This window comes from Crenothrix polyspora (assembly GCF_900163755.1).
Classification (GTDB): domain Bacteria; phylum Pseudomonadota; class Gammaproteobacteria; order Methylococcales; family Methylomonadaceae; genus Crenothrix; species Crenothrix polyspora.
On the sequence record NZ_FUKI01000145.1, the window covers coordinates 1 to 57,671 of the forward strand.

Below are 57,671 nucleotides of genomic sequence, written 5' to 3' on the forward strand. Positions count from 1 at the left end.
GGATGCTCGGATAAAATTGAAAAAGCTTTATCCGACACTTAAAGAGTGACTAAGTACTAGCTAAAGCAAGGAGGTCAAGCACGTTCCTTAGTGAATATGCACTTGACGCGATTTGATCGTATCGCCTCTGCGTAAAGTATAACTTTCCTGATCACCTTTAATCGGCGTACCATCCGCGTTAAACTGAATCAGCGCTTCTTCGCTTTCAATATGATATTGCCGCACAGTTGAATCTTTGTGAGATGTTAATACCAGAATATGAGATTCATCATTCCAGGTATATTTTCCCTTTTCATAGAATTCCCTGGTTGATGCCTTGGCTGGCTGAGTCACCAATAAATAATTATTATTTTGTTTAAACGACAAGGTAGCCTTAATCCCCTCACAATCATCACAAGGCAAATAACCATAAAAAACACCACGAAACGCCTGTGTCTTTTCTAATGTATTTTCATGTCCAGCGTGTGGATTTTTGGTCAGTTCAAGCGCCTTAAGTGCTTGTTCCTGCATTTCCCTATCAGATGCAGCCATAGCAGGGTTAAACGCAAACAACACACCGCTGAAAACACACAACACCAAATTTTGTTTTAATTGTTTATGAAATGATCGCATTTAAATACCTTATTTTATAAAATGAATTGGATGGCTACTCATTATCGCTGTGAGTTTCGTTATATTAGTCGCTAACCGAACAAGATAGTTAGCATTAAAAGACGCAGTAATGAGACATAAGTAACACACTATAAATCACTGATTTTTGTTTCACGTATAGCACGCGCTAATTCAGCGCGTTGCTTATCCAAAACCAACCATTCAATTTCTTTATGTAAATAATTTTCTTTATACTTTGAGGCTTCAGCCAATAACTCCAACTCTTTACGTTCGGCATCTAGCTGCATTTCTTTCAACTTAGCCTGATGTTGTATTTTCTCAGCTTCTAATCGTTCTTGAATTTGTTGCTTTTCACGTTGATAAACTTCTTGCTCTCGGATTTCTGCCGCCAATTCATTTTGTTTTAAGCGCTCTTCCTGCTTAATTTTATCCGTCTGTAATTGCTCTTTCGCTAAATTCCATTTGGTTTGTTGGGTTTCAAATATTTTTATTTCCGCATCCAACTCTTGCTCTTTCAAACGACTATCGTGCTGTATTTTATTAGACAACAAACGTAATTCCAGCTCGTGCTGCTTGGGTTGTTGATTTAACAACATTTGCGTTTCTGTGTTTTGCTCCAACTCCCGTAACTGCTTCTCATGGCTTAATTTTTGCGTATGCAAACGGGCTTTTATTTCATATTCGTCGCTCAAGTGTTTTTCTTGCTCTTCTAACAATCGACGCTTATTTTCAGCCTGTAATGCCAGCTGTTGACGTTGTATTTCGTCTTCTTGCTGCATTTTTTCCAATTGTGTTTGCTTATGCTGTAAGCGCTGCACCTCCAGCTCTTCACTTTGTCGAAATAATTCTTGATTATGTTTCTCACGAAATTCAAAATTCTTTTTTAAGACATTAAAATATACGGTTTCCTGAGCAAATTTACCATCCAGCATCGCATCATCGGTCAGCTCTTCAAAAAAGGGTTTCAATGCACACGTTGTCCGACATTGAATATGCTTTAGCAATAAGGTTTCGTTAATGATATTTTCAATCTTTTTTTCCAAATCTGCCAAGCCGGTCAGTATCCAATTACCATCTTTGGTACTGCGTAATTCAGCGTCAACAATATCTCTTATTAAACCCTCATAGCTGAGCGTAATATGGCGATTAATATCCAGTAAAGATTCCATATTACGCTGCGCGTAATTAAACGTGGCTTGAAAATGGATATTTAAACTGGTTTGCAAGGTACAAAAACCGCTGTACAACACAGTTTCCATATTAAGCTGCCATTCCTCGACCGGTAACGGATAAACGGTGTGAAAAAACCGCCGTATAAATTTTTGTGGCCGTAAATACAGCCGCGTGTACGTGCCAAACTTTGATAACACGACGCGTCGTTCAGCATCAAAACCCGGATCCCAAAAATCGTGTGCCGAAGGGTTTAACAAGTCATAGTTTGTTTGTGTCAGCCAATCATCCAATAATGATTTATTGTTGCTCATAGCGTACCTCGCTGGCTGACTGCACCGATTCAGCGTGAAAATTAGACGTTACGTCAGTCACCTGGGCTATTTTAAGAGCCTTGAGTTTTTCACTTAGTTTTTCAGCAATCAGCGGGTAAAGATTAGGCGCAAATTCAACAGAACGCGAGTCTATTTTACGCAAAAAACCACGGCTTAACAAAAAACCCACCGCAAACATCCGCGACCAATCCGAATAACGTCTCGCCTTTTCTATATCAGATTTTTCAATGACTATCTCAAGCTCATCGTTGGCATTGATTCGAAATTCACTAAACTGTTTAAGACATTCAAAAACCAGCTCTTGTTCGTCCTCGTTTAAAGGCCCAGGCGCAGTAAGCTCCATGCGGTATGACAATAAAAACGTGAAGAAATCAACCATGCCCGCACATAAAAATGCAAATAACGAAAAATTATTCCACATGGCAAACGACGGTGTCATACCTTGAGCAAACTGCGAATAAGGCATCATCACTGGCGCTTGTGGTACCGTGTAACCACTGTTAGCGGCCATTTGATTAGATTTGAGCTGAATTTCCTGTAATCCAGAAACCATTTTTTTATAGTTGTTTTGAGCGTCATCATCCAGCTGATTTAAATTAATTTGCAGCTTTCTTATGTCATCATCAATTAACTGGAAGCTTTGCTCCAGCTGTTTAACTTGCTGTTTTTTAGCCAAATGTATTTGGTTGTAATGCTTCCAAAATTTACCCGTACCCACAACATTTCTGTATGCAGGAGAAACTTGTGGATGCGTCCCAAAGTAAGCTTGCGATTCTTCTGCGGCAAGCTTGTCCAGCTCAACTTGTTGTTGCTTTAGCAAACCTGCTTTAGAACCTAACACCGATACCAGATAATCGTTAACTTCTTTTTGTACTGATTTTACCCGTGTAATATGAATAGTTTCACTTTCGGAAATTTCATAAAATTTAAAATAAGAAAAAGTAATAGACGCAGCGATTGCTACCAACAGCGATAAAAATACACTTAAAAAACGCATCCGGTTGGCTTTCCAATGGATGCCGGCAATTTCGAGTGAACAAATAACAATAATGGACTGAATTGCAATGGTAATAATCAATGCAATCCACGGGGTAATAAAATGCGACATGCCGTAAAAAGTGGTAAATCCCGATGCAACACTGAGCATCAGAACAATGGGGATAGACCATATTCGTAGCATACCAACGAAAAGCGTTTGAGCACGATTAATTAAAGCACCCAGACCACCACTGCTATTTTTTAGTTTGTTATTTAGTTCCATCGCCGTTACTTTTTTATAATTTTAGCGACACACTCATATAAAACTCTAAAGCGATTATATAAATGCAATGAATTACACAAAAATCCAGTCTATTTGATTACTGAAAAAAATGCAATCAGGGACGAACTCTAACGAATCCTGTTTTCGTATTTGCATTAATTTATCGTTGTCAGTGTTGCGGGTTGATTTTGGCGTGTAATACTGCTGCGCCTTAATTGATGAGATGAAATTTACTAAATTTTAACTATGTATTCAACACTGCAAAAATATTTACTTAAAATATGTAACCTGCAAGATTGATTATCAAATCGAATAAATTTCAGTATGCGGCCTGCCAGATGCATAATTTAACGCACCTATCAAAGCCACATCGGGCTCCAGACAGACTTTAACAGATAAACCCTGTAACATTTTTCTGCAGCGACCTTTGGCAAGAAAACCCTCCATAAAATGCCCAGCCTGCAATACCGGCAATATCTTACCAGCAATGCCACCCGCCAAATACACACCCGCGTAAGGTAAACATTTTAAGGCCAAATTACCGGCTTCTGAACCATACAGCTTACAAAACAGCCGCACGGCTTCCGTACATAACGCATCTTGACCTGCAACACCGTTTTCACCAATAACCGCTGCGGCATCGTGTTCCAGCAACTGTTGTGCAATACCTGCATTAGCACTGGCATAAGCTGATTGTTCCAAAAATTGGTAAATACTCACCAAACCCTCTCCAGAAACCAAGCGCTCATAGCTTACGTGTTCAGGATATTTGGTAAGCATAAACTGAAGTAAAGCAATTTCTTGTGCATTGGTTGGCGAAAAATCGCTGTGTCCACCTTCGGTAGCAATAATATGATAGTGAGTACCATCATAAGCCATAATTGCCTCACCTAAACCGGTTCCTGCAGCAATCACGGCGTGATTACCCTGCAAAAATACGGCACTGGGATTTAATTCAACAAAGTTTTGTTCAGGTAATGCCAGCAATCCCCAGGCAGTAGCTTCCAAATCATTTAATAAGACGACCTGTTTTGCACCCGCGCACGCACCAATTTCGCTACGACTTAACAGCCACGGTAAATTGGTAGCATGGCAATCACCATTAATAATAGGCCCTGCCACACCAATGGCAACAACACTCACTTCAGGCCACTGTGCTGCATTCAAAAATGTCCGCAATAAATCGTTAAACGATGCAAAATCAGCACTGGCATAGCGCTGTTTTATAACACGCTGATAACCCTCTGTATCGGCAGTGAATAACGCCAAAATAGTTTTTGTACCACCCACATCACCCGCAAGAATCACTGCTCACCTTTATAATGGGTAAATACTTCAGTGTGTTGTTTATTGTCGAAACTGACAACATCATATGCGTCTTTTTTGCCACCCATTTCCATACCTGGCGTACCCACGGGCATACCCGGAGCGGATAAACCCACAACGTGTGGTTTAGTTTTTAATAAAGCAACAATATCTTCAGCTGGCACATGGCCTTCAATAACATAACCATCAACAATCGCCGTATGGCAAGAAGCCAGTTCTGGCGTAATACCGTGTTTGTTTTTCAGCGTTTGTACATCGTCGGTAACATTATCTTGCACAACGAAGTTATTTTGCTTTAAATGCTCTACCCATTTGCCACAACAAGTGCAGCTAGGGCTGCGGTATACCACAATATCCGTCGGTTTAGCAGCAGCTTTTGCACTAATTTGAACATTCACCGCAAGCAAACTCACCGCTACTAATAATTTTATTATTTTCATCGCAGAATCCTCTCTTACTATCGAAAACATTAGGATTGATGATATACCCTGCTGTACTCATGTACAGCATCAACCATCACTTTTACATGCTCAGGGTTCATGTCCGGCAAAATGCCGTGCCCCAAATTAAATACATGACCAGAACCTGTACCATAGCCGTGTAAAATAGTTTTAACTTTTTCAATGATATCATCCGGCTGCGCGTACAAATATACCGGATCCATATTGCCTTGCAAAGCGACACGATCACCCACCCGCGCTCTGGCTTTATTGATGTCAGTTTGCCAATCTAAACCCAAGGCATCGTAACCTGCATCGGCCATATCTTCTAGCCACAGACCACCGCCTTTGGTAAACAATAAAGCAGGAACGGGCTGACCATCATGCGAAGTCTTCAGTAAAGATCGCACTTGTTTGGCGTAATATAACGAAAACTCAGCATAATCTTCGGTCGTTAATACGCCACCCCAGGTGTCAAACAGCATAACCACTTGAGCGCCAGCTTCAATTTGCGCGTTAAGATACGCCGCTACCGATTGCGCTAATTTATCGAGCATAATGTGCGCGACGGCAGGTTGCTCGTAAATTAGACCTTTAACTAACCGAAAAGTTTTGCTACTACCCCCCTCTACCATGTAAGTTGCCAAAGTCCAAGGACTGCCAGAAAAACCAATCAACGGCACAGAACCTTGCAAAGTCTTACGAATTAATCGCACTGCGTCCATGACATAGCGTAATTCAAGCTCAGGATCAGGAATCGGCAATTTATGCACATCGGCCACCGTTCTGATAGGTTTGTCAAACTTAGGGCCTTCGCCTTCGGTAAAGCGCAACTCAAGACCCATTGCATCAGGAATGGTCAGAATATCGGAAAATAAAATCGCAGCATCAAAATCAAAACGCCGCAGTGGCTGCATAGTCACTTCGCACGCCAGCTCAGGATTGGTACACAGATTTAAAAAGCTACCGGCTTGCTCTCTCACTTTCCTGTATTCAGGTAAATACCGGCCTGCCTGCCGCATCATCCATACCGGTGTTTGTTCAACAGGTTGTTTTAACAATGCTCTAATAAAAGTGTCGTTTTTTAATGTCGTCATGATGATAGTGCTATACGATGGGGTGTTGGTTGGATTGCCTGCTTTGGCAACTCAGTATTTACAGCGACAAGCTACCCAATTAAGGCAGGACACGGTGCAAAGCTTAACCGTTCGCCCTGAGCCTGTCGAAGGGTGGGCGGTTAAGCCGATCATGGTTCGACAAGCTCACCACGAACGGCTTAACCTGAAACTGTCCCGCCTTAAGTGGGTAGCCCAGCGACAGAATTGGTGAGCTGCAAAAAATAGATCGCTCAACCTACTGTATTATCAGCTATCAACTTAACACGGGACAAAAAATAATAACATTCACGTAGGTTGGACTGCCTGCTGTTTGGCAACCCAACATTTATAATGCTTTGGAAATTTTGGGTTGAGAAAAGCGTTCAACCCAAGCTACATTTTGTCCCTTATTAAGCGGGGTAGCCGTATTATCCTGTCTTAGTGATAATTTTAGTGCCTACCATAGCTGTTAAGCGTTTGTTGCAACAACGAACTTTCTACATCAATAGGTAGCAACGCTGCGCCGATTGTTTTTAACAAAATGACTCGAATTTGACCATCAACATTTTTTTTGTCAACCGCCATGAGTTCTAAAAACTGTTCGGTGGTCATTTGTGCGGGCGGTATTACTGGCAATCTAGCTTTCATAAACAGACTGATAATTCTATCCACATCAGCCTCTGTTAACCAGCCTTTGCGCCTGGACAAATCAGCCGCCTGACACGTACCAATCGCCACTGCTTCGCCGTGTAAATAATGCCCATAACCACTACCGGTCTCGATAGCATGACCAAAGGTATGGCCTAAATTAAGCGTTGCCCGCACGCCAGATTCCGTTTCATCCTCGGCAACAATATGCGCTTTGTTAACACAGGATTGCTCTATCGCATAAGCCAAAGCGGTTTTATCCCTAGCCAATAACGCTTCCATGTTATTTTCCAACCAGACAAAAAATTCAATATCTCTGATCAAGCCGTATTTAATCACTTCGGCAAGACCTGCCGATAACTGACGATCATCCAGCGTATCTAATACATCGGCATCGGCAATCACGCATTGCGGCTGATAAAACGCGCCGATCATGTTTTTACCCAAGGGATGATTCACACCGGTTTTGCCACCCACAGAGGAGTCAACTTGCGCTAACAATGTGGTGGGAATTTGAATAAATGCAATACCACGCTGATAACACGCCGCAGCAAAGCCACCCATATCACCGATAACCCCGCCGCCTAAAGCAATCAAGGTGGCGTTACGGCTAAATTTGGCAGCCAGTAATTTATCAAAAACCGTAGATAAGGTGTCTAAGGTTTTAAATTGCTCGCCATCGGGCAAAATAAGGCTTTCGACGCGGTAATCTTGCAGTTGATTTAATACCGGTTGCAAATACAGGGCTGCCACCGTATCGTTAGTAACCACCAATACTTGGGTAGATTTAATGTGCTGGCGAAAAATATCGGGTTGCGCCAATAAACCGGAGCCAATATAAATGGGGTAGCGCCGCGCACCCAATTCCACGGTTAATGTCTTCATAAATTCGAGCGGTATTCTTCCAAAATGCGCGTGACGATAGCTTTACTGGGCATCATGCCGGTATCAATTTTAAAATCAGCACAGGCTAAATACAAAGGTTCGCGTTGCGCTTGCAAGCCTTCCAGTCGCTGCCTGGGATTTTCGGTTTGCAATAACGGGCGTTGGTTATCTTTGCGTGTGCGCTCTAAAATACGATCAATAGGACATTGCAAATATACTACAAAACCATTCTCTTGCAAAAGCTTACGATTAGCTTCTCGCAATACCGTGCCGCCGCCAGTTGCTAATACAACGCCTTTTAATTTTGTCAGTTGCTGCAACATTTTTTGTTCGCGCTCACGAAAACCTTCCTCACCTTCAAATTCGAAAATAGTGGGAATATCTACACCGGTACTTTCTTCAATGGCTTTATCGGTATCATAAAAAGGCAATTTAATAGCTTTCGCCAGCTGCCGACCTATTGTCGTTTTTCCTGTACCCATAAGGCCTATTAAATATATATTCTCTCGTCGCACGATAGGTTATTTTTAGGAAATTAATCAATTAAAAAAGGGGGCATTATGCCCCCTTTTTGTCTCAAGTAGAAGCGATCAATCTTTTATCGTATTATCTGTGATAATTTTTGGTGTGATAAAAATCAGCAACTCTTTTTTATTGTCCTGTTTAGCAGTTTTCTTAAACAAGAAACCCACACCAGGTAAGTCGGCAAAGAACGGGACTTTATTGGTCGTATTTTGCTGTATCCCTTCAAAAACACCGCCTAGCACGACTGTTTCACCGTTCATAACATGCACGTTAGTGCTAATTTGCCGCGTATCAATACCGATACCACCTGGAGTAACCTCACCAGGCGCATCTTTAGTGATCTTTAACTGCATGACAACACTGCCACTGGGCGTGATTTGCGGCAACACATCCAGTTGCAACGCAGCATCAACCAACTGGGTTTGCGTACCGTTTTGACTCACGGTTTGATACGGAATTTGCACACCTTGTTTAATGCTGGCCTGACAACGATCAGAGGTCATTACACGCGGGTTAGACACCAATTCGCCAAGCCCTTGATCTTGTAAGGCAGACAACTCAAGATTTAATACGTAATCCGCACCTTTAACTAAAGTCAACGCCAATGCACCACCACTGCCTGCCGCTACCGCCGCACCCAAATCGACCAGCGTATCATTAATCTTTACGTTTGAATCCCCACCGCTTAGAGTACCTTTTGTACCTTTAGTGCCAGAGATTGCTCCCCCACCACCAATACCAAATTCAGTTTGACCAGGCGTACCGCCCAGTGCCGCTGCACCAAATTTAACCCCCATTTGCTTGGCAAATGTATTGGTAGCAATAACAATTCTTGATTCAATCATCACTTGACGCACCGGCACATCAAGCTTGCGAATCAATTTTTTAGCCTCTTCCAAACGTTTTGTGGTTTCTCGAACAATCAAGGTATTGGTTCTGGCATCCACTACCGCAGAACCGCGTGATGACAAAATTTTAAACTGTTCATTTTGACCTTGCCCAGTAGAATTACCACTGTTTAGTTGGTTCTGTCCTGGAACAAGACCCACTGCGCCAATATTGCCTAAATTAGAACTTGAGCCAGAACCACCAGACGCAGTACTCGCACCACAACTGCCAAAGGCACCGGTATCTTGACCATTTAACAAATTACGAAAGTTTTCAGCTCTGGCGTAGTTAATCTTAATATATTCGGTAATTAGCGGGTCTAACTGCTCAACAACCGCTTCTGTTTCTTTTTGCTTTTCTTTGTATTCTTTAATTTTACCAATCGGTGCAATAAGCGTGACATTGCCGGTTTCAAATTTTTCCAGACCTTTGGTCATCATAATGAAATCCAAGGCTTCATCCCACGGTACATCATCTAATTTTAAGGTAATTGTACCAACAACCTCATCACCGGCCACCACGTTCTGGCCAGTAAATTCGGCCAAAATTGCAATCACACTGCGAATATCAATGTCCTGAAAATTTAATGATAATCTGTCGCCCGTGTATTTTACGCGTTTATTATCCAGCACTTCTTTTTCAGCAGAGGTTAGCGGTCTAAACTCAATCGTTAATAAACCATCCGCCTGAAACAAGGAATAATCATATAAGCTATTTTGCAAAGACATAGTCACTGTCGTCTCACGACTGGACGTATTTGCCTCAATATATTTAACCGGCGTGCCAAATTCAGACACATCCAAACGCTTAGCCAGGTTATCCGGCAAACGGGTATTAACAAAACTGACCACCACTTTACCGGCTTCTTCTCGACTATTAACAATCGTATTAGGATTTGCTAAAGCAACCAATATTCGCCCCTCACCGTTATCACCACGTTTAAAGTCAAGCCCACTAATAGCTTGCTCTGGCATTAGCGTGTTAATGGCTGAGTGGGTATCTTGTTCAGGGTAATAAGGTTTGGCGGTACTTGTTACAGCCGAACCTGCGCTATTGAGTGTCAACAATATTTTATTGCCCTCGATCGTGGTTTCAAAGGGCGTGGCTTCCATTAAATTAACAACAATGCGTATTCTATCCGCCGCTTCTGCCACATACACACTGCTGACAGCACCTTGATTAATAGGATACATTTTTTTAGCAAGCGCACTTTTAACACCGGTTAAATCCATGGCAATTCTGGCTGGATTATCGGTATGAAATACTTTAGGCGTAACCGCAGCACCACTTAATTCCAGCTGTATTTGCAGCTTGCCACCCGATACTGTCGCAACATCAATATTGGTAATAGTAAGATCACTTGCTGCAGCCGCTGTCATCTGAAACAGCATTAAAAAAACAATCAAATAATGTGTGCTTAAAAAACACCGCGCTATACCCACCATTGTGTCACCTTGTTTATTCTCCATTATTTTTCCTCACAATTAGTCTGCTAACGCTAATGAAGCCTGTTGCTCACGCCAGGAACCAGGTTTATCAGGCACTATTTCCATAATTTCAACTTTATCCGTAACAATACGTATAATTTTTCCATAGTTTTTCCCTATATAATTACCCACCTGAACACGATGAACAGTGCCATCACTGGCTTTTATTAAACCCCATAAGCTTGCATTCATAACCACAGTACCCACCATTTTTAAACCATCCAAAGGAAAAGCTTCTAACTCCTCCTTACGGCGACTGGTATCCGGTTTTATACCATTAGACTTTGCAATTTCAGCCTCTTCTTCTTCGGGTTGCTCCAAGGGCTGAAACGGATCACGTAAGCCGTCAGGCTTAAACATATAAGGTTCAACATTCTTAATGGCAGGCAATTGTTCAATAGGGCCTTTCGGTCTGGCTTTAACGTCTGCGATGTATTTTTGCAACTCGGTAAAATCCTGCTCAGCACAACTTGTCAACAAAATCGCACAAACAGCAGAACTCATGCTTAATCGCACCCAATGGCGCAAAGACAACCTTGATATATCATGCGACATGGCTAGCCTCTCTTCCTGTTAACCGCCGCACCATCGCTGTTTGTGCTACCTTCGTTATAGGTCTTAACGACTGCATTCATCATCATAGCGCCATCTTTACCATAGGGCACAATGTTGACATCATGTACGGTAACAATACGCGGCAACGATGCCAAGCCACTGACAAACATACCTAACTCCTCGTATTTACCTATTACTTGAATACTGATCGGCAATTCAGAATAGAATTCTTGCTTAACAGGTCCACTGGGTCTAAACAACTTAAACTCCAAACCACTGGCTAAACCCGTTTGTGAAATATCAATCAATAAACTGGCCACCTCTTCTTCCGTGGGCATTTGCCGGATCATCACTTCCAATGACGATTCAATATCACTGAGCTGTTTTTGATAATCACGCAGATTAACGGCTTTTTTCTGCTTAGATTCGAAAGTAGTTCGTAATTCCTGCTCTTTTAGTTTGATGGCATCAAGACTGTCCAAACGATCCAGCGTGAACATATAAACACCACCCGCTGCAACCAACGCGCATACCAACAAAGTCGCCACTGCTTTAATCGGCAAAGGCCACGTCCCCGCCGCATTAATATCCCAATTAACGTCCGATAGGTTCATTTTACTGCCTCGGTCTTAGCATGTTTTTGGCCTAAAGTAGCGTGTAGCACAAAATCACTTAATTGATCTGTCGTGCCTGCATTAGATATTTGGATCACGTCAAGCCGTGGCCCTCCAAGCCACGATGACACTTCAATTGCCCGCATAAAGGCAGAAACCCGTGCATTTGATTGCGATTTGCCTTCAAAAATCAGCTCTCTACCAACTTGCGTAAATTTGGATAGAAATACGCCATCGGGAGTAGATTTAGGAATTTCATCAAATAAATGCACAATTTCTGGACGACTTTCTTGCAGCTTATGAATCAAATCAATTTTTGACAGCAATTTACTTTTTTTCTCTTCAATAGCCCTGATTTCAATAATTTTTTTATCCAATGCGACTATTTCATCTTCTATGAATCGGTTTCTTTGCTCTTGATAAGACTTTAAGCTATCTATATGAACATGAACACCTAAAAGAATTGCACCGGTTACTAACGCAGCAGCGGCCATTGCCGAAAAAAAATCTCTTTTCTTTTTTTTACGAAGCTCATCACGCCAAGGCAGTAAATTGATTTTTGCCATCAGTCAAAACTCCTTAATGCTAAGCCACAAGCCAACATCATCGCAGGCGCATCATTACTCAGGGTTTGCGGTTTTACCTTGCTCGCCAACGTCATATCGACAAAAGGATTGGCAATATACGCCGTTACCCCTAAGGTTTGCGACACCAGCTTTTCTATACCCGGTATAGAGGCACAGCCGCCCGCTAGAATAATACAATCAATATTTTTATTGGCACTTGAAGACACGAAAAACTGTAAGGAACGGGCAATTTGCTGCACGACTGCACGCTTAAACGGCTCTAGCACATCAGTCATATAATTTTCTGGTAAACCACCGTGTTTTTTTGCCAAACCGGCTTCTTCCCACGACAAACCGTAACGCCGTTGAATTTCTTCTGTCAGTTGCTTACCACCAAATACTTGCTCACGGGTATACACCGTATGACCATCGTGAAGTACGTTTAAGGTCGATAAGGTAGCGCCTATATCAGCTATAGCCACTGTTTGTCCTGTTGTTGAGCTGTGTATTTGTGCGGACAACAAGCCAAAAACGTTCTCCATTGCAAACGCTTCTACATCAACCACTTTGGCTTTAAGCCCTGCTTTGACCAGTGCTTCAACACGGTCATCAACATTATCTTTCCGAGAAGCCGCCAAGATAACATTCACCATGTCAGGGTTGTGTTCATTAACGCCTTGTACCTCAAAATCAAGACTGACCTCATCAAGTGCGTAAGGCACATACTGATCAGCCTCAATCATAATTTGCTCTTCAACCTCATCATCGGTTAACGCAGCGGGCATAGTAATTATTTTAGTCATCACCGCCGCACCAGAAACTGCAACAGCGGCATATTTAAGCCGAGTTCCCGAATGCTTAACGGCCAGCTTTATTGCATCCGCAATAATGTCGGTACTAATCGTGGCCTTATCAATAATACCCGTTTGCAATACTAACGGGGCAACCGCGTAACTCTCTACTTTATAACGATTACCCGACTTACTTAGTTCCAGTAGCTTTACCGCTACCGTACTAATATCAAGCCCCAGTACCGCATTTTGCTTACCTCCAAACCACTTCATGCAACAATCCTTAAAACGTGATAATTAATTGGCTAATGACGGTTAACATGTTTAATTTTATCTTTAAATCAGTAAAAAAAATTGGCATTTGAAGTATAGTTGCGTTTTTTATTTTAAAAGTAAAAATATTCAATTTATTTGTTTGTTGGCCATGTTGCTCTATACTGCCTACCAAACTGGCACATGGAATGCTTACACTGAAAATAAAACCTTTTTTATGTAAGACAACGACTCATAACAAGGTTTTTATATTTTTTAATTCATCATCAAGCACTCTACTTCTGACAACATCAAATTTCACTGGAAAGACTTGTGGCAATAAAAATATCAAGCGGAAACACTTTAAAATTATTGGCGACCGTCACTCTAATAGCAGGAATTTCTGGTTTTTTATTTTATAAACAATTGCTTGTTAGCTTGCCTGATACGTCAACCTTGCAAAATGTCGAATATCAAACACCACTTAATATCTACAGCAAAGAAAAGCTATTAATTGCACAATTCGGTGGCAACAAACGCATTCCATTAGCCATTGATCAAGTCCCTAAACAACTGATTAATGCATTTTTAGCTTCTGAAGATGATAATTTTTATGAACACCCTGGCGTAGACTATAAAGGCTTGGTGCGTGCGGTTCTTCAGCTAGCACTGACCGGTAAAAAAAGCCAAGGTGGCAGCACTATTACCATGCAAGTTACTCGTAATTTTTTCTTGAGTAACGAAAAAACCTACACGCGTAAATTAAAAGAAATTATTCTGGCATTAAAACTTGAGCGGGAATATTCAAAAGATAAAATTCTTGAGCTATACCTCAACCAAATTTATATGGGGCACAGTGCGTACGGTGTGGTCGCGGCCACACAAACTTATTACGGTAAGCCATTGAATAAGTTATCGCTTGCCGAACACGCCATGATTGCTGGCCTACCGAAAGCACCGTCGGCTTACAACCCCATTACCAACGAAAAACGCGCACTGACAAGACGCAATTATGTTTTACACCGTATGCTTGAGCTTAAAAAAATCAGCCCAGCAGAATATAACGATGCCATCAAACAACCTTCTACGGCAAAGTTACAATATTCGTCTTCCGATGTTGCAGCTCCTTTTGTTGCAGAAATGGTAAGACAGCAATTATTTGAACAATACGGTGAAGGCGCTTACACATCAGGTATGAATGTTTATACAACCATTAGCGCTCCCTTACAAAAAGCGGCTGACCAAGCATTACGTCATACGCTGCACAGTTATGACGAGCGTCACGGTTATAAAATATCCATCGCTGACACCAGCAAAAATATTAAATTTACTGATATGCCGGTTATTGGTGATACATATCCCGCCACAATTGTAAGCTTATCTAATCAAAAAGCCACAGCACGATTACAAAATAATACACTAATTGATGTTGCATGGAAAAATAGTAGAGCAACCGGTACTATCAGAAAAACGCTAAAAGTAGGGGATATTCTGAGTGTGCGGCAATTAAAAAATGATAACTGGGCCTTTACGCAAGCACCTAAGGTAGAGGGAGCATTTGTGGCTTTAGATCCTAAAAATGGCGCTATTTTAGCATTGGTCGGTGGTTTCGACTTTACCCGTAATAAATACAATCGCGCCACACAATCAAAAAGACAACCCGGCTCTGGCTTCAAGCCAGTCATTTATACGGCCGCCTTAGAACACGGCTATTCTCCTGCCAGCTTAATTAATGATGCACCCATCGTCATACGGGATAAAAGCCAAGAAAATGACTGGCGACCTGAAAATTACAGCAAAAGATTCTACGGCCTAACCAGTATTAGAAAAGCCATTACTTATTCGCGAAACATTGTTTCTATTCGCTTATTGAAAGAAATGGGCATTGATACCGGTATTAAAACCGGCTTGCGTTTTGGCTTTACAAAAGACCAGCTACCTAGAGGCTTGTCTCTAGCGCTCGGCAGTGGCCATGCTTCACCGTTACAAATGTCACGTTTTTTTGCCACTTTTGCTAACGGCGGTTTTTTGGTTGACCCTTATTTTATAGATCACATCGAAGCCAGTGACGGAAAAATAATCTTTAAAGCTAAACCAAAAACACCCTGCCCTAACTGCTCTGCCAAGCAAAAACCAAAGCCTACCCAAGCAACGCGGGTTATTTCGCCACAAATTAACTTTCTTATGAATTCATTACTGAGAGACGTGGTTCAAAAAGGTACTGCAACCGATGCGAAAGTATTAGGCAGATCAGATCTTGCTGGTAAAACAGGCACGACCAACGATCAACGCGATGCCTGGTTTAATGGCTTTACGCCTTCGATTGCAGCCAGCGCCTGGGTAGGTTTTGACAATTTTGCACCGCTGGGCAAAGTGGAAACCGGTGGCGTAGCCGCATTGCCCATGTGGATTGAGTTTATGCGCACAGCACTCAAAGGCACGCCAGTACAGCCTTTTATACCCCCAAAAGGCATCATTAAAAAAGGCGGGGAATTTTACCAATCCGATTATTCACCTAAACTATTGGCACAAGCAGGCACTGTTCTCTCAGAAGAAGGGGAAATAATATCTTCACCAAAGAAATCCAAAAGAAAAAGTAGCGCTAGCAAAAATTACTTCAACAACAGCGCAAGTACTAGTAAATCAAAACGCAAATCATCAACATCTAGCTCGGAAGCCGGTAACTCCCCACAACAAAATAAGCCAGCCACCGCTAAACCTGTAGTTGAGTCACTGTTTTAACGAACAAAACAGCTGACTATAAAACAGTGATGTTATTAACATCGCTGTTTTAATACGGCTGTACAATTGAAAAAATAAAGCGAGAGATCGCATATGGCTTATAACAAGCCAGCGTTACTATCTTATGTATTTTGAAATGATGAGAGCGAACTCACCCTAGGCAGAAAGTGCATTAACTGCTAAATCCTGCCAGGATTTAGTCTCTTATACTGCTTGACAATGCCAGAAGAAATCTGGCACAAACAAATTACTTGCCGTATTTTTTACGGAATTTATCAACACGACCTGCAGTATCGACAACGCGTTGTTTACCGGTATAGAAAGGATGGCAAGAAGAACAAACTTCTATCATCAAATCTTTGCCTAAGGCAGAGCCTGTTACAAATACGTTACCACAGCCACACGTCACGGTAATTTGCTTATAATTTGGGTGAATTTCTGGTTTCATATTACTTTCACATTACCCACAAACGGGCTACATACTTATTGAAGAACCTCGTATAATACGTCTTACCTAACAAAACCGCAACCCATTTTTTATGCGCATCATCAGTTTAAATGCCAACGGCATCCGCTCCGCAGAACGTAAAGGTTTTTTTACCTGGATGCAGCAACAAAATGCCGATGTTATCTGCTTGCAAGAAACCAAAGCGCAAATAAACCAACTCAGTGCCGAGCCGTTTTTTCCACAAAACTATCACTGTTTTTATCATGATGCTGAAAAAAAAGGCTATAGCGGTGTTGCGCTGTATTGCAAAACCCAACCCGATAAGGTTATTAGCGGCATTGGTAAAGCGGATTTTGATGCCGAAGGCCGCTTTATTGAAGCGCAATTTGGCAAACTAAGCGTTATTTCACTGTATTTACCCTCAGGCTCATCCGGTGAAGAACGCCAAGCGTTTAAGTTTAACTTTTTGGATTATTTTGCCATTTTGCTACAACAGCGCGGACAAGATGACCGACGCTATATTATTTGCGGCGACTGGAATATTGCCCACAAAGCCATTGATTTAAAAAACTGGCGCGGCAATCAAAAAAATTCTGGTTTTTTGCCGGAAGAACGCGCATGGATGGATAGTTTATTTGCTGAAGATCAGTGGATTGATGCCTTCAGAGTCATTAATCAAGAAGGCGATCAATACACCTGGTGGTCAAATCGTGGCCAAGCCTGGGCAAAAAATGTCGGTTGGCGAATTGATTATCAGATTGTCAGTGCTGCACTTAAAGATAAGATAATTAGCACTAGCATTTATAAAGACCAGCGCTTTTCCGATCATGCGCCGCTTATTGTAGATTATGATCTATAGTTAGCATACGGCATCATTAATAGCACACGACACTCTATCACTCGATGTTATTGAAAATACAGCGTTTTCACAGTTCAATAGTTACAGCGTAACCGTTCACACTGAGCTTGTCGAAGTGTGCCGTTCATGCTTCGACAAGCTCAGCACAAACGGTGGCTGTAACTGTCCTAAGTTGAAAACGCTGTACATGTATTTCACACATCGAGTTAAAAATGCTAAATATTGCGATAGAAGAATATCCTTTTGAAATTTTTATATTAATGGCACTAACCGCTGGCTTATTTTTTTTAAAGAAAAATAACAGCAAAAAAACAGTATTAACAAAACAAAAAATTTACTCTGGCAGCACATTACAAAGTCTTATTTATAAAACTTTTATTTTCCTAATCATTGCCTGGCTATTAAGTTATCTTTTTAACATATTAACATTAGTCAGTACGTCAACACCGCAATTTATAAACATTACGCTTATAGAATTAAAAGAAAATGGTATCCCTGTTAGTAGCTTTACAATCGTATCTATTTGGCTAGCTTTTTTAATGCACAGCATGTTGAACCTGAGCTTAACAGCTATTATTGGCAATCTGTTTACCAGCTTTATTTTCTCGTCTACGTATATTTATTTTAATATTCAACTCAGTTTCGCTACGATTATATTAGTATTTCTGTCGTATCATGATGTTGCAAACAGCGCTAGCTTTCTAATTTCATTTATCATTATATCCTTAGCCATTTTTACCAGCGTACTATTTTTTAAATTTAAAAAAGGCTTACTGGCAAAAATTAGAAACTATTACTTATCCACACCAATTGGCAATAGGACAACAAAAATAACCGAATTTTATGTAATTTGCGCACCTTATATTATATATTCTGTTTTATTCAGTATCACGCTATTAAGTAATGAATTTAACCTTGGTATCCAATTACTGATAGCACATTTGTTTTCATACTTCATTATTTACAAAATGTATCAGAGTGGCCACGATATAGGCTTTGATTACGACCCTTTTTAAAAGAAGCAATAGACTGACCGCATTGAACCAATGTCCTTAAAATTAACTGTCTTTGCCATATATCACCACCCCAACGCGATCAATATGCTCAATTAAATCAACATTGCTAAGCTGGGCGTACTGCGACAAGTCCACCGTATAAGGCAGCAATAAATCATCGATCTGATCTTCTATTTGCATGAATTCAGAAAACGCTATAATGCTGCCTTTGATAGTCAAATCGATATCAGAACCACGACGATAATTACCCTTAGCACGCGACCCATAAACCAGAACCGTATCAATGGCACTGTGCTGCTGAAAAACGCTGTTGAGCTTATCTAAAGTAACGTGTGGTAAGCCTAACTTAGCCGCTGTAACCACACACATTAAAAATATTTCTGCATTTCTATTTGTAAAATCTCAAACAGTGGGAAATACTCATTAATAATCGCAGTAACCAAGTGTTCGGCGGTCTGCTCATCATAGGTGTGCGAAGACGCATTCCTACTCTGGATCATCGCCATCCAGCGTTCGCCGTCTGCAATCAACTCGACCTTAAACGCCTCACGAGTAGCATCTTTTGAGCCTTTAATATCTTGATTACCCTGATCTTGCAAAAAATCTTTTAGGACATTCCAAGCCAACTCATGCGTGAACTCAAAGGCTTGAATAACACCTTGCTTCTCCAGCTTTGATAAGGCTCGCTGCTGACTAAGCACCACCGCGTCTTTAAGCTGAAGCAATGCCTTTTTATAGTTGGTAAAGCGTTGTTGCCAACGAATATCACGATCATTTATCATGTGAACCTTTAAAAACGCTAGTCTTTCGCATTCCACGGCGCAACCTTAACCAACAGTAACATACCAGGAATGGCCAAACCAAAGCAAATCAAGAAAAAGGTTTTCCAGCCCAGCGCTTCCACCATATAACCGGTGGCTGCATTAGCAAACGTACGCGGCACAGCCGCCAAACTGGTAAACAAGGCAAATTGCGTGGCCGTGTACAAAGGGTGCGTGGTACGCGCAATAAAGGCGACAAACGCCGACGTACCCAAACCGACACCCAAAGCCTCAACACCAATCACCACGGCTAGCCAGAGTGGATCATGCCCCACCATCGCCAGCCAGGCAAAACCTAAAATAGCCCCCATTTGCACCACACCAAAAATCCACAACGCGCGGTTGATGCCTAAACGGATCATCCAAATACCGCCTAATAGCCCACCAATCACACTTGGCCACAAACCGGCATTTTTGGCAATCAGGCCAATTTCGGTCTTAGTAAAGCCTAAATCCAGATAAAACGGGGTGGCAAGCGCGGTGGCCATGCTATCACCCAGCTTATAAAAAAAGATAAACGCCAAGATCAATAACGCGGGTTTTAGGCCACGGCTGCGAAATTCTTCAAATGGTTCAACCACGGCGGCTCTTAAAGTTTTCGGCGCACCTTTCAGCTCAGGTTCACTGACAAACAACGTCATCACAATGCCAGGCAACATAAATAACGCGGTAATAAGATACACGCTTTTCCAGGCGAAATGGTCGGCCAACACCAAAGACAAGGCACCTGGCACTAAGCTGGCAATTTTATAGGCGTTAACATGGATGGCATTACCCAGACCCAGCTCGGCTTCTAGCAATAACTCACGCCGATAAGCGTCCAGCACAATATCTTGTGAGGCACTAAAAAATGCCACTATCAATGATAGGTAAGCGATAGTCCATAAATCCAGCTTGGGGTTCAAATAGCCATAAGCAGGCAGGATAATCACCAAGGCGACCTGGGCAATCAGCAACCAGCCGCGTCTGCGACCTAAGGGGGGAATGTAGCGATCAAACAGGGGAGCCCAGATAAATTTCCAAGTAAACGGCAATTGGATGAGGGCGAATAAACCGATGGATTTTAAATCCACGCCTTCGGTGCGCAACCACGCAGGCACTAAACTGATAAGGATATACAGCGGCAAACCGGAGCTAAAGCCGGTGAATATGCAAATCAACATACGCCGATTGAAAAGCACTTGTTTGATATTTATTTTGTCCGTCATGGAATGTACGTGGCAGCTAGAAAATTAAACATCTATTAAGCTTACCGGTTGCGGTTCACTTCTGCTTTTTTCCTTGCTTCATACTCTTCTTTTACTAAGGCTTTTCTCCTAGCTTCATACATTTCTTTTCTTTCAGCTGTTATTTTTGCTCCATACTCTTCTGTTTTATATTCAGCTTCTTTTTTTTTAAACTCAGCGGGCTCATAAATATTATGAACATAACGCACTTGTTTGGCATTACAACTGGAATGCGGTGGGGTAATTATTTGAGGGCCAGAAAATAGCTCACCAGTACTCGGCATCATTGCAAAAAAATAAGTTTCCCCTAAATGAAAATCCCTTCCCGATGCCCTCAAGGTGTTTTTAGTGTCTTGCCAAAATGTGCGCTGCGTTCTAAAAATAGGTAGTGCAATTTTTCCATCTTTAAAACGGATATAAAGGCAGTCTTTTTCAGTGAAAAAAACGCCTTCACTAACTAGCCCGTGTGTGGCGATATAAAAATCATCGTCCTCGTATACATGGGCATAATTGTATACGCCAATGTACGACAACTTACCTTCACTTTTAGGGTTGCTAAGCTGACTATTGTATTCTGAATCATCAGTTAAATGCCCTTCATGCTCCCCTTTACGCCTATACAATTCCAAGCTTCGATATTGATGTACTCGCGAAATATCGCATTGCAGATGAGGTGGTAACGTCACCCAACCGATGTTTGACTCATTAAATGCAGTTGATGTTAAATCTATGGCATCTTTGCGATAATATCCCATTACTTTTTTGCCTAATGCTTTTGTGTAGCTAAATGACAAATTTTCCGGGCTACTGTACTCTGAAATAAGAACGGGTAGAACCTTAATACCATTGTCCAATTCTATATAAAAGCAATTATCTTTACCGAGCCTCAGCGTACCTACGTCAGGCTCACGATAATAACCCATAGGCACCTGCCGCACCATACCATTTGCCACATGAATTTTAGACTGGGGATGGTTAGCTTGAACAATTTCATTCAAAATTTCATTTGAAACTGTGGGCTTTAAAACAGCAGGCTTTGAGACTATGCGACTGGGATTTTGACAACCAGCTGTAAAAAACAGGGCAATCAGGCACAAGCATTTAACGTTGTAAATATTCATCTCAACTTTTTCCTCTTAGAAACGGTTTCGTGCCTGCTCCCCATTTACATACAAATGAGATCGATAAAATAGGGAAACGATGAATGGATACCTACTTCTTCTTACCGTATATCAATTGGTAACCTGCTTTGTAAATTTCATCCGTTGACATATACACCATCCCCCCATACTCATGACCATTCTTTTGTTTTCCACCACACCCTCCTTTGCCCTTCATTGTCTTGTTCCATTCCTGATAATACTTTGCTGGTTTTGCGTTTTTCACTATTTCCCAAGTACCTGGCCTAGAACCTTCAACATGTAAACCCACAGCAACATCTCCTATGAAAACAGGCCCGCCACTGTCACCCACCCAGCAATCTAATTGGTCTCCAGCCACACTTACTGATGTCCTCCCGCAGACTATGTCCTCATTTGGACCACAATCAATACCGCGCCAATTTCGTACTGACTGCACCTCACCACAACTATGGCCAGTTGTTGCGCCGTAATGACAAACAATATCTCCCGTTACTGTGCCAGTATGCGCGTTTGTATGAGCAAGGGTACGTTTACCTGTTAATATTTTGGCCACATTATCCTTAGCAAAAAACTGAGGTAACAAAATATTTTGTAATAACGGAGGCTTTACTGACATCACCTGGAAATCTTGATCAGCAGTCCAATAATCTTTAACATGATTCAATGCAATCTTATCATTTCCCGTTGTCTTACGATCATCAAGAGTTATTTTATAGTTACCACAATGTGCAGCTGTAGTGGAAAAAAATTTCTTCTGCGTAGCTTTATCTGTTACGTTAAAACCAGACGTACAACCGTAAAGCGATGTACCCGCAGCCGTCATCGTCATCGTCATCGATTCTGAAGCTCTGGCATTTGCATGATTTCCTAGTCTCGCACTCTTACGTCTAATTTTGATAGGCAAATTTTTAAACAGTGAGGCGGAACGGCTTAGGCTAGAAGATGACGCTGTTTCAGGCTCAAAAACATCCACAACCAATTCGCCTGACCGCTCATCAATTTCAACACTTTCAAGATCCGGAATAGCACCAAATTCTTTTAAATGAGCATCTCGAATTTTTTCAAGCTCTGCCAGTGTATATTCTGCTCCCGTTTGAAACACAACAGGCAAATCAAGTGGTTCAGCAAAAGGTACTGGGGTTTTATTCGCAAGCGGAAAAGTGGTATCGAGCACTCCAGCGTTGCCTTTTAAACGAACTACTAGGCGATAATTCGGCGTATGCTCGACGTACATACCGGCCAAACGATCTTTGTACTTGTTCTTTAGATCAGCTTCCACATCATCTGATGATAATTGAATAATTAAACGTCGCAATGCTTCAGTAAAGCTAACATCGTACGCTTTAGTATACTCAGTCGCATCCATATCCAGCGAATGGGCGGGTTCAGTTAGAGTAACCTCAGAGTTTTCGGCATAAGCAACTGGCATCATAGTTGTAGCAACAACCCCACCAATTACGACTAAATTAATTAACAAGTGTTTTGGAGCGTGAAACATACTTCACCTCTTTGGATAAAACAAGACCGGAAAAAGTCGAGACCAATTAAAGTTGATCCCGACCTTATCCGAAAGGCAGCCTTTTACGACTGTAAGACACTAAATCAAACTATCAACCATTAATCAAATAATGCGTCAAGATACTGGCTGCGTAACCTGCGGCAATCGCAGGTGTCCATTTTAAATGGCTAAAGAAAGTGTATTTATGGTCAGATTGACCCATTAACGCGACCCCAGCCGCAGATCCGACCGACAATAACGAACCACCCACACCGGCTGTCAAGGTGACTAACAACCATTGATACAAATCCATATCCAGATTCATGTTCAATACCGCAAACATCACCGGAATGTTATCCACAATCGCTGAAATCAAACCAACCAGGATGTTAGCTGTTGTTGGCCCTAAGGTTTCGTACATCGCACCGGACAACAATTCCAAATAACCAATATAACCTAAACCACCCACCGCAAACACCACACCGAAGAAGAACAACAACGTGTCCCATTCAGCACTTTTTACTTTATTGAAGATATCAAAACCTGCATCACCATTTTCGGGCGCATGGCGGGTTTTTAAATAATAACCGTAGAACATCAAGACAGACAAACCGACCATCATACCCATAAACGGCGGTAAATGCAGGACTTGCTTAAAGCTGACCGCCGTTGCAATCGTGCCTAAGAACATGGCACAAATCACAATAGCGCCAGTTTTTAACTGTACAGCTGCTTCACTGGATGCTTTAGGCTGCTCATCAGGCACTGCGAAATACATCACAGCAGCAGGTACTGCATAGTTAACTAAAGACGGCACAAACAACTTGAAGAAGTCAAAAAATTCAGCGTATTCCGCTTGCCAAACCATCAGCGTAGTAATATCACCAAAAGGACAGAACGCGCCACCGGCATTGGCCGCAACCACCAGATTGACAAAACCAATGCTGACAAACTTGGGGTTATCAGAACCTACCGCCAACACCACCGCACCCACCAACAACGCCGCAGTCAGGTTATCGGCAACAGACGACAGGAAGAAAGTGATGATGCCGGTAATCAAAAATAGTTTACGGTAACCAAATTGCTTTCTGACCAGCCAAGAGCGCAACGCCTCAAAGACATTACGTTCAGACATGGAGTTGATATAGGTCATCGCCACCAGCAAGAACAGCATCAATTCTGCATATTCTTTCAGGTTATATTCAAAAGCCTTGTGCATGTCTTCAGCCGAAACACCGGCTTGGGAAGCTAAAACCGCCGCATGCGCCCAAATAATGCCCGCCGCCAAAATAACCGGCTTGGATTTACGCAAATGCGTAAATTCTTCGGTCATAACAAAACCATAAGCAATGATAAAAATTAAAACCGAATAAATACCACGCTGCGTTCCGGTCAAACCTAGGCTCTCAAACTCACCGGCCATCGCAATTTCCGGCAATAACAAAACTAACAACAAAACGAATAACGATCGCACCACTTTCCCCTCTTAAACTTTTAGAATTATATAAACCGAAAACCACGCGTTAACCGCTAATTCTATCATTATAGAATAAATTTTGTCATTTTATGCCGTGCGGTATATGATGATCCGTTGCTAATAAATGAACTTAAACAGACTGCCTGTAAAGCTAATCATGTACCAATACAACGAAATTGACCAAAAAATTGTTGACGAACGCGTCGCACAGTTTAGAAAACAGACCCAGCGTTTTTTAAGTGGCGAACTGTCCGCCGATGAATTCCGCCCACTGCGCCTTAGAAATGGCCTGTACATACAAACCCATGCGCCGATGTTACGTGTCGCAGGGCCGTATGGCTTATTAAATTCTAAACAAGTACGTATGCTGGCGCATATTGCCCGTAAATACGATAAAGGCTACTGCCATTTCACCACACGGCAAAACATTCAGTACAACTGGCCTAAGCTTGAAGAAGTGCCGGATATACTGGAAGAATTGGCCAGTGTGCAAATGCACGCCATCCAAACCAGTGGTGCGTGTATGCGTAACACCACCTCCGACCATTTGGCCGGTGTGTGCGTGGATGAAATCGAAGACCCACGCCCGTACTGCGAAATTATCCGCCAGTGGACGACCTTGCACCCAGAGTTCGACTACTTGCCGCGCAAATTCAAGATTGCCGTCAGTGGCTCACAGCGTGACCGTGCCGCCACCCAATTCCACGACATCGGTATCCATATCGTTAAAAATGAAACCGGTGACATCGGCTTTAGAATACTGGTTGGCGGCGGTTTAGGCCGTACACCGGTTATCGGTCAAGTGATTAAACCGTATCTGGAACAACAACATTTGTTGTCCTACCTTGAAGCCATCCTGCGTATTTACAACCTGTTTGGCCGCCGGGACAACAAATACAAAGCGCGGATTAAAATTCTAGTCAGGGAAACTGGACTGGAAAAATTTAACGACATGGTGGAAGCCGAATGGCTACGCATTAAAGACGGTATGGAACTCAGTGCTGAGCGGGTGGCTGCGGTAAAAACCCATTTTACACCACCGCCCTATGAGGCCAATACTGATCAAGATACCCGCTTTGCTGAACAACTCGCTAACGATAAAGCTTTTGCTACCTGGCATAAATACAATACCGCGCCGCATAAAGTGGCTGGCTACCAGGCGGTGTACCTGTCGTTAAAAGCACCGGACACGCCGCCGGGCGACATGACCGACCAACAGCTTGATGCCGTGGCCGATCTTGCTGATCGCTACAGCTTTGGCGAAATCAGGGTCACCCACCGACAAAACCTGGTATTTTCCGACGTTAAACAAGGCGATTTATTTGCGCTGTGGCAACAACTGGACAGCTTAAAACTGGCCATGCCCAATATCGGCACTGCCACCGACATGATTTGCTGCCCAGGTTTAGATTTTTGTTCTTTAGCCAATGCAGGTTCTATCGGCGTTGCCAAAGAAATCAATGACGCGCTGGATGACATGGATTATCTGCATGACATCGGCGAATTGAAAATCAATATGTCCGGCTGTATGAATGGCTGCGCCCACCAAAGCGTCGGCCATATTGGCATACTGGGTGTGGATAAAAAAGGTGTCGAATGGTATCAAATTACCTTGGGTGGCTCATCTGAAAATGAAGCGGCCATTGGTGAGCGTTTAGGGCCTGCGGTAGCAAAAGATCAAGTCACTAACACCATTACCACTATTTTGGATGTTTACGTTAAGCAACGCTTGGAAGATGAAGCGTTTTTAGACATGGTCAATCGCGTGGGCATTGCACCTTTTAAGGATCGGGTTTATGCAAATAATTAAAGATAATCAAATTATTGATAACAGCTGGCACTATGTTAACGAAGCCGACACACCCAGTGCTGGTGACATCAGCGTGTCTTTGGCACACTGGGAAAAAGATAAAGCACAACTTCTACAGCATACGGGTAAACTGGGTGTACGCTTAGTGCCTGGCGATGCAGTTGATACGCTGGCACAAGACTTAAACAACATCCAGCTAATCGAACTGGATTTTCCTGATTTGGCGGATGGCCGCTTGTTTTCGTTAGCGTGGTTGCTGCGCAGCCGTTATGGCTATCAAGGCGAACTCAGAGCCACTGGCAACTATGTAGCCGAACAGGTGTTTTATTTGTCGCGCGTGGGTGTTAATGCCTTTGTTCCGCAAAAACCAGACGATTTAGCGGCGATTCAGGCTTGCCTAGGTGATTTTAGCGTCAACTACCAAGCTTCGATTAATTAACCCATCACAATTACCCGTCAAAGCACCTTAAAGGTACTTTGACGGCGCTGTATTGGCTCTATCCGAATGAACACTCATTTTATACCTCATAAGCACGATACTCCCACAGCTTAGTCAATAACTTTGAATAACCATTCAACGAATCCTTAATTGAAATAATATCAAAACAATCGATATACATGTTCAATTGCGCCGCATAATTCACCACTAAAGGAAACTGGTACTGCTGCCCTATAGCAAAAATACGCTCAGCAAAACGTGTCACATCAGAGATATTATTATTTTTAGCACAGCGGAGACACTCGGAACTTAATTCCTCTAGTTTTTCCAAAACTTCTGGCAAACAGGCCTCTTCTTCTGATGAAAGCGTTATCGCGCTGCTAATAGCCAATATGGACTCCTGGCAATCAAATAACAAAAAGCGTAATAACTCACCCATTAATTCAGTTTTTAACACCGGTTTACGCAAGTAACCGTCAAAATTTTCACTGCGTAAGCGTTCAAATTGATCAACCATGACTGAGGCGGTTAAAGCCACAATAGGTATAGCTGAAAATGATTTAATAGTCGCTGCGGCTTGATAACCATCCATGACCGGCATTCTAATATCCATTAAAATTAAATCAATTTTTTTGTTGCGTGCCAGCAAAACAGCATCTAAACCATTTTCTGCTTCTAAAATAACTAAACCTGTTTCCGAAAAATTTTCTTTTAACAAGCGTCTGTTATGCGCCACATCATCAACAATCAAAATAACCGCAGGATGAAAGCGAACCTGCTCATGCTGTAAAATAGACTCACTCAGCGGTTGTATAATTTCAGAAGAAATTTCCACATCGTACAAATTAACCGTAAAAATTGAGCCTTTTCCAACAATACTGACCAGCGATATTTCGCCACCCATCATTTCCGTCAACGCCTTGCTAATTGACAAGCCCAATCCAGTACCGCCGTATTTACGAATGTCTTGACCATGCGATTGCTCAAACTCCTGAAAAATAACATTCTGCTGATCATCAGGTATACCTATGCCGGTATCTTCTACCGACACACAAAAATCTAACTGCGTATCGCGGCGGTTATTGACACTGACCTTAATACGCACATAACCCACTTCAGTAAATTTAATCGCATTAGCAATTAAATTGAAAAAAATCTGCCGTAACCGTGTGGTATCCAGCAACAAATTTTTAGGCATCTCGGCATCAATATCTAAAATAAAATCGAGCTTTTTCTCGCGTACGCCCATCATAAAAATATTACTCAAATCAGTAAATAAATCATGGGGATTACACGGTTTTTTCTCGATATTCATTTTTCCCGCTTCAATTTTAGACAGGTCGAGTATATCGTTAACCAAGGTCAGTAAATTATGCCCTGCTGACTGTATGGTTTGTACGAAAGATTTAAGCTTATGCTCTTTAATTTGTTCATTTAATAATTCAGTAAAGCCGATAATAGCGTTCATCGGTGTACGAATTTCATGACTCATACTGGATAAAAATTCAGATTTCGCCCGATTTGCCTGCTCAGCCTGCTCCTTGGCTTTTTCTAAGGCACTTTCTATTTTTTTACGTTCGGTAATATCCCAATTTACCCCCGTTATTCTAATATCTTCATTATCATCTTTAACCAATCTAGCGCCGCTATAAACCGTACGAATACCGCCGTCTGCCTGCATAATCCGATACTCAATATGATCTTGGCCACCGTGTTTTTGCATTTTAGCAAGCGATTGATAAATCAGTGCATGATCATCAACATGGATTTTGCTGAGCCATTCTTCAAATAGAACCTGGGGTTTTTTAATAATACCGACGATATCAAACATTTTGTCGTCAAAAATAAATGACGGCTGCTCATCCCATTTTAATTCCCATACCCCAAGCGATACAGCTTCTGCGGCTAATGCAAAACGCTCATTTAATAACACAACCTCTTGTTCACTTTTTTTACGACGACTGATTTCATTGATTAAGCGCCGTATCCAATAAAAAATCAGCGTCAAAATCACTAAAAAACACGCGACAATTTGCGCTATTAGCACATAGTTTACTTTTTCGACAAAACGGTCTTTACCCCAAGCATCACGAATTTTTTGTTTTTCACTCTGACTGATGGTACTTAACGCACGGTTAAATAACGGCACTAAGGGCGCAAATTCCTGCGTCATCGCAAAACCCAACTCGGTTTTAAACTCAGTTTTTCCAACAATTCGCACATTATTGATGCCTAATTCGGCTATATCGTAACTGGCTTGTGCAAGCGTGCAAAACAGCGCATCAAATTTACCCGTAGACACCGCAGTCAAACCATCCGGCACATTATTAACAACACTAAACCGAATAGCAGGGTAAGTGACATCACGGTAATTTTTAAAAATAGCTAATTTAAGATGTTTAATTTGTTCAACATTGTCCACATAATCCGCATCCGAGCGCATCACGATAACAATCGGGCTAGTAACATACGAATGCGTGAAGGTCAGCTGTGGCATAAGCGTGGTTTCAATGGTCTTTGACAACACATCAACCTCACCTTTTTCCAGCTTTTCCAACGATTCACGCCAAGAACGCGTCTGAACAATATTAATTTTGATACCTAACATTTGCTCAATCAACTTCAAATGCTCAGCCACTATACCAATATAGCGGCCTTGATTATCAAAACCCTCATAAGGCAACCAATTGGGATCACCTGCAAAACGCACAACGGGGTGCTGTTGCAGCCATTTTTTTTCGTGTTTGCTCACCACAACGGAAGCAATGGTGGCACTGCGACGATTAACAATGCTTTTTTTATGTGGGTTTTTTACGCCAGATATCGTATTCAATAGGTTTTGAAACATAGTAGCCACCATCGGTTGCCCACGCCGCAACTCTGTACCTACTAAGTGGAAATCATCTGGCAAGACTGCTACAAACGCATTAAAATGATCGACAATATAGTCTTTAATCACATCATGCATGTCACTTAATACACCAACAACAGTGTATATAGTCTGCTTACTAACAACGAATACTTCTGTTACAAACGTTTCTAACTGCCCAGGTTGTGGGTGGGACTTTTTTTGAGTCGCACGATGCGGTGTAGCGACAGCAGTTATATCCGTCATTACACTTTTTAACGCACTGCCCAATATGCTTTGAGGTATAAAAATACACCGTAACAATGGCTGACACGATTTAAAATGAGTCTGAAGTGTGGGGGCTTTATCGTCAATAGCTTTCGTTTCTGACAAGTTAGTTTCTTCTACACGCTTATCTGGTAAAACCTCGTGTATAACTCGGCTGCTGGGTTTCTGTAGCCGTGCTTGCTCATCAAAGTCTAAAAAATTTTTTAAATTGCTATTGACTGACAGGTAAAGTGGACTAGGCTTTGTGGTATTACTGGATGCCAATCCACTGCTTAGCAAAGTAACAACCAAAACCAAAATACACTTAAAACACACTAATATCGATTGATTCAGAAAAATACCCACACCCTAAATCAAGGTATTTAACAGCCTAATACGCTGTATAAATGCAATAATTTAATAAAAAATCGTTTCACTGCGGATTGACAATAGCAATAAATTCATCCAAATGCGCTATAAAAATATCAACCAACTCAGGATCAAACTGGACTCCACTGCGCTCTTTAATGTATGTCACCACATCAACTGTCTCCCATGCTTTTTTGTAGCGCCTGGAATGCGTTAATGCATCAAACACATCTGCCAGCGCAATAATACGACCATAAATATGAATATCTTCACCCTGTAAACCACGCGGATAACCTTTGCCATTCCATTTTTCATGATGCTCATGGGCAATAATAGCCGCCGCTTTAATCAATTTTCGATCAGAATAGCGTAATAATTCATAGCCATTGTTGGCGTGTTTCTTCATGATTTCAAAGTCGTTTTCGCTGTAACTGCCTTCTTTATGCAAAATTTCAGCCGGTACCGTCAACTTACCAATATCATGCATGGGCGCCGCATGATAAAGCACTTCTATATCATCCTCAGTCATGCTTGGGTGATATTTAGCCAATAATGCGGAAATTTCGGAAACCCGCTTAATATGCTTGCCCGTCTCATCCGAGGTAGATTCCATTAATTCGGTAAGAATATAAATCATCTCCTTTTGATTATCTTCTAATTCGGTCAGTAATCTGATTTTTTCATACTTCGCTTTATTTTCCAGCAAAATATTATGATATTTCAGCAGCTCTTTGGCACGATAGAGCTCAATATGGGTTTTGACACGCGCCAATAATTCATTAGCGAAAAACGGTTTTGTTATGTAATCGACAGCGCCTTGTACAAATCCTTTTGAGATGGAATCAACATCGGTTTTCGCTGTTAAGAATATAATAGGGATATCTTTAGTTGCCGGATTGGCCTTAATTTCTTCGCACGTTTCAAAACCATCTATGCCAGGCATCATAATATCGAGCAAAATGAGTTGAAACTGCTCTGGCTCTTCTCTAAGTAACTCTAAAGCCTCAACACCACTGTGCGCAAAAGAAAAATCGTAATTATCTTCCTTGAGAATATTCATCGCAATTCGAATATTATCGACCACATCATCAACAATCAGGATTCGATCATTCTTAATCATTAACAATATCTACCCAAGTTGATGTGAATTAAATTACTCGTTAACCTAAACTCTTAGCCGCTAAAAATAGGCTATACACATAAAAGCGACCTAATTTAATGCGGAACAAAGTGTAATGCTACTGTAGATTGGGGTAAGATGAGGTAACCGAACCCCAACACATAATGCACCGCATCGTTGGGGTTTGTTAGCTAACCCAACTTACAAAACATGTCCCAGCTTAATAAGTAGCCATATTATAACTACCCACTTAAAGTCAGACAGTTAAGTTGTGCGCTGCCAGGTGTCCCCACTTTAAAGTAGGTAACCAAAACATGCAGGGGTTTAAGCATCTCATAACGCCGTTTTATCTGTCAAGCTGTAAAAAAATTATCGATTGTGTGTCAATACAAAAGTCATATCAACGCCCAATATTAAACGCAACTAACAATAACGTTTTAGCGTTCATTTTTTGACAATATCCGTTAAAATCATAGCGCTATTTCAGCTTTTCAGCCGATAATCTGCTTATTCAATCTAACCGGCTTACCGTCTAAACATTTTAAATTTTTTACTATGAAAACAACAACATATTACAAACTAACTACCATCATGGTCGCTGTGCTGCTCGCACTGGCAAATGTCAGTTGTGTAAAACAAAAAGACTTAAAAAAACTAAGCGGCAACACCCAAGGCACAAGCTATCACATCAGTTTTTGGAGCAACACACCAGCCGATTTAAAGACCGTTGAGAAAAATTTAAACACTGAACTTGCCCGTATTGATCAACAACTGTCTAACTACCGTCCTGACTCAGCGATTGAACAATTTAATGCCCTTATTAGTGATCAAGCACTGCCGGTTGATGCTGAAATTGTCAATTTGATTGAACAAGCGCGAGCCGTTAGCATCGCCAGTGACGGTTGTTATGATCTAACCATAAAACCGTTATTTGATTTATGGGGCTTTAATCACGATCAGTTATCAGCACCTGATGCAGCAACGTTAAAATCTACTTTGCAAAACATTGGTCTTACGCAATTGGAGCGCTTAGATGCCACACATCTGCGTAAACACAACGCTAATTTACGCATCGATTTGTCTTCAATTGGCCAAGGTTATAGCGTTAATCGCATCAGCAACCTATTGGAACAACAACATATTGACAATTATTTAGTAGAAATTGGTGGTGAATTGCAAACACGCGGACAAAAACCAGATGGTAAACCTTGGCGTATTGCGTTAGAAAAGCCTTTATCAGGTGAACGGACACTGCATAAAATTATTACTATACAACGTACCACGCCTTTAGCAATCATGACATCGGGTACTTATCGGCATTATTTTGACGTTGATGGCATACGTTACAGCCATATTTTGGATGCCCGCACTGGCAAACCTGTCACCCATAGCACGGTATCGGTTTCGGTATTGCATGATGACGCTACACAAGCCGACGCGTGGTCTACCGCGTTACTGTGCCTGGGCAAAACTGCCGGCTTAGCAGCCGCCAATAAAGCCGGTATTGCTGCGTTATTTATTGAACAACAAGGCCACGCATTTAATGAATTTAACAGTGCCGCTATGGCCACACTACAACAAGTGTCAATTAAATAACAGGCTACCAACGGAGCAAAAAATAATAACATTCAAATAGGTTGGGCTACCTGCTGCTTGGCAATCCAACATTTACAATGCGTTGGGAATGTTGGGGTTGATAAAAGCGTTTAACCCAACCTACATCTTGTCCCTTATTAAGGGGTAGCCAAATAACGCAAAGTCGTCAAGCAATACGCATAATTCGCTATAACAACATGATTATTAGCAAGTTAGATCAAAAATATCAAAAAAATATTGGCTTGACGTTGCCTAACTTCAGTTTTTTGCTGGCAATGTCTTAAGCCATGCCAATGTCCAAGCCGCCACCTGATCACGCCACACTTGCGATGAAAATGTATGATCAGCACCCACAGAATCGTGTCGAGTAACACGCGAATTGGCTAATAATGTACGCCATTTTTTATCATGCTTAAAGGTTTCTTTAAACTCATCGGCGGTTAAGTCTCTGCCACTTAAAATTAGTAACACCGGATGTTGAAAGCGTTGCAAACATTCACGTAGTCGCGTTGGTAAATCTAGCGCATCGTCAACAAGCTCGGCTTTCGACATAGCCACTGAATACACCGTTTTATTGCGCATGAATTTTTTACGTAAATTCAATAATGAAACAACCGATTGCCGATACTCAAATTTCAGGCTGAAAACTTTACGCCACAGTTCTGGATTGACCAAACGTTGCAAATAATAATATTTAAGATATGTTTTTGCCGCACCGCGTTCGGTAAATACCCAAGGATTGAGTAGCGCCAGACCTTTTACCCGTAAATCTTGATAGGCGTAAAACAGTGCCGCTGAAGCTGCATCACACAAGCCCCACAGCACCACGCCACGCAGTTCAGGGCATGCCTGATAAAACGCAGTGATAGCGGCGTTAATATCATCATCTACCGCCGCAAATGAGCGCATATCGCCTTCAGAATCACCCATACCTCGGTAATCAAAACGCATTACCGGCACACCGTTTGCCGCTAGCAGCCGCGCCAATAAGACAAACTGCCGATGGCTGCCAACACGGTATTGCGGGCCACCCACTACCAGCACCACACCTAAACCGCTCGACTCAGCAGCGTGATGAACAATCGCTGTTAAATAGTCACCCTGACATTGAAAAACAAGAGGCGTTTCTGTGTGCATTATTGAGTCATTTAAATAAGGCAATTAAGCGATTCACTTAATAAAGCCGGTACGTCAGTAATTTCTTGAGTAGTCCAAAAAGAGTGCCCAACCACGGTTTTTATCACAATAGCTTTACCCTTACTGTCTTGCTCTTCAGCCCATTTTAAAGTATTTGGTGCTGCGAGTTTTTGACTATGGCCAACCACTTCAATAACGCTTATTCGCTCCACACTGCTGATATCAATATCATACGCAGATAATGCCAGCAACGGCATAACAACCTCAGGCGACAACGCATAACCTGCCACCTCAACAACACCGCCATCAAGCAATTGCTGTTTTAAATCACTGGTTTTTTCTTGTGGCGCGTCTTTATCCATCATGGCCGCAGCAAGACGTAAGCGTAAAAATTGCATAACAAACAATTCGCCATTTAACACCGGCTGCCAACAAAGCACATGATTAATCTTAAGTACTGTATAAGAAGCAAAATCCAGCGCCAATAACGCCCCTGTGCGTAATCCCCACAAAGTAATCGCCGTTGCGCCTTGTTCTAGTAGCCACAAACATGCCGCGGTAATATCCTGCTTCCAAAGCAGCCAGCTCGCTGCAGAAAAATCACCGGCACTGTCGCCTGTGCCAAACAAATCTATAACCAATACAGCATAGCCCTTATTAGCAAAGCTTTGCGCCTGCAAAGCCACCATACGCCGCGATTTGTTCATTTCTTCTGCAAACGCTGGAATATGTAAGATAAAACCTTGGGCAGCGGCTACATTCTGGGCGGGATAAAACACCGAAAACAACGCACGTCCTTCGCTATTCAAAAAGAAAGGTGAAAAAGGCGCAGTCGAAGTCACGATACTACGCCAACCTTGTATTCAACAAATTTTACCAACGAACCTACGGTTTCAAAAACAGTCGCGTCAATTTCATCATCGTCAACAAAAAAACCGTATTGCTCTTCCAGCGCAGTTAATATGGACACCACCGCCATCGAATCCATTTCAGGTACAGCACCTAATAAAGCTGATTCCATCGTTAAATGATCAATCGTTTCGGGAGATTGCAAAACTGAACTTAACACACTTTTAACATCATTGAACACAGGCTAAACATCCTAGAAAATAGTTGTATGATGACACTATCCATTACTTTGAAAAAGATTGTCAATATTTTAATTAAATGTGGCTATAAAAATACACTTTTTTATAAGCATACCTGCTAAACAAAGCCAGTCATACTAAACCAACCACACACCGCCAGCAACCAATCCTGTTACAGTCAAACCACTGGCAGTATTACCTAGCAATTGTACTAAAGTATCATTTGCTGCATTGTTTTGAAAAACATAAGTACTGCCTTCAGCGTTAAACGCAACGGTTTCGCCAATGCCAACGATGTTAGTTTGTAAGTAACGAACAACGTCATTAAGGTCGGTATTATGTATAACTGCGGCATGATTATACTGATCAATATGATCGAAGCTAATTAAGCCGTTAACAATATGATGACTGTGAATCTGTCCTGCATCTTTTCCATCTACGTGCGGGGCATTGCCAGCAATACGCGTGCTAACCAAATCTAATTTATCAATACCAACAATACTGTTAGCGCTAACGGCTAGTTTAAAATCCGCCACTTTATCAAACGATTTTACTACGCTATCACCACCTGCAATACGTACTGTATCAGATGCCGCAACAGTTTCAGCCAAAATATAGGTGTCACTACCCGCACCACCTATTAAGACATCCTGACCATTACCGCCCATTAAAGTATTATTAACTGCATTACCTATAAGCTTGTCGTTATAATTACTACCACGTAAATTTTCAATATTGCTGAGCGTATCCACACCCGCACCCAAGGTATTTTGAGCGCCAACACTGCTTAAATTAACAGTGACCGCAACTTTAGCACTGTCGTAATACGCCCAATCAGTCCCTTTTCCACCATTTAGGCTGTCGTTACCATTGCCGCCAATGAGTATGTCGTTACCGTCACCGCCTAACAATGTGTCATTACCACCTAAGCCACGCAACATATCATTACCCGACAATCCAGACAAGGTATCAAAACTGTTAGCGTGTGCTTTATCACCCACCAGCACGTCGTTACCAACACTGCCTATAACACTCTCAGTTTTAGCAGCAGGACGTGTATCCAACAAATAATGCCCCGCTTTTCCTAGGCCATCACCACCATAAATCCATTTAAGTGCTGCCAAATCATTCGCTTGAAACGCAGTTTTATTAACACCGGTTTGATTGTAAGACATCACAGTATTGTTAGTATTGTCTTGTTTTGCGGGTAAAACAATAGCGCCTTCAAATGAATGTTTCAAACCAAGTCCATGGCCTACTTCGTGTAACAACGTTTCATAACCGGCAGTTCCTTTTTTGGCAACACTGTTTTCGTAAGCAAACTCTACGTTATCAAGATATACATAGGCCTCTGCTTGATAATCCACCACCACATCATGGCTGTTATAAGAATAGGAATACACCGATTGGCATAAACCTGTTACGTTATTGCCAGAAAGATTAGTTGCTGCAAAATGAAAATCCGCTTCGTTACCGTTGCTAGTCTCAACAAACTTAATACCGGTAATGGCAGATACATCGGTCAATACAACACGAACTGCATTCATTTGGTTCGTATTAAAAGCCGACAAAACACCAGGCGCTGTGGCAGACGTAGCTGATTGTGTATCAAAAGTGTAATAGATGATATTGCGCTCAGGCATCAAAAAATTCCAGTTAACCCCATTATCCAACAGAGAGTCCACTGTAATATTACCCGAATACTGAACTTTTCCCAGTTCTGATACGGTAATTGCTCTAAGTGTATAACTATCATCCTGTGTTATCGCAACCATGACAAACCTACTTTTATATTGATTAATATGACGCGGTTTAAAAGTATGAAACCTTTAAAACCCTACTAATCTTAGTTAAAGCAATAAGCAGGCCACCAATATAAATAATTGTTTTAATTAGATAAAAACAAAAATTCTAAAAATAATAGTAATGTACTGTCAATTTTTGTGACTTTTATTGTCAATCACACCCAATAACGACACCCGCAAAAGCGCCAACCAACAGCAAAAAGCCGTTGTAAAATTAATGCAAGATATTTTTATGAAAAATAAGCGGACTAGCGCTCAATTAATGCAGGGGTAATTATTTGATTTGATATAAAAAATTGATTTTATTGAAAATAATTGTAGCGCAATATCAATAATACCCAAATAGCAGACAAAAAAAAGGGGAGCCTTACGGCTCCCCCCATCTATGAGCGCACCTCAAACTTGTCCAGCAACTTTATTCATTTTTATATCGGTGTTATCCGATTTATCGTGCTTTGTGTAATCATGATGATTGGGCGTATTATTGTCGTCTTTAGGTGGCTTAGGTGTTCTACCGGCCATCAAGTCTTCAATTTGAACCTTATCAATCGTTTCCCACTCCATTAAGGCTTGTGCCATTTTGTGTAGGACTTCAATATTTTCTTGTAAAATGCTTTGTGCGCGTTGAAAGTTGCGATCTATCAATAAACGCACTTCTTCATCTATTTGATGTGAGGCGTTAATAGACACTTTAGAACCTGGTGACGCATAACCCATGAACGGTTGTCCACCTTGCTCGCCGTATACCATAGGTCCCATTTTGTCTGAGAAGCCCCAACGAGTCACCATATTGCGTGCCAATTCTGACGCTCTTTCAATATCGTTAGATGCGCCGGTCGTCACTAGATCACCGCCATAAATCATCAGCTCTGCCACTCTACCGCCAAACAAACTGGCTAACTGGCTTTCTAATTTGCGTTTATTAGCACCGTATTGATCTCTTTCTGGCAAGAACATGGTAATACCCAGCGCTCTGCCTCTGGGCATAATGCTAACTTTATAAACAGGATCGTGTTCAGGTGATAATTGACCAACAATACAATGTCCTGCTTCATGGTAGGCTGTTAATAGCTTATCTTCTTCAGTCATTACTGCGGTGTGTCTTTCAGCACCCATTAAAATTTTATCTTTGGCTTTTTCAAGCTCGTACATACTGACTTCAGTTTTGTTAGTTCTTGCTGCCAGTAATGCGGCTTCATTAATAATATTGGCAAGATCAGCCCCTGAAAAACCCGGTGTGCCTCTGGCAATAAATTTCAATTCCACATCAGCCGCAGCCGGTACTTTTTTAATGTGTACATTAAGAATTTGTTCACGGCCTTTCACATCCGGCAAGCCGACAGTGACTTGGCGATCAAAACGACCTGGTCTTAGTAAGGCTTTATCTAACACATCGGCACGGTTGGTGGCTGCAATAACAATCACCCCTTCGTTACCGGTGAAACCATCCATTTCAACCAATAATTGGTTCAGGGTTTGTTCGCGCTCATCATTACCGCCACCCATACCCGCACCACCACGTTGGCGACCTACGGCATCAATTTCGTCAATAAAGATAATACACGGCGCATGTTCCTTGGCCTGGGTGAACATGTCTCTGACTCTGGACGCACCGACACCAACATACATTTCCACAAAATCAGAGCCTGAGATAGTGAAGAACTTAACCCCCGCCTCACCGGCTACTGCTCTGGCGATCAGTGTTTTACCTGTACCTGGAGGTCCTACCATCAAAATACCGCGTGGAATTTTGCCGCCCAGTTTTTGAAATTTTTGCGGGTCTTTTAAGAAATCAACTAATTCAGACACTTCTTCTTTGGCTTCTTCACAGCCCGCTACATCGGCAAACTTAACGGTCATTTTGTTTTCTTCAAGCAACTTGGCTTTACTCTTACCAAAACCACCGCTGCCAGCGCCTGCTTGTCTACGCATGTAAATAATCCACACGGCAATCATCAACAACATAGGGAACCACGCAATAAATATGGACATTGCCATAGATTGCTTTGGTACTTCTGAGGTTCTGATTTGAATTTTAGCAGCCAATAAATCGTCGATTAAATGGGTGTCACCAGGATTAATCGTCTCCAGACTTTCGCCGTCTGTGGTACGGACTCTAATAAGCTTAGCAACCGACTCACCACGATCTGTAATCAATTCCACCCGCTCAATTTGCCCCGCTTTAACTTTTTCAATAAATTCCGAGTACGCGAGTGAGTCCTGTATAGGAGGTGTTGTATTCAAGCGGCTGAATATCAGTATGGCAACTGATATGACAACCGATATTATGAATATGTTAAATAAATGTTTCTTCATTACGTTATCTCCTGGTCTCGTTACTTGGCAACGAACGTTAAGGGTTTACATGACTCATCAGTACACAGTGCTTATTCGTCTATGAATCACTAAAAAGATTCAAATTATTTTCTTCGTTTTTAAAAATAATTTTTAAACATTATTTTCAGAGCGCCACAATAACATCTCTTCACTAAGAATAGCTTTTTTTAAATAGCTAAGCGGTTTATGTGACATAAGATTGAAGTATTTTATGTCTAACGGATGATAAAGACTGCCTGATAGCCCATTATAAAAAATTAATCAGTTGCTGGCCGTAATTCATTTTAATTTTGTTCAATGCGATCACTTGAATTTGCCGAACACGCTCGCGGGTTAAACTCAGTTCATCGCCTATTTCTTGCAATGTCATCTCGCTACCCGAATGCAAACCAAAATGGCAACGCACCACTTGCGCTTCGCGTGGATTCAGTAGATTAATCGCATCAGCAATCAATGTATCCAATTCCACCTCAGCAATGTCTTCAAAAGCATGGCTGAACGTTTGTTGCTCTAAAAAATCAACCGGTGCAAACGCTCTTTCACTGTCATCATCGTCTGAGCCGTCTAAGGAGATGGATGTCTGAGAAAACGCTAAAATGCTATTAATTTCTGCACAGGATAACTGCGTATGTTGGGCGATGTCTTGAATACTGGCTTCTCGACCCGTCTTGGAAGTGAGTTGGTCTTTAATACGGAATACACGGTTAATATTGGCAATTTGTTCACACGGTATGCGTACCGATCGCTCACTGCGCGACAATGAGCGTGAAATCGCCTGTCTGATCCAATAACCCGCATAAGTTGAAAACTGAAAACCTAAGTGATGGTCAAAGCGATCGACGGCTTTTAATAAACCTGAATGACCTTCTTGAACCAAATCGTTAAAATCTAAAAAATGACCCCGGTATTGATTGACAATAAACGACACCAATTTATTATTAGCCATCACCAAATCTTGTCGGGCTTTTAGCCAACGCTGCTCAGCCAATAATAAAGTGATCAGATGGCCGTGCATGTCGCCACTGGTTAAACATAAAAATCCATCCGTGTAATGTGCCGTTGTTGCCGATCTAAAGTTTTGCAACGTGCGGGTTTTTAACGGTGATAACTCAACTTTCAAACGCTTACCCAGCATAGCCAAATGATTTTCAATAGCGCGATGTACATTGTTGCTGGCTAAATTGCCCATCTTTATTGTGTAGAAAATAACGTCTAATGCTTCGATTAAATCGTCAAAGCCAAATGAAAAAAGCTGTAGCTGAGCAATTAAACGTTGTTTGCAGCTAATATGAACGACATTGCTGATACCGTCACCTTGAATAAAGTGCGCATACGCATAAAAAGCTGTCTGAATAGCGGCTACCGAAAATCCGCTATCGGTAACAGAATTATTGGCTTCTTTGCACGGCTGCACCGTATTGTTTGAATCGTATTTATTAATAAGCCATAACGCGGTCAGCGGAAACTGCGCCAGTGCTTTAATTAAATCTGCTTTAGCATCCGCCATATTTTTGGCTAACTGATAATTATTGTTTTTGAGATCATCCGGTGGTTTAGTTTGCTCCGTCTGGGTATTTGTTTCGTTATCAATAATTTTATTGATAATCGGCAGCGATGTTTTATAGTCTGACAACTGTCTATCTAAATAAGCCACAATCTCAATCCTCGCAAATAGTCGATTCTTTACACGCTACAACGCTAACTCATAATCTTTAATAAAACACAGAAGAATACATTACTCGCGGTACATTCTTTAGCATTAGCGCGTTTACAGCTCGGACAAGACAAAACACAATTAGTTTACTGAGCGCTCAAATTAATTGGTTTTTTATTTTAGGCAGGATGAAAGCAACCCAGCGAAGAATACCAGGGACTTATAAAAATATAGATAATAAGCAATAACTTATAAAAAATGATGTTATTTTTCAATGCCCCAAAAAAATCAGCATTATTTTTTATACTACCGAAAAAACCGCTCTCCATTAAACCACTAATGACTATTTGTGCCGTGGGAACGGCTTTAGCCGGGGCTATCTACTTCCTATGAAAAGCTGAGCGAACTGGGTGTGATTAAAAGTGCGGAAATTCATAGGGCGCATTAGCGTAAGCGTAATGCACCGAATGTTGGGTAATTCATAACGGCGGAATACGCTGCCGCTATTCCGCCCTGTAATTCTAAATGATAGGAGTAGACTGAGAAATATTGCCAACATACAGCGTAACTGTTCGCACTGAACTTGTCGAAGTGTGCCGTTCATGCTTCGACAAGCTCAGCACGAACGGTGGCTGTAAATGTCCTAAGGAACGCGCACGAAATAACTTGAGCAAGTTCATGCTTCGACAGGCTCAGCACGAACGGTGGTGGCGTTTAAGTTGTTCAAGTTATTTCATGCACGTTCCTAAGTTGAAAACGCTGTATGATGTTTTATAAATTCCCCATACTTTTAATCACATCCGAGTGAACTAATCGTTACGCACGGCTCTTGGATCAAGTGCATTTTGCACCACATCAGCAAACAAATTAGCTGCCAGCACCAAAGCAAACATAAACACAAACGCCGCTGATAAAGACCACCACACAATAGGTTCTCTGGCCATTTCCAGACGTGCGCCGTTGATCATATTACCCCAGCTGTAAGTGGTAGGGTCAACACCAATATTAATATAAGACAATACCGCTTCTGCTAACACCAACGAGCTGAAATCTAACACCACAGTAATTAATACCAAGTGCATTACATTAGGCAAAATATGGCGGATTAAAATCGTGTGTTGCTTTACACCCAAGGCATACGCGGCTTGCACATACTCCATCTCCCTGAGCTTTAAAGTTTCCGCGCGTAACAAACGGCACAAGCCTGTCCAACTGGTAACGCCTAAAATCAGGCACAGAAACAACAAGCGCATATCCGAACGCACTACCACACTGGTAAACGCGGCTTCGTGATTAGCCATGTACACCTGCACCATCAGCACAGACGCGGCTATCAGTAACACACTGGGCACGGAATTTAACGTGGTGTAGATATATTGGATTATGTCATCGACCCAGCCGCGAAAAAATCCCGCTAAAATACCAAAGGTAATCGCCATTGGCAGCATAATTAAGGTGGTCAGTGTGCCGATCACCAAGCCGGTGCGAATACTTTTTACCGCTTGGTACAACACATCTTCACCCACTTTATCCGTACCAAACACATGGTAATAAGCGGATAAGTTCACTAGCATAGTGCCCAGCAACACAATAATAAACACCGTCCACAACAAGGGCGATAGGCTGAAAAATGGTTTTGTAAGTACTTGTGTTTTAGCACGCAGCCATAAAAGTATGGCCAGCAACACACTGGCAAGCATAAAACCCTGCCCAAAAGCCAGCGCGGTTTTTTTGCCAATATCAGCTAAGCGTTGCGTATCTGGGTCTTGCAAATGTTTACCGCCAAACGCTAAACGCGGGTAGCGCCATTGCGGCACACCCGCTAGCGCATGGGTAATTTCTTTGCTGTACAGTGTGGCGGCAAACGGGGCGGAGTAAGTCTTTTCGTCATGCTCTTTAAGCGGGGCGGCCCAATAATCGAGTAGACTGATAATTTCACCGCTGTTATTCACTGTGGATTTAAAATGCACCGAATCCAACAAGCCCACACCGACAAAAAACAGCAATACTACCAGCGACACCATGCCGATGTTACTGGCCGCTATTTTTTGTAAGCCCTGCTGAACATGCGCCTTGCCACGCAGATAAAATGCCAACGCCAGCACGGTAAACACCAGTATAAAAATCAGTGCATCAGTCCATAAAACAATCATTGCAGTAACCTTGTTCGAGCCATTGGCCAGTCTATTGATGACAACATTATTTGATGCCATAGATTAGCATCCTTTAAACGCTGATGGTCAATTCAGCACACAACTTTGCTGGCCAGCTACCAGCGCTACTTTAAAGTCAGATTATTATTCGGTTTTTAAACCTTCGTCCATATAAATTTTTTCGCTGGCTGGAGCTTCGTAATAATGGCACACTCCGTTATAAACCCACTTACTGGAAAACTTAAGCCCCGCTTTCACCACGGTATGGGTATACACATACTTGTCTTTATCGCTTTTGATTTCAATGCGTGAGGTTTCCGCCTGGCTTTTGCCATCGTTGTACTTTGCTGCATTGTTTTGGTTAATGACCGCCCTGTAACTATCCCCCGGACGAACACCTTCATTACCATCATACTCTACAACAAATTCACGGCACGGCGGATTTGAATATTGCGTATTGGCACGACAGGTATACTTTTGGTAATTGTCGTCAACCGCAGAGCTATAGCTTGAGATTGCACATGTCCAATATTTGTGGACGGGTGTTTTTGATTCTACGTCTGCTGCCAGCGCCAACCCCGATAAGGCAAAACCCATTGCTGTTAATAATGTAAAACCACGACTCTTCATGTTGTTACCTGTTTGCAAACTTAAAGAACCCTTGTTTTATCCTTAAATCTGCTGTTTTGCAACTTTAACACCTCGGTGTCGATTTTTTGAAAAAAACCAACACCCCGATAATAGTACCTAGCTTCGTTGTACTGCAACACCATAAGCACCGGTTCCTGTCGGGCTGTAGTGCCGCACGCGCACAAAATACATGCCGGGGGTTAATACGCGGACGATCTGAGAATTTTGCCCTGGACCACTGTCATCGTCCTGACTGATAAAGGCAGTTTGATTATTGGGACCGTTAAGGGTGACAAAGGTATCGGTACTGCCCGAAGTCACTATCGTATAAGTGGCAATCTGTGTAGCGCTAAAGCTGTAGACATCACTTTCATTAGCGGCGGCGATATTGCCTTGGATTTGCGGCCCGTTGACGATAATCTCAACCAGATCGGGTTGAGGTTGTGTAGTACCTGTTACCGAAATACCATAAGTGCCCGTACCTGTCGTCTGAGCATGCCTGACCCTGACAAAATAAGTGCCTGCCGACAAGTTACTGACTATTTTTGAATTACCTGCCCCGCCGCTATCATCGTCCTCTGTAACCAAAGTATTTTGACTATTAACCCCAAACAAGGACATAAACACGTCTGTTGAACCTTGTGTCTCAATAATATAGGTCGATGCCGCTGGCACTGTAAAGCGATACCAATCGACTTCTCCCGCTTGGCTGATGCTTGCTTGCCGAATTGGCGCTCCCACGGTAAGGTCGGTCATTGCTGCGCCCCTATCGGTATCATAGGTATATCCCAGTGCAACATGGCTCAGCACCCGCGCGGGTGTGGGTGGTGATATTTCGTTATCCCATGGTTGCATAGGGCTATTAAGATTAAACCGCCCATCCCCCTGAAAGGGCGCATCTGTTGGATGCAGGCTCTGCCAAATAGCCCACAGCCGATCCACATTGCAATGCAATAAAAAAAACGCAGGGTCATTCGGGGAACTTCGATCTCCTGCAGAACCGCCTATAAATCCGTGTACGATATTATGAATATCCCTTTCCAGATCAACTCTAAAGGCCGAGAATGGTGTGCGCGTAAGAACTCTTTGTACGCCATTTGCACTGGGTAGCGTCGCACCAGAGCTAATGGCGCGGGTAAGTTCGACCCTACCGGCTGGGTTGTCGCGCACCGTTAGTCGCCAACGACCGAACCTGAAAGCGAATGCCCCCGTTTGTACAGCACCGCCTGGCGGCACGCCATTTCCTCCCATAAAGTCAGCACCCCAAAGCGATGCGGTCAGGCTTCGATCCACCGTCCAATCCCAGTAAGGGAGGCTCACTGAAGGATCAATGCGCTGAAGGTCTAATTCAAGCCGACGCAAAAATTCCCGATGCCACGGCAAAAACAGCGCAGTCTCATGAATGCCTGCATTAGCATCGAAAAAAAGATCACGGTGCTGACGCACGTAACGGTCGTAAATACCGTTGGCTTTGAGCTGTAAGATCGCGTTGACAAATCGAGATTTCTCGTCGGCGGATAGTGTTGCTTGATTTTTCCTGATACCCATTTGAGTCTCCTGATTGAAGCCTACTAAGTAACGCAGCCTGGTTTGGCGTATTGGCTACCGGCGAATACGCCTTACAGGTTACGGGTTAGGTTTTAGACATTAATCTGCGCATATTTCTACTTTGAAGCACTGTTTCGTTTCCACCTCATGGCAAACCGTGAAGCAAATATCTTCAAACGACAAGAGGTAACATTGCGCTACTGCGCCGCAGGTGTAGACCACAAATTCCCTAGACACACAACTCGGTTTATTGCATGTGCAATCGCAAGGACAGTTTAAAGCTAAGACACGATGTTAAGATAAAGGGATTTATGCGAAATATCTGTGAAGTATTCCACACAATATGTAGGTAATTTTTCACACAAATGTTAGAAAATTGCTTACATTTTGAAATGTATTTACAGGCAGGGATAATGTGTTTTTTCAGGTACACTCAATCTTATCCAAGATAGGAAAAATTGAGCGTTTGGGGATATAGATATTTATTAAGCTGACTGCGCCGAAGCAAGCCGATCTTCAGCTTCCATCCAGGCCTCTTCTGCGTCGTTCAACGCTTTATCTACTTGCATTTTCAGCGCCATTACTTGCTTAAGCCGCGCTTTTTCAGATTCTTCATAAAGCGACGGTTCTGCCAATTGTTGCTCTAGCTGGCGTTGTTCTTGATGGTATTTTTCCACCGCTTGCTCGGCTTTTTTTAACGCATCGTACAAGGGTTTTTGTTTAAGCCTATGTTCTGCATCCAACTTACGCTGATCTTTACGCGACACGCTTTGCGCTGCGGGCTCAGCCACACTTTTATTATCAAGCTTTTTTTGCTCGGTTAACCACACGCGATAATCATCGAGATCGCCATCGAACGGCTGTACTTTGCCGTGTGCGACCAACAAAAACTTATCGGTTACCGAGCGCAATAAATGCCGATCATGCGAGACCACCACGATTGCACCTTGGTAATCTTGCAGCGCGACACTTAAGGCATGGCGCATTTCCAAATCCAAATGGTTAGTTGGTTCGTCTAACAATAACAGATTAGGATTTTGATAGACCAGCAGCGCCAGCACCAAACGGGCTTTTTCGCCGCCAGAAAACGGTTTTACCGGCTCTAAAACCTTATCACCGCGAAAATCAAAACCACCCAGAAAATTACGTAAATCTTTTTCGGTTGCTTGCTTGTCCAACTGCTGCACATGCCATAGCGGACTTTCATCGGTGTGTAGTTGTTCTAATTGGTGCTGGGCAAAATAGCCAATTCTTAACGCATCCGCGCCGCGCTTAGTGCCTGTTAACGGGTGCATTTCATCAGCAAGCACCTTAATTAAGCTGGATTTACCCGCACCATTAGAACCTAATAAACCAATGCGATCCCCTGGAGAAATCGTCAATCCCACTTGTTTAATGATACAGGTTTGCCCGTAACCAATATCGGCCTTGTCCAGGCTTAATAAGGGATTAGGCATTTTTTCTGGCTTAGGAAAACTAAAGTCAAACGGCGAATCCACATGCGCCATCGCAATCACTTCCATGCGTTCTAAGGCTTTAATACGGCTTTGCGCTTGCCTGGCTTTGGTGGCTTGCGCCTTAAAACGGGTGATAAAGCTCTGGATATGCGCCATTTCCCGTTGCTGCTTTTGGTAAGCCGATTGCTGTTGCGAGAGCTTTTCGGCACGCATTTTTTCAAAATCAGAATAGTTACCGGTATAGATTTCGGCTTTATTTTGCTCAATATGCACGATGTGATCGGTGATAGTATCGAGAAAATCCCGGTCATGCGAAATAAGTAATAACGTGCCAGGGTATTTACACAACCAATCTTGCAGCCAGATGACCGCATCCAAATCCAAATGGTTGGTCGGTTCATCTAATAACAATACATCAGAGCGACACATGAGCGCTTGCGCCAAATTTAAGCGCATTCGCCAACCACCGGAAAATGAATTAACAGGACGCTGTTCTTTTTCGGTACTAAAACCCAAACCATTGAGCAAACGTGACGCTCTGGCAGCAGCGGTGTAACCGTCGATAGTATCTAATAAAGCGTGATATTCGGCGATTTTTAAACCGTCATTGGCGTGTTCAGCTGCGCTAAGCTGCTGCTGTAACCGGCGTAACTCTTGATCACCGTCAGTGACGTAATCAATAGCGCTTTGTTCGGTCGCCGAAGTTTCTTGCGCAACGTGCGCAACTTCAAGATCAGGCGGCATGGTAAAATCGCCTTCATCGGGGTGTAATTCGTTTTTAACTAGAGCAAACAAACTGGATTTGCCAGCGCCATTTGCGCCAGTAAAGCCCACTTTTTGACCTTTATGGAGAGTAAAAGAAGCATTGGCGAACAATACGCGCACACCTCTGCGTAAAGCAATATTTTTAAAATTCAGCATGGGGAGTTGGGGTGGTGTCTTTAAACGGATATAAAAGACCAATTATCCCATTTTATACGCCAGTTCCCAAGCATCAGCTTGAGAACTGGGAACTAGAAAATAGTGTTTTTAGTTGGTTATTTCGCGCCAAGAGATTAAACCGCTTTTACCACCTTTAACTTTGTAAGTGGAGGTTATACCATTACTACCGCTGAGCGTTTGTTCAGCCGATACCTCAATGACAGTATCTGATGAACTGGAACTTACTGTAGCTGACATGGCGGCTCCCAAACCTGCCTCTAAGTTAGTGATAACAATTTCTGCAGCCATCGGTGTTGTAGAACTGGTAGTGGTTACCTTATAAAAAACAGTGGCGGGTTTAAAGCCTGAAGCAATACTAAATTGATAAAGATAAGCCTTGCCCGCTGCACAAGGCTCCGACACATCTGGCACTAATACAGGTAATAACAAGGCATCTTTTACGAGGCTCGATCGTGCGGTAATGGTTGCACCAGTCGGCAGCATTTGTACTTTACCGACAGCAAGCGTTGACACAGGACTGCTATCCGCTGTGTACACCTGTGGCGTAGCCATATCCCATGCACCTGCTCCACCGACATGTGATTCCCACAAATTTTGCCAAGTAGCAGCCGTCGTATTGTATTTAAATACAGTAATGCCTGTGCTACTAGTCGCCCATACATAATCTTCACCATTATATTTATAGACACCGACATAAGTGGCTATTTGGTTGTTATAGGTATTACCAATACTAACCTTACCTGCAAGCACAGTCGCGGCATCCGTGCTGACCGGCATTTTCCAAACCATACCCGCCGTATCCGCAACGTAAAAATAACCGTTGTCTACAGTCAATTCACTCGAAGGCGTAAAGGGTAAAGCAACCGATGTAGCAGTTGCCCCTGTTGCAATTTTATGCACATAGAGTGTATTGCTTGTGCCAACTGTCGTCATGTAATTGGCATAACCAGCCATTATGCCACTGCTTGCAATATAGGTTACAACAGGTGCTTGTGCAACAGGAGACGTTGCTCCGGTAACTGCGTTAGTCCAGGCGACTAAATCTGGGTATACACTGGGCGGTGTACTGGTGGTGTTTTTCAGTTTTAACGCATAGTGCAAAGCACCGCCTTGTGCCGTTCCTAGCACATAGCTTGCATAGGCCGTACCGGTGGTTGGCGCATCGGCGATAACAATACCGCCTTTCATATTGCCAGATGACCAAAATGTTGCGTAATTTTTCAGACTAGAAACAAGCTCTCTGGGCATCCAGCCCCACAAGAACGAACCATCCATGGCATCAAATGCATATAAGTAGCCATCATCGTTTTGCACCAATACGCTGGATTTTCGAGTGGCTTGACTATTTTTGTAGGTTACAAAATTAGGATCACCATCGGAGGCGGTTTTTTCGAGCGTTGTATTGGAGGGCGGCGTAACGATAATGGGACGCATACTTTGATCGCCAAATATGCCCATGAAGCTGCCTGATGCCCGTCCAGCCAAATAGACACCACCATTGTAAGAGGGGTCTATGGTGTAATTGATAATATCCACAACCGTTGGCGTTGTTGTTGCAAAAGCCACTGAATCCAGCGCATTAAAATTCACAATAGCACCTGTGCTGCTAGCGGATAATAATTGACTGGCACGGTTAGCAGCAGTCATTCTTCCAGTGAAGGGGATGGCGGTATCACTTGAGTTAGCGGCATCCCATAATGGGCTATTGTTAACAAAACCGGTATTACTAAAGCCATAAGCGGTTAAATGGCCTTCAACAGGCGATAATGTGTAGCCAGCCTGATAAAGCTTTCCACCCGTACCGATTTGTGCTGGCATGGCGGGCGCTGCTGTAGTTTTCGTTGCTCCGTCTAAACCTGAAAAAACAGCTGTAAATGAATTTAGTAAGCTAGTCGCTGAAGTGGCATTATAAGCCGTAGATGTCCCGCCAGCTGCTGCAATGGCATTGGCAGCACTAATGTCGCCAACATTATTACTCAGAATAACCACATGGGTTTTAACACCCATTGCCAGTAACTGGCCGGCAACTTCAGCGGGTTTTAAAAATTGTTGCGTACCATTCTCATCAACCCAATGGGCATCTTCTTTGCCGTCAAAAAATAACAAAATATTATTGGATCGGCAATTTTTAAATGTATCCGTTTTTTTATATTCGGTGTAATAGGCCAATGCACCCAATAAAGAATCGTAAATAGGACTTTGATTGGCATTGTAAGAGCCATCCATAGTGCTAACGGCAATGCCTTTTCCACCAGCGATAGTTTGAGATGTGGGGTCATAATCCAGCCCTGATTGATCCATTTGCTGTAAGCCCATAAAGCCTTTTATAGAGGCTCGGTTATCTACATAGCCCAGGCTTGGTGTAGGTAAATCTAAAAACACCCCCATGTGATTTTTTTTTGCTGGTAGGCTATTGGTTTGTTGCCAGCCTTTGGTAATGAGTTGCCTGTCATTGCGATCAGGGTCGGCTACCCCAGAAGGGTATGCCGCTGATGTCGTTCCTGTTCCAGCAGGCCAAACGACTTCAGTGTAAGTGGTTTCACCAGACCAGCCCGATAATGCGCCGTTGTTTAAAGCTAATGTATTACTGCTTGTTCCTGAAAAATAGTTAGGGATAGCGCTAAAATAAATTTGTGGATTACCCACTGCTTTTGATTTATTGGTAAGCCGTTGAGTAGATTCTCTGTACTGACCTATAAAAGCCCCTGCTGCGGTACCGTCACCTGAGCAAGTTACCGAACTAAAAGGCTGAGCTGATAAACCGCTGGCATCGAATTTAGGATAATTCCAACTGACATAGGAGACAGTATTATAAGTGTCAACCGTTGCATAACCATCGGCAACATCCTTATCTGCCAAATAAAAGGTGTTAAATGTGTTACCTTGTGAATTGTAATACGGATAGCATAATTTCCAGGTCACCAAGGCATTTGTTGCCGATACTGCATTTTTATTGCCTGTCGCACCCGTTGCATTAAAGGTGGTTTTACTACCATAATTTGAATCAGTATAGGTTTGATCGTGTATGGTTGTTGTGGAACTGGTAACCGGACTGCAATCTGGACTAGAATCAGTAATGCTTATAGTATTACACGCTGGGGTTGTTCCTGGTCTATAGGTAATTTTTGTAGGTAGGCCGTTACTGATACCTGACATATAGGTTGTTGCAGAATCGTCATCGTCAACTACGTTCTGATTGTAGTCATACATATTTTTGCCAAATTTGGCACTTCTACCCTTAACAGACAAATAGATACGATACCATTCAGTTGCCTTAAAATTTTTGGCAATATTACCATAGTCCATTTTTTGTTGAGTGGTTGCGCTACCTGTTAGCATACTACTGTCAGCGACTTCCGCTATTGGCCATATACCCCGTGTGTAATACTCTGTTGCAGCAGCCTCCATGCCAAAAGTTTGCCTGAAAGTAGCAAAGCCTAGATTGATGTTATTGGAAGCAGTACTATTTAATACCGTATTTAATGCCTGCTTGGCTATATACAGCTTTGAGCTGGGCTGGTCTCCGTATAACGGGTAGGGAAATGCTGTACCGCTGCCATACTGTGTATTTTCACCGGCTATATCATTAAAATGCAATGGGGTTACCGTGGGTAAAGTAGTATCGTCCAAGCCCCTGTTCATTGAGTAACTATTGCCAAAAATAATCATTAAATTAGGTGCGATTGTCTGCGTAGCTTGGCTATGTGTAGGTAGCAGACAGCTAAAAAGAAAAACAAGTAGTGTTACTGGTGCAGTAAATTTTTTATGAATGTGTGATTTGACTAGCGTGTTCACTTTATTCCTCACTTGCTTACAGCAAAAATCATTAACACAAACGATAAACTGCTTCGCTATCAACCTGCGAACCAACCCCTGAACTTTCTACTGCGTGTAAAAAAATACGATAATATTTGCAATCACTGGCCGGTGCTTCTTGTACAATGCGGTAAACGTTAAAACCATTTTTAGTGGTTTTATCACAGCGTAATGTTGTATCTGCATTACCATTGCAACTACTCCAATACGCCGCTGTAGGGACATTTGGATTGGTTCCGGTTCTATACCAGAGTTGGCTGGAGATGTTAGCCACAACCAAAATGGGCAAGGTCTGCTGCAATACAACTTCTGATGCTTGTTTACCACGCGTATGCCAACCTAATGCACCGGTAGTTTGTACGTCATTTTTAACCACCCGCAATGTTGCAACGAAACCTAAGGTCATTAATAACAACATAAATAACGATAACAGTAAGCTATCACCCCGCTGTTTACTCTGATTACCATGAATTTTCATTCGATAGCAAGTGTTGGATTTAATAAATAAATTTCTTGCTGCACTACCTTAAAATGGTAGTGTGATTGGTCTGGGCTGGTTGGAACCGTGTAAACAGCACCTGTTGCACCACCTTGCCAGCCCGTATCTACCCACGGTATAGTTGCAGGAGAAAAGTATTTTTTATCTGGCGATTCACTTCTGGTTAATAGCGCAAGCTTTATACTGCGTAATTTGCAAGCATCCGCAGCAACAAAACTATTACTATAACTGACAGTACCAGAACTGACTGGGCATGTTCCCGTATCCAAACCAAATTGCAAAGCCATTTGTATAACATTGCTGGCTATATAGGTATCTGATTTAGGGAAGGCCGTTGGACTAGCAGCACTGTTGGCGAATGTTTGCTCACGGCGTAATAAAGAAACACCGCTTGCAGTGTCTATACTGTATTTAATCTGTATGGTGTCGCTTGCAGACAGCGCCGCATAATTGAGTGTCAATGTAATAGGCGAGGTTGTATAGGTAAGCACTTGACAGGCAGGGCCAACCGTTCCTGAAATATAACAGGGGCTAGGGGCAGTTCCAGAAGGTACGACACTGGGTGTAGCCAATAGAGTGCCGCAGTCACGACCTACGCAATTAAGCATATAGCCTACGTTGGCTAAATCCCGTGTCAGTAAAAACAAACTGGTGCGACTGGTTTTGGCAACATCGGTCACATCTTTAATGGTATTAGATTGATGGGTTGCGTTATTAAGCAACACCGTAGTAATAATGCCAAAGATTACCGCTATCACCAACGCCACCATAAACTCAATGACACTGAAACCTTTTGTTTTTATAGGGCTCATCATTAATACCCCACTTGCAGCACAAAAGTTTGACTGTGGCTTATTTTTTTCTGCCAGTTCAGCGTTAAAGTGATTGTGCTGGGTGCTGTGCAAAGTAAGAGAGCCGTGCAGGCCACGCCATCTTTATTAACGGCCGTTGTGCTTGCAGACCCTTGTGGCAAGGCATTGGTCAGCTGTGCTACCCAGTCAATAAGGGGCGCACTTGTTTGTGTTGTTGCAGAAGAAAAATTGTGCATTTGTGACAACAAGACGGGCGAGGCTGATAAGGTTGAACGCATTGATTCAGCCAGCACACCAGCACTGGTGAAATATTCATTGTCGCCTAAATTAGCATTGATTTTTAAATACGCACTGGCCAACGAAAGCATACCAAAAGTAAACACCAAAAATGCTATCAAGGTATTTAGTAATGTAAAACCGTCATTATGTTTCATTGCGCTTTTACCGTTAAATCACCTGATCCGAGCAAGGTTAGTAACCAGGCTCTGCTTGTGCCCGTGGCGCTAATTGTTGCCGTAAAAGCACCCGCTGTGCTGAATCCCATACCATTAAAAACAGGTGGTAAACCGCTAAAAACACAGGCCACACCGTTATAATTAGCAAGATTAGCCGTAGTCATTTGATGGATAGCGCTAATACTCCACTCACAAACAGTATTACTGGCAATACTAACGTTTACACCTTGGTTGGTGCTCAATGCATTATTACGCGCCCACTCAAAATCCGTTTTAAGCGCAGCCACCATCGCTAAAGCACGGTGTTCGGCAATACTGCTACGCATGATAGGCGTTGCCATAGCGATTACTATGCCGGCTATAACCAACGTTATCACTAATTCAATAATGGTGAATCCCCGTTGTTTTACAGCATCAATCCTACGCCTACCTACCATACAACTGCCTTATCAGTACTGGCGGTAGGGCACACTGTCGAAGAAGAGGTGAGTGTGAATGATACCGTGCAAACCGCGCTATCATCAGGTGTGCATTTGCATCTCACATTATTACTGTTGATTGCATAAACATAAGAAGACATAGCGGATTTACCAACAGCTTTAATAACAAAGGCCTGACCTTTATTGGCTCCTGTGGTATCAGTTGCAATGCTATAGGTAAAATATTCACGGGGATTAGCACTGGCATTGGCAGTGGCGGTAATAGCTGAACTCCAGGCAATAATGCCATCCACATTATATACACCACTGGTGATAGTGGGGGCAGTCGCGCTACCAAAACTGAGTGCGTATAATCTGAAATCGCGGTAAAACTGCTCCTGTAACGCGGCTATTTGCAATAAGTTGCTGGGGGCTTCACTGGCCTTACTCCGCGCTACATAGCGTTCATAAGAAGGCACAGCTATGGCGGCCAAGATGCCAATAATTGCAACGGCAATCATTAATTCAATCAAGGTAAACCCGACATTTTTTTTATTTATAGCTAGCATAACAGGCCTATAACAAAGAGAATATCGCTAAACATAAAATTCATAACTATTTTATTGAACCTGATTTAACACATACGGGTGTTTTAAATTTGAAAAGCAGATGGAAATACTGATGCACTGTTGATTACCTAAACACAGTTGCTGAACAAGCGTTCTCATCACGTAGCATTCCTAAAAACGAGCACGCTTTATCAAAAATATAGCTAAGTTTAAAAAACTTACAACAAAGCTCTGCTGACAAAATAACTCGGCATTAAAAATGCCCTCAAAAAACAACAATAGAAAAAATACTCACCGAGTCCGCACTGCTTAAATTTGAAAAAAAATGACAATTACGTTAATTTAAAAACCATCAAATCTGGAAAAAATAACAGTTTTACAGTGAACACTTACCGCGTTTTCAACTTAGGACAGTTACAGCCACCGTTCGTGCTGAGCTTGTCGAAGCATGAACGGCACACTTCGACAAGCTCAGTGCGAACGGTTACGCTGTAACTATTGAACTGTGAAAACGCTGTAGCATTAGCTCCAGTAACTACAAAAAAACCAAAATGGCTAAATATGCCGTTTGTTATATCATTAAGCCCAAGACACACTGACAAATAGCGAGACTTCGTGGTAAACAACCAATCATTCATAAATCGTGATCATAAAGTGCTGTGGCATCCTTGTAGCCAAATGAAGGATCATGAGAGCTTCCCTATTATCCCCATCAAACAAGGCCACGGCGTATGGTTGGAAGACTTCGACGGCAAGCGCTATCTGGATGCCATCAGCTCGTGGTGGGTTAATCTGTTTGGCCACGCCAACCCCATTATCAACGCCGCACTTAAAGATCAGCTGGATAAACTGGAGCATGTTATCTTTGCAGGCTTTAGCCACCAGGCCGGTATAGAACTGGCAGAACAACTGGTGGCTATTACCCCAAAAGGCCTATCAAAATGTTTTTATGCCGACAACGGCTCAGCAGCGGTAGAAGTTGCCTTGAAGATGAGTTTTCATTACTGGCGTAATTCAGGGCAAACACAGAAAACCCAATTTATCACTCTGGAAAACAGCTACCACGGCGAAACTTTGGGGGCATTAGCCGTTGGCAATGTTGCCTTGTATAAAGAAACTTACGCGCCGTTGTTAATGGATGTCATCAGCGTACCAGGGCCAGATTGTTACTTTCGAGAAGACGGCGAAAGCTGGCAAGATTACAGCGAACGCCGTTTTGCGCTGATGGAACAAGCCCTGCAACATCATGCCGGCAGTGTGTGTGCCGTCATCATAGAGCCCCTGGTGCAATGCGCCGGTAATATGCGCATGTACGATGCTATCTACTTAAAACTACTGCGTGCTGCCTGCGATAAGTACGGCGTACATTTAATTGCTGATGAAATCGCCGTCGGTTTTGGTCGTACAGGCACTTTATTTGCTTGCGAACAAGCCGCTATCAGCCCAGATTTTTTATGTTTATCGAAAGGATTGACCGGTGGTTATCTGCCCTTATCAGCCGTAATGACTACCGATAACATCTACCAAGCGTTTTATGATGATTACCACAAGCTAACGGCGTTTTTGCATTCGCACAGTTATACTGGCAATGCCTTGGCGTGTCGGGCAGCATTAACCACTATAGGTATTTTTCAGCAACAGGCTGTTATTAAAAACAACAAACACCTAGCAAATACTATGGCAAAAGCTGCACAGCGTTTTAACGAGCATCCGCACATTGCAGAAGTACGGCAAACCGGCATGATACTGGCTTTAGAAATGGTTAAAAACAAACACACTAAACAGCCCTACCCTTGGCAAGAACGACGCGGCGTTAAAGTCTATCAATATGCGTTGTCTTTGGGTGTGCTACTGCGTCCACTGGGTAACGTTATTTATTTTATGCCGCCATATATTATTACTGAAGAACAGCTATTTCACATTGCCGATGTCGCCTTACAAGCCATTAACTTTGCGGTACAAGACTGATGCGTGTATCCCGCTTATATAGCTCTGTTGCACTGAGTTCCGGTAAAACTATCGCCTTAGACGATGAAGCCAGCCATTACATTAGAACCGTCTTGCGCTTAAGAAAAGATACCGATCTCATTCTATTTAACGGTAATGGCTGTGAATACCAATGCCGTGTAGCAGATGTTACCCGCAAAGTCGTTATGATTGCAGTAGGCGAATGCAGTGAACGCAGCGTTGAATCACCATTAAATATTACGCTAGGCTTAAGTATTTCACGCGGTGACCGCATGGATATGTCGGTGCAAAAAGCCGTTGAACTGGGCGTTAATACAATGACGGCGCTATTAACCGAACGTTGTGTGGTGCAATTAACCGATGACAAAAAGTTGCAACGCTTAATACACTGGCAAAAAATTGTCCAGCACGCTACCGAACAAAGCGGCAGAACCCAACTTCCTGCACTGGCATCGGTAGAAAAACTGGCCGATTGGTTGCCAAATCAACAGGGCTTAAAAGTATTTCTTGACCCTTATGCCACAACGTCTCTATCTGGGTTAAAACCGGAAAACCTGCATGTGACGTTACTCGCAGGACCAGAGGGGGGATTTTCTGGTGCAGAGCGTGACATGGCCAAAGCGGCAGGTTTTATCCCCGTACGTTTGGGCGCACGTATATTACGTACCGAAACCGCGTCGTTAGCCGCTTTGGCCGCTGTGCAAATGTTATGGGGAGATTTTGGCTTGTGAAGCGCTATCTTTATGCACTCGTACCGTTATTAGTATTATTGCTTGCCATTTCTTTGGCCTGCATCGTCGGTTATTGTGTTATCCACGGCATGAATAGCGATATAGCGTTGCGTAAAATTATTCGTAAATCAACCCAAGGGTTTTTGCTGTTAAGCATTATTCCCGCGATGTTCTATCTTAAGCTTAACAAACAAGCGCTAGGCATTGCCGCAAGACCTATCTTTATAAAGCAACTGTTACAGGGTTTTGGCTTGGGTTTTTTAACATTACTGCCGGTGTTTATTGTACTGTATGCATTAGGTATTAACGTAATTGACAGCACACAGCCGTGGACGTGGGACTGGGTTGCCAAAAAGTTGCTTATTGAGTTATTGCTGGCACTATTGGTTTCCTGCTTCGAAGAGCCGATATTTAGAGGTATTGTACTGGCAGGCTTAAGCAAAAAAATACCGGTTACCCCAGCGGTATTCATTGCCGCGTTTTATTACGCTATTTTGCATTTTTTAGACAGCAAAACGCCA

Annotated in this window: 47 protein-coding genes and 1 pseudogene (1 of these 48 running past the window's edge); 9 read left to right on the forward strand and 39 right to left on the reverse strand. The window is 42.5% G+C overall.

Going from position 1 to position 57,671, the window contains the following annotated elements:
- Nucleotides 1–87: 87 nt before the first annotated feature.
- From CRENPOLYSF2_RS14730 to CRENPOLYSF2_RS14795, 13 genes are all read right to left on the reverse strand, one after another.
- Complete coding sequence (locus tag CRENPOLYSF2_RS14730; protein WP_087144710.1) at nt 88–612, reverse strand: copper resistance protein NlpE; 525 nt, start codon at nt 610–612, stop codon at nt 88–90.
- A 128-nt stretch (nt 613–740) separates the two neighbouring features.
- Nucleotides 741–2,096 (reverse strand): coiled-coil domain-containing protein, encoded by a 1,356-nt coding sequence (locus CRENPOLYSF2_RS14735; protein WP_087144711.1) that lies wholly within the window; start codon nt 2,094–2,096, stop codon nt 741–743.
- Nucleotides 2,083–3,378 carry a hypothetical protein gene (locus CRENPOLYSF2_RS14740; protein WP_245808016.1) on the reverse strand — a complete coding sequence of 432 codons (1,296 nt, stop codon included), beginning with the start codon at nt 3,376–3,378 and terminating at the stop codon, nt 2,083–2,085. Before CRENPOLYSF2_RS14740 ends, CRENPOLYSF2_RS14735 begins: the two co-directional genes overlap by 14 nt.
- A 303-nt stretch (nt 3,379–3,681) precedes the next feature.
- Nucleotides 3,682–4,686, reverse strand: a complete 1,005-nt coding sequence (glk, locus tag CRENPOLYSF2_RS14745; RefSeq protein WP_087144712.1) for a glucokinase — start codon at nt 4,684–4,686, stop codon at nt 3,682–3,684.
- Nucleotides 4,683–5,144, reverse strand: a complete 462-nt coding sequence (locus CRENPOLYSF2_RS14750; RefSeq protein ID WP_087144713.1) for a DUF411 domain-containing protein — start codon at nt 5,142–5,144, stop codon at nt 4,683–4,685. Before CRENPOLYSF2_RS14750 ends, glk begins: the two co-directional genes overlap by 4 nt.
- A gap of 29 nt (nt 5,145–5,173) precedes the next feature.
- A complete protein-coding gene (gene hemE / locus CRENPOLYSF2_RS14755; protein ID WP_087144714.1) occupies nt 5,174–6,241 on the reverse strand; it encodes a uroporphyrinogen decarboxylase in 1,068 nt (355 codons plus the stop codon).
- Between the two features lie 450 nt (nt 6,242–6,691).
- Nucleotides 6,692–7,774 carry a 3-dehydroquinate synthase gene (gene aroB, locus CRENPOLYSF2_RS14765; protein ID WP_087144716.1) on the reverse strand — a complete coding sequence of 361 codons (1,083 nt, stop codon included), beginning with the start codon at nt 7,772–7,774 and terminating at the stop codon, nt 6,692–6,694.
- A complete protein-coding gene (gene aroK / locus CRENPOLYSF2_RS14770) occupies nt 7,771–8,292 on the reverse strand; it encodes a shikimate kinase AroK (RefSeq protein WP_087144717.1) in 522 nt (173 codons plus the stop codon). Before aroK ends, aroB begins: the two co-directional genes overlap by 4 nt.
- Before the next feature lie 72 nt (nt 8,293–8,364).
- Nucleotides 8,365–10,656 (reverse strand): type IV pilus secretin PilQ, encoded by a 2,292-nt coding sequence (locus CRENPOLYSF2_RS14775; RefSeq protein WP_087144718.1) that lies wholly within the window; start codon nt 10,654–10,656, stop codon nt 8,365–8,367.
- A 15-nt stretch (nt 10,657–10,671) separates the two neighbouring features.
- Nucleotides 10,672–11,229 (reverse strand): pilus assembly protein PilP, encoded by a 558-nt coding sequence (locus tag CRENPOLYSF2_RS14780; RefSeq protein WP_087144719.1) that lies wholly within the window; start codon nt 11,227–11,229, stop codon nt 10,672–10,674.
- Nucleotides 11,230–11,231: 2 nt separating this feature from the next.
- Nucleotides 11,232–11,843, reverse strand: coding sequence for a type IV pilus inner membrane component PilO (locus CRENPOLYSF2_RS14785; protein WP_087144720.1), 612 nt, complete (start codon nt 11,841–11,843; stop codon nt 11,232–11,234).
- Nucleotides 11,840–12,409 (reverse strand): PilN domain-containing protein, encoded by a 570-nt coding sequence (locus CRENPOLYSF2_RS14790; RefSeq protein ID WP_087144721.1) that lies wholly within the window; start codon nt 12,407–12,409, stop codon nt 11,840–11,842. The genes CRENPOLYSF2_RS14785 and CRENPOLYSF2_RS14790 overlap by 4 nt, the downstream gene beginning before the upstream one ends.
- The gene (locus CRENPOLYSF2_RS14795) at nt 12,409–13,473 is read right to left on the reverse strand and encodes a pilus assembly protein PilM (RefSeq protein ID WP_087144722.1); all 1,065 of its coding nucleotides are present in this window, start codon (nt 13,471–13,473) and stop codon (nt 12,409–12,411) included. Before CRENPOLYSF2_RS14795 ends, CRENPOLYSF2_RS14790 begins: the two co-directional genes overlap by 1 nt.
- Before the next feature lie 312 nt (nt 13,474–13,785).
- Between CRENPOLYSF2_RS14795 and CRENPOLYSF2_RS14800 the strand changes: the two genes are divergently transcribed.
- Entirely contained in the window at nt 13,786–16,194 is a 2,409-nt protein-coding gene (locus tag CRENPOLYSF2_RS14800; protein ID WP_087144723.1) for a penicillin-binding protein 1A, read from the forward strand.
- A 247-nt stretch (nt 16,195–16,441) separates the two neighbouring features.
- On the opposite strand, the gene rpmE is transcribed toward CRENPOLYSF2_RS14800, so the two are convergent.
- Complete coding sequence (gene rpmE / locus CRENPOLYSF2_RS14805) at nt 16,442–16,642, reverse strand: 50S ribosomal protein L31 (protein ID WP_087144724.1); 201 nt, start codon at nt 16,640–16,642, stop codon at nt 16,442–16,444.
- 91 nt (nt 16,643–16,733) lie between these two features.
- On the opposite strand from rpmE, the gene CRENPOLYSF2_RS14810 reads away from it, so the two are divergent.
- Together CRENPOLYSF2_RS14810 and CRENPOLYSF2_RS14815 are read left to right on the forward strand one after the other, a co-directional pair.
- Nucleotides 16,734–17,501 (forward strand): exodeoxyribonuclease III, encoded by a 768-nt coding sequence (locus tag CRENPOLYSF2_RS14810; protein ID WP_087144725.1) that lies wholly within the window; start codon nt 16,734–16,736, stop codon nt 17,499–17,501.
- A 212-nt stretch (nt 17,502–17,713) separates the two neighbouring features.
- The gene (locus CRENPOLYSF2_RS14815) at nt 17,714–18,517 is read left to right on the forward strand and encodes a hypothetical protein (RefSeq protein ID WP_087144726.1); all 804 of its coding nucleotides are present in this window, start codon (nt 17,714–17,716) and stop codon (nt 18,515–18,517) included.
- A gap of 42 nt (nt 18,518–18,559) precedes the next feature.
- On the opposite strand, the gene CRENPOLYSF2_RS14820 is transcribed toward CRENPOLYSF2_RS14815, so the two are convergent.
- From CRENPOLYSF2_RS14820 to nhaD, 6 genes are all read right to left on the reverse strand, one after another.
- Complete coding sequence (locus CRENPOLYSF2_RS14820) at nt 18,560–18,886, reverse strand: nucleotidyltransferase domain-containing protein (RefSeq protein ID WP_087144727.1); 327 nt, start codon at nt 18,884–18,886, stop codon at nt 18,560–18,562.
- Nucleotides 18,886–19,299, reverse strand: a complete 414-nt coding sequence (locus CRENPOLYSF2_RS14825) for a nucleotidyltransferase substrate binding protein (protein WP_087144728.1) — start codon at nt 19,297–19,299, stop codon at nt 18,886–18,888. Before CRENPOLYSF2_RS14825 ends, CRENPOLYSF2_RS14820 begins: the two co-directional genes overlap by 1 nt.
- Nucleotides 19,300–19,316: 17 nt before the next feature.
- Nucleotides 19,317–20,546, reverse strand: coding sequence for an AmpG family muropeptide MFS transporter (locus CRENPOLYSF2_RS14830; RefSeq protein ID WP_087144729.1), 1,230 nt, complete (start codon nt 20,544–20,546; stop codon nt 19,317–19,319).
- A gap of 41 nt (nt 20,547–20,587) precedes the next feature.
- A complete protein-coding gene (locus CRENPOLYSF2_RS14835; protein WP_087144730.1) occupies nt 20,588–21,685 on the reverse strand; it encodes a hypothetical protein in 1,098 nt (365 codons plus the stop codon).
- 91 nt (nt 21,686–21,776) lie between these two features.
- The gene (locus CRENPOLYSF2_RS14840) at nt 21,777–23,204 is read right to left on the reverse strand and encodes a chymotrypsin family serine protease (RefSeq protein WP_087144731.1); all 1,428 of its coding nucleotides are present in this window, start codon (nt 23,202–23,204) and stop codon (nt 21,777–21,779) included.
- A gap of 112 nt (nt 23,205–23,316) precedes the next feature.
- Complete coding sequence (nhaD, locus tag CRENPOLYSF2_RS14845; RefSeq protein ID WP_087144752.1) at nt 23,317–24,627, reverse strand: sodium:proton antiporter NhaD; 1,311 nt, start codon at nt 24,625–24,627, stop codon at nt 23,317–23,319.
- Nucleotides 24,628–24,838: 211 nt separating this feature from the next.
- Between nhaD and CRENPOLYSF2_RS14850 the strand changes: the two genes are divergently transcribed.
- On the forward strand, nt 24,839–26,491 hold the full coding sequence (locus CRENPOLYSF2_RS14850) for a nitrite/sulfite reductase (protein WP_087144753.1): 1,653 nt from the start codon (nt 24,839–24,841) through the stop codon (nt 26,489–26,491).
- Nucleotides 26,478–26,930 (forward strand): DUF934 domain-containing protein, encoded by a 453-nt coding sequence (locus tag CRENPOLYSF2_RS14855; protein ID WP_087144732.1) that lies wholly within the window; start codon nt 26,478–26,480, stop codon nt 26,928–26,930. Before CRENPOLYSF2_RS14850 ends, CRENPOLYSF2_RS14855 begins: the two co-directional genes overlap by 14 nt.
- Nucleotides 26,931–27,009: 79 nt before the next feature.
- On the opposite strand, the gene CRENPOLYSF2_RS14860 is transcribed toward CRENPOLYSF2_RS14855, so the two are convergent.
- Nucleotides 27,010–30,045 carry an ATP-binding protein gene (locus tag CRENPOLYSF2_RS14860; protein ID WP_140396876.1) on the reverse strand — a complete coding sequence of 1,012 codons (3,036 nt, stop codon included), beginning with the start codon at nt 30,043–30,045 and terminating at the stop codon, nt 27,010–27,012.
- Between the two features lie 433 nt (nt 30,046–30,478).
- On the reverse strand, nt 30,479–31,534 hold the full coding sequence (locus tag CRENPOLYSF2_RS14865) for a response regulator (protein WP_087144734.1): 1,056 nt from the start codon (nt 31,532–31,534) through the stop codon (nt 30,479–30,481).
- 555 nt (nt 31,535–32,089) lie between these two features.
- On the opposite strand from CRENPOLYSF2_RS14865, the gene CRENPOLYSF2_RS14870 reads away from it, so the two are divergent.
- Complete coding sequence (locus CRENPOLYSF2_RS14870; RefSeq protein WP_245808017.1) at nt 32,090–33,130, forward strand: FAD:protein FMN transferase; 1,041 nt, start codon at nt 32,090–32,092, stop codon at nt 33,128–33,130.
- Between the two features lie 258 nt (nt 33,131–33,388).
- Here the strand turns inward: CRENPOLYSF2_RS14870 and CRENPOLYSF2_RS14875 are convergent, their stop codons facing one another.
- The 17 genes and pseudogenes from CRENPOLYSF2_RS14875 to CRENPOLYSF2_RS14950 all read right to left on the reverse strand — a co-directional run bounded on the left by CRENPOLYSF2_RS14875 (nt 33,389) and on the right by CRENPOLYSF2_RS14950 (nt 54,451).
- A complete protein-coding gene (locus CRENPOLYSF2_RS14875; RefSeq protein WP_087144735.1) occupies nt 33,389–34,267 on the reverse strand; it encodes a hydrolase 1, exosortase A system-associated in 879 nt (292 codons plus the stop codon).
- An 11-nt stretch (nt 34,268–34,278) separates the two neighbouring features.
- Entirely contained in the window at nt 34,279–35,109 is an 831-nt protein-coding gene (locus CRENPOLYSF2_RS14880) for a hydrolase 2, exosortase A system-associated (RefSeq protein WP_176371134.1), read from the reverse strand.
- Entirely contained in the window at nt 35,106–35,321 is a 216-nt protein-coding gene (locus CRENPOLYSF2_RS14885) for an acyl carrier protein (RefSeq protein ID WP_245808018.1), read from the reverse strand. Before CRENPOLYSF2_RS14885 ends, CRENPOLYSF2_RS14880 begins: the two co-directional genes overlap by 4 nt.
- A gap of 171 nt (nt 35,322–35,492) precedes the next feature.
- Complete coding sequence (locus tag CRENPOLYSF2_RS19385; protein WP_087144738.1) at nt 35,493–37,130, reverse strand: matrixin family metalloprotease; 1,638 nt, start codon at nt 37,128–37,130, stop codon at nt 35,493–35,495.
- A gap of 426 nt (nt 37,131–37,556) precedes the next feature.
- A complete protein-coding gene (ftsH, locus tag CRENPOLYSF2_RS14895) occupies nt 37,557–39,476 on the reverse strand; it encodes an ATP-dependent zinc metalloprotease FtsH (RefSeq protein ID WP_087144739.1) in 1,920 nt (639 codons plus the stop codon).
- A 268-nt stretch (nt 39,477–39,744) separates the two neighbouring features.
- Nucleotides 39,745–41,151, reverse strand: a complete 1,407-nt coding sequence (locus CRENPOLYSF2_RS14900) for a sigma-70 family RNA polymerase sigma factor (protein WP_087144740.1) — start codon at nt 41,149–41,151, stop codon at nt 39,745–39,747.
- 809 nt (nt 41,152–41,960) lie between these two features.
- On the reverse strand, nt 41,961–43,304 hold the full coding sequence (locus CRENPOLYSF2_RS14905) for an ABC transporter permease (RefSeq protein WP_087144755.1): 1,344 nt from the start codon (nt 43,302–43,304) through the stop codon (nt 41,961–41,963).
- Nucleotides 43,305–43,448: 144 nt separating this feature from the next.
- The gene (locus tag CRENPOLYSF2_RS14910) at nt 43,449–43,934 is read right to left on the reverse strand and encodes a hypothetical protein (RefSeq protein ID WP_087144741.1); all 486 of its coding nucleotides are present in this window, start codon (nt 43,932–43,934) and stop codon (nt 43,449–43,451) included.
- Nucleotides 43,935–44,051: 117 nt separating this feature from the next.
- On the reverse strand, nt 44,052–45,482 hold the full coding sequence (locus tag CRENPOLYSF2_RS14915; protein WP_087144742.1) for a tyrosinase family protein: 1,431 nt from the start codon (nt 45,480–45,482) through the stop codon (nt 44,052–44,054).
- 485 nt (nt 45,483–45,967) lie between these two features.
- The gene (locus CRENPOLYSF2_RS14920; RefSeq protein WP_087144743.1) at nt 45,968–47,860 is read right to left on the reverse strand and encodes an ATP-binding cassette domain-containing protein; all 1,893 of its coding nucleotides are present in this window, start codon (nt 47,858–47,860) and stop codon (nt 45,968–45,970) included.
- A 108-nt stretch (nt 47,861–47,968) separates the two neighbouring features.
- Nucleotides 47,969–51,523 (reverse strand): pilus assembly protein, encoded by a 3,555-nt coding sequence (locus CRENPOLYSF2_RS14925; protein ID WP_087144744.1) that lies wholly within the window; start codon nt 51,521–51,523, stop codon nt 47,969–47,971.
- A 184-nt stretch (nt 51,524–51,707) separates the two neighbouring features.
- On the reverse strand, nt 51,708–52,175 hold the full coding sequence (locus CRENPOLYSF2_RS14930) for a hypothetical protein (RefSeq protein WP_087144745.1): 468 nt from the start codon (nt 52,173–52,175) through the stop codon (nt 51,708–51,710).
- A complete protein-coding gene (locus CRENPOLYSF2_RS14935) occupies nt 52,172–53,011 on the reverse strand; it encodes a PilW family protein (protein ID WP_140396877.1) in 840 nt (279 codons plus the stop codon). The genes CRENPOLYSF2_RS14930 and CRENPOLYSF2_RS14935 overlap by 4 nt, the downstream gene beginning before the upstream one ends.
- Nucleotides 53,011–53,442 carry a type IV pilus modification PilV family protein gene (locus CRENPOLYSF2_RS14940; protein ID WP_087144747.1) on the reverse strand — a complete coding sequence of 144 codons (432 nt, stop codon included), beginning with the start codon at nt 53,440–53,442 and terminating at the stop codon, nt 53,011–53,013. The genes CRENPOLYSF2_RS14935 and CRENPOLYSF2_RS14940 overlap by 1 nt, the downstream gene beginning before the upstream one ends.
- Nucleotides 53,439–53,804, reverse strand: coding sequence for a hypothetical protein (locus tag CRENPOLYSF2_RS14945; RefSeq protein WP_245808019.1), 366 nt, complete (start codon nt 53,802–53,804; stop codon nt 53,439–53,441). Before CRENPOLYSF2_RS14945 ends, CRENPOLYSF2_RS14940 begins: the two co-directional genes overlap by 4 nt.
- A pseudogene (locus tag CRENPOLYSF2_RS19520) lies at nt 53,805–53,900 on the reverse strand (prepilin-type N-terminal cleavage/methylation domain-containing protein); the annotation flags it as partial.
- Nucleotides 53,894–54,451 (reverse strand): type IV pilin protein, encoded by a 558-nt coding sequence (locus tag CRENPOLYSF2_RS14950; protein WP_140396878.1) that lies wholly within the window; start codon nt 54,449–54,451, stop codon nt 53,894–53,896. The gene CRENPOLYSF2_RS14950 and the pseudogene CRENPOLYSF2_RS19520, both read right to left, overlap by 7 nt.
- 615 nt (nt 54,452–55,066) lie before the next feature.
- Between CRENPOLYSF2_RS14950 and CRENPOLYSF2_RS14955 the strand changes: the two genes are divergently transcribed.
- The 3 genes in view from CRENPOLYSF2_RS14955 to CRENPOLYSF2_RS14965 are tightly spaced (each overlapping or abutting the next) and all read left to right on the forward strand, a layout consistent with a single transcriptional unit that may run on beyond the window.
- The gene (locus CRENPOLYSF2_RS14955) at nt 55,067–56,419 is read left to right on the forward strand and encodes an adenosylmethionine--8-amino-7-oxononanoate transaminase (protein WP_087144749.1); all 1,353 of its coding nucleotides are present in this window, start codon (nt 55,067–55,069) and stop codon (nt 56,417–56,419) included.
- Nucleotides 56,419–57,150, forward strand: coding sequence for a 16S rRNA (uracil(1498)-N(3))-methyltransferase (locus CRENPOLYSF2_RS14960; RefSeq protein WP_087144750.1), 732 nt, complete (start codon nt 56,419–56,421; stop codon nt 57,148–57,150). The genes CRENPOLYSF2_RS14955 and CRENPOLYSF2_RS14960 overlap by 1 nt, the downstream gene beginning before the upstream one ends.
- Nucleotides 57,147–57,671 carry the 5' portion of a CPBP family glutamic-type intramembrane protease gene (locus tag CRENPOLYSF2_RS14965; protein ID WP_087144751.1) on the forward strand. It continues 369 nt past the right edge of the window, so 525 of the gene's 894 nt are visible here — the first part of the coding sequence; its start codon is at nt 57,147–57,149; the stop codon falls past the right edge of the window. Before CRENPOLYSF2_RS14960 ends, CRENPOLYSF2_RS14965 begins: the two co-directional genes overlap by 4 nt.

What these genes read in the sequence shown, in the direction of transcription:
- CRENPOLYSF2_RS14960 (WP_087144750.1), top strand. Translation starts at nt 56,419, where the DNA reads ATGCGTGTATCCCGCTTATATAGCTCTGTTGCACTGAGTTCCGGTAAA.
- CRENPOLYSF2_RS14875 (WP_087144735.1), bottom strand. Translation starts at nt 34,267, where the DNA reads ATGCACACAGAAACGCCTCTTGTTTTTCAATGTCAGGGTGACTATTTA.
- CRENPOLYSF2_RS14780 (WP_087144719.1), bottom strand. Translation starts at nt 11,229, where the DNA reads ATGTCGCATGATATATCAAGGTTGTCTTTGCGCCATTGGGTGCGATTA.
- CRENPOLYSF2_RS14810 (WP_087144725.1), top strand. Translation starts at nt 16,734, where the DNA reads ATGCGCATCATCAGTTTAAATGCCAACGGCATCCGCTCCGCAGAACGT.
- rpmE (WP_087144724.1), bottom strand. Translation starts at nt 16,642, where the DNA reads ATGAAACCAGAAATTCACCCAAATTATAAGCAAATTACCGTGACGTGT.
- CRENPOLYSF2_RS14735 (WP_087144711.1), bottom strand. Translation starts at nt 2,096, where the DNA reads ATGAGCAACAATAAATCATTATTGGATGATTGGCTGACACAAACAAAC.
- aroB (WP_087144716.1), bottom strand. Translation starts at nt 7,774, where the DNA reads ATGAAGACATTAACCGTGGAATTGGGTGCGCGGCGCTACCCCATTTAT.
- CRENPOLYSF2_RS14870 (WP_245808017.1), top strand. Translation starts at nt 32,090, where the DNA reads ATGAAAACAACAACATATTACAAACTAACTACCATCATGGTCGCTGTG.
- CRENPOLYSF2_RS14775 (WP_087144718.1), bottom strand. Translation starts at nt 10,656, where the DNA reads ATGGAGAATAAACAAGGTGACACAATGGTGGGTATAGCGCGGTGTTTT.
- CRENPOLYSF2_RS14790 (WP_087144721.1), bottom strand. Translation starts at nt 12,409, where the DNA reads ATGGCAAAAATCAATTTACTGCCTTGGCGTGATGAGCTTCGTAAAAAA.
- CRENPOLYSF2_RS14855 (WP_087144732.1), top strand. Translation starts at nt 26,478, where the DNA reads ATGCAAATAATTAAAGATAATCAAATTATTGATAACAGCTGGCACTAT.
- CRENPOLYSF2_RS14905 (WP_087144755.1), bottom strand. Translation starts at nt 43,304, where the DNA reads ATGATTGTTTTATGGACTGATGCACTGATTTTTATACTGGTGTTTACC.
- CRENPOLYSF2_RS14940 (WP_087144747.1), bottom strand. Translation starts at nt 53,442, where the DNA reads ATGAAACATAATGACGGTTTTACATTACTAAATACCTTGATAGCATTT.
- CRENPOLYSF2_RS19385 (WP_087144738.1), bottom strand. Translation starts at nt 37,130, where the DNA reads ATGGTTGCGATAACACAGGATGATAGTTATACACTTAGAGCAATTACC.
- CRENPOLYSF2_RS14925 (WP_087144744.1), bottom strand. Translation starts at nt 51,523, where the DNA reads ATGAACAGGGGCTTGGACGATACTACTTTACCCACGGTAACCCCATTG.
- CRENPOLYSF2_RS14860 (WP_140396876.1), bottom strand. Translation starts at nt 30,045, where the DNA reads ATGACGGATATAACTGCTGTCGCTACACCGCATCGTGCGACTCAAAAA.
- CRENPOLYSF2_RS14935 (WP_140396877.1), bottom strand. Translation starts at nt 53,011, where the DNA reads ATGATGAGCCCTATAAAAACAAAAGGTTTCAGTGTCATTGAGTTTATG.
- CRENPOLYSF2_RS14825 (WP_087144728.1), bottom strand. Translation starts at nt 19,299, where the DNA reads ATGATAAATGATCGTGATATTCGTTGGCAACAACGCTTTACCAACTAT.
- hemE (WP_087144714.1), bottom strand. Translation starts at nt 6,241, where the DNA reads ATGACGACATTAAAAAACGACACTTTTATTAGAGCATTGTTAAAACAA.
- CRENPOLYSF2_RS14910 (WP_087144741.1), bottom strand. Translation starts at nt 43,934, where the DNA reads ATGAAGAGTCGTGGTTTTACATTATTAACAGCAATGGGTTTTGCCTTA.
- CRENPOLYSF2_RS14920 (WP_087144743.1), bottom strand. Translation starts at nt 47,860, where the DNA reads ATGCTGAATTTTAAAAATATTGCTTTACGCAGAGGTGTGCGCGTATTG.
- nhaD (WP_087144752.1), bottom strand. Translation starts at nt 24,627, where the DNA reads ATGGCCGGTGAGTTTGAGAGCCTAGGTTTGACCGGAACGCAGCGTGGT.
- CRENPOLYSF2_RS14830 (WP_087144729.1), bottom strand. Translation starts at nt 20,546, where the DNA reads ATGACGGACAAAATAAATATCAAACAAGTGCTTTTCAATCGGCGTATG.
- CRENPOLYSF2_RS14730 (WP_087144710.1), bottom strand. Translation starts at nt 612, where the DNA reads ATGCGATCATTTCATAAACAATTAAAACAAAATTTGGTGTTGTGTGTT.
- CRENPOLYSF2_RS14750 (WP_087144713.1), bottom strand. Translation starts at nt 5,144, where the DNA reads ATGAAAATAATAAAATTATTAGTAGCGGTGAGTTTGCTTGCGGTGAAT.
- CRENPOLYSF2_RS14740 (WP_245808016.1), bottom strand. Translation starts at nt 3,378, where the DNA reads ATGGAACTAAATAACAAACTAAAAAATAGCAGTGGTGGTCTGGGTGCT.
- CRENPOLYSF2_RS14835 (WP_087144730.1), bottom strand. Translation starts at nt 21,685, where the DNA reads ATGAATATTTACAACGTTAAATGCTTGTGCCTGATTGCCCTGTTTTTT.
- CRENPOLYSF2_RS14815 (WP_087144726.1), top strand. Translation starts at nt 17,714, where the DNA reads ATGCTAAATATTGCGATAGAAGAATATCCTTTTGAAATTTTTATATTA.
- ftsH (WP_087144739.1), bottom strand. Translation starts at nt 39,476, where the DNA reads ATGAAGAAACATTTATTTAACATATTCATAATATCGGTTGTCATATCA.
- CRENPOLYSF2_RS14930 (WP_087144745.1), bottom strand. Translation starts at nt 52,175, where the DNA reads ATGAAAATTCATGGTAATCAGAGTAAACAGCGGGGTGATAGCTTACTG.
- CRENPOLYSF2_RS14850 (WP_087144753.1), top strand. Translation starts at nt 24,839, where the DNA reads ATGTACCAATACAACGAAATTGACCAAAAAATTGTTGACGAACGCGTC.
- CRENPOLYSF2_RS14840 (WP_087144731.1), bottom strand. Translation starts at nt 23,204, where the DNA reads ATGTTTCACGCTCCAAAACACTTGTTAATTAATTTAGTCGTAATTGGT.
- CRENPOLYSF2_RS14785 (WP_087144720.1), bottom strand. Translation starts at nt 11,843, where the DNA reads ATGAACCTATCGGACGTTAATTGGGATATTAATGCGGCGGGGACGTGG.
- CRENPOLYSF2_RS14865 (WP_087144734.1), bottom strand. Translation starts at nt 31,534, where the DNA reads ATGATTAAGAATGATCGAATCCTGATTGTTGATGATGTGGTCGATAAT.
- CRENPOLYSF2_RS14950 (WP_140396878.1), bottom strand. Translation starts at nt 54,451, where the DNA reads ATGCTAGCTATAAATAAAAAAAATGTCGGGTTTACCTTGATTGAATTA.
- CRENPOLYSF2_RS14915 (WP_087144742.1), bottom strand. Translation starts at nt 45,482, where the DNA reads ATGGGTATCAGGAAAAATCAAGCAACACTATCCGCCGACGAGAAATCT.
- CRENPOLYSF2_RS14820 (WP_087144727.1), bottom strand. Translation starts at nt 18,886, where the DNA reads ATGTGTGTGGTTACAGCGGCTAAGTTAGGCTTACCACACGTTACTTTA.
- CRENPOLYSF2_RS14945 (WP_245808019.1), bottom strand. Translation starts at nt 53,804, where the DNA reads ATGGCAACGCCTATCATGCGTAGCAGTATTGCCGAACACCGTGCTTTA.
- CRENPOLYSF2_RS14795 (WP_087144722.1), bottom strand. Translation starts at nt 13,473, where the DNA reads ATGAAGTGGTTTGGAGGTAAGCAAAATGCGGTACTGGGGCTTGATATT.